General features: G+C 73.4%; 48 protein-coding genes and 2 tRNA genes (1 of these 50 running past the window's edge). 22 read left to right on the top strand and 28 right to left on the bottom strand.

Annotation, left to right across the window (positions count from 1 at the left end; all coding sequences use genetic code 11):
- Positions 1 to 82: 82 nt before the first annotated feature.
- Together ACWD3O_RS05465 and ACWD3O_RS05460 are read left to right on the top strand one after the other, a co-directional pair.
- Entirely contained in the window at positions 83 to 1,444 is a 1,362-nt protein-coding gene (locus ACWD3O_RS05465) for a hypothetical protein (protein ID WP_451414915.1), read from the top strand.
- 123 nt (positions 1,445 to 1,567) lie between these two features.
- Positions 1,568 to 1,641: transfer RNA gene (locus tag ACWD3O_RS05460), tRNA-Ala, on the top strand.
- 138 nt (positions 1,642 to 1,779) lie between these two features.
- Here ACWD3O_RS05460 and ACWD3O_RS05455 read toward each other — a convergent pair.
- Entirely contained in the window at positions 1,780 to 2,256 is a 477-nt protein-coding gene (locus ACWD3O_RS05455; RefSeq protein ID WP_451414914.1) for a GNAT family N-acetyltransferase, read from the bottom strand.
- A gap of 88 nt (positions 2,257 to 2,344) precedes the next feature.
- On the opposite strand from ACWD3O_RS05455, the gene ACWD3O_RS05450 reads away from it, so the two are divergent.
- Positions 2,345 to 3,148 (top strand): exodeoxyribonuclease III, encoded by an 804-nt coding sequence (locus ACWD3O_RS05450; RefSeq protein ID WP_451414913.1) that lies wholly within the window; start codon positions 2,345 to 2,347, stop codon positions 3,146 to 3,148.
- 88 nt (positions 3,149 to 3,236) lie between these two features.
- Here ACWD3O_RS05450 and ACWD3O_RS05445 read toward each other — a convergent pair whose 3' ends face one another.
- The 4 genes from ACWD3O_RS05445 to ACWD3O_RS05430 form a co-directional block, all read right to left on the bottom strand.
- Entirely contained in the window at positions 3,237 to 3,419 is a 183-nt protein-coding gene (locus ACWD3O_RS05445) for a hypothetical protein (protein ID WP_451408504.1), read from the bottom strand.
- An 80-nt stretch (positions 3,420 to 3,499) separates the two neighbouring features.
- Positions 3,500 to 4,387 (bottom strand): SDR family oxidoreductase, encoded by an 888-nt coding sequence (locus ACWD3O_RS05440; RefSeq protein ID WP_451414912.1) that lies wholly within the window; start codon positions 4,385 to 4,387, stop codon positions 3,500 to 3,502.
- Positions 4,384 to 5,352 (bottom strand): alpha/beta fold hydrolase, encoded by a 969-nt coding sequence (locus ACWD3O_RS05435; protein WP_451414911.1) that lies wholly within the window; start codon positions 5,350 to 5,352, stop codon positions 4,384 to 4,386. The genes ACWD3O_RS05440 and ACWD3O_RS05435 overlap by 4 nt, the downstream gene beginning before the upstream one ends.
- Positions 5,349 to 6,878, bottom strand: coding sequence for a flavin-containing monooxygenase (locus ACWD3O_RS05430; RefSeq protein ID WP_451414910.1), 1,530 nt, complete (start codon positions 6,876 to 6,878; stop codon positions 5,349 to 5,351). Before ACWD3O_RS05430 ends, ACWD3O_RS05435 begins: the two co-directional genes overlap by 4 nt.
- Before the next feature lie 159 nt (positions 6,879 to 7,037).
- Between ACWD3O_RS05430 and ACWD3O_RS05425 the strand changes: the two genes are divergently transcribed.
- Positions 7,038 to 7,757 carry a MerR family transcriptional regulator gene (locus ACWD3O_RS05425; protein WP_451414909.1) on the top strand — a complete coding sequence of 240 codons (720 nt, stop codon included), beginning with the start codon at positions 7,038 to 7,040 and terminating at the stop codon, positions 7,755 to 7,757.
- Between the two features lie 280 nt (positions 7,758 to 8,037).
- On the opposite strand, the gene ACWD3O_RS05420 is transcribed toward ACWD3O_RS05425, so the two are convergent.
- Positions 8,038 to 11,373, bottom strand: a complete 3,336-nt coding sequence (locus ACWD3O_RS05420) for a S41 family peptidase (protein WP_451414908.1) — start codon at positions 11,371 to 11,373, stop codon at positions 8,038 to 8,040.
- Between the two features lie 224 nt (positions 11,374 to 11,597).
- Between ACWD3O_RS05420 and ACWD3O_RS05415 the strand changes: the two genes are divergently transcribed.
- Positions 11,598 to 12,137 carry a YbaK/EbsC family protein gene (locus ACWD3O_RS05415; protein WP_451414907.1) on the top strand — a complete coding sequence of 180 codons (540 nt, stop codon included), beginning with the start codon at positions 11,598 to 11,600 and terminating at the stop codon, positions 12,135 to 12,137.
- Positions 12,138 to 12,302: 165 nt separating this feature from the next.
- On the opposite strand, the gene ACWD3O_RS05410 is transcribed toward ACWD3O_RS05415, so the two are convergent.
- The gene (locus tag ACWD3O_RS05410; protein WP_451414906.1) at positions 12,303 to 13,091 is read right to left on the bottom strand and encodes a hypothetical protein; all 789 of its coding nucleotides are present in this window, start codon (positions 13,089 to 13,091) and stop codon (positions 12,303 to 12,305) included.
- A gap of 112 nt (positions 13,092 to 13,203) precedes the next feature.
- On the opposite strand from ACWD3O_RS05410, the gene ACWD3O_RS05405 reads away from it, so the two are divergent.
- From ACWD3O_RS05405 to ACWD3O_RS05390, 4 genes are all read left to right on the top strand, one after another.
- Positions 13,204 to 14,298, top strand: a complete 1,095-nt coding sequence (locus ACWD3O_RS05405) for an energy-coupling factor ABC transporter permease (RefSeq protein ID WP_451414905.1) — start codon at positions 13,204 to 13,206, stop codon at positions 14,296 to 14,298.
- 5 nt (positions 14,299 to 14,303) lie between these two features.
- A complete protein-coding gene (gene cbiQ / locus ACWD3O_RS05400; protein ID WP_451414904.1) occupies positions 14,304 to 15,065 on the top strand; it encodes a cobalt ECF transporter T component CbiQ in 762 nt (253 codons plus the stop codon).
- A gap of 23 nt (positions 15,066 to 15,088) precedes the next feature.
- Positions 15,089 to 15,829, top strand: a complete 741-nt coding sequence (locus ACWD3O_RS05395; protein ID WP_451408514.1) for an energy-coupling factor ABC transporter ATP-binding protein — start codon at positions 15,089 to 15,091, stop codon at positions 15,827 to 15,829.
- A gap of 225 nt (positions 15,830 to 16,054) precedes the next feature.
- Positions 16,055 to 17,233, top strand: coding sequence for a serine hydrolase domain-containing protein (locus ACWD3O_RS05390; protein ID WP_451409017.1), 1,179 nt, complete (start codon positions 16,055 to 16,057; stop codon positions 17,231 to 17,233).
- Positions 17,234 to 17,248: 15 nt separating this feature from the next.
- Here the strand turns inward: ACWD3O_RS05390 and ACWD3O_RS05385 are convergent, their stop codons facing one another.
- The 5 genes from ACWD3O_RS05385 to ACWD3O_RS05365 all read right to left on the bottom strand — a co-directional run bounded on the left by ACWD3O_RS05385 (position 17,249) and on the right by ACWD3O_RS05365 (position 22,761).
- Entirely contained in the window at positions 17,249 to 17,743 is a 495-nt protein-coding gene (locus ACWD3O_RS05385) for an N-acetyltransferase family protein (RefSeq protein ID WP_451408515.1), read from the bottom strand.
- A 138-nt stretch (positions 17,744 to 17,881) separates the two neighbouring features.
- Positions 17,882 to 19,597, bottom strand: coding sequence for a penicillin-binding transpeptidase domain-containing protein (locus ACWD3O_RS05380; RefSeq protein WP_451408516.1), 1,716 nt, complete (start codon positions 19,595 to 19,597; stop codon positions 17,882 to 17,884).
- A 219-nt stretch (positions 19,598 to 19,816) separates the two neighbouring features.
- Complete coding sequence (locus tag ACWD3O_RS05375; protein WP_451414903.1) at positions 19,817 to 21,436, bottom strand: penicillin-binding transpeptidase domain-containing protein; 1,620 nt, start codon at positions 21,434 to 21,436, stop codon at positions 19,817 to 19,819.
- Between the two features lie 106 nt (positions 21,437 to 21,542).
- Positions 21,543 to 22,418 (bottom strand): TatD family hydrolase, encoded by an 876-nt coding sequence (locus ACWD3O_RS05370; RefSeq protein WP_451408518.1) that lies wholly within the window; start codon positions 22,416 to 22,418, stop codon positions 21,543 to 21,545.
- A gap of 34 nt (positions 22,419 to 22,452) precedes the next feature.
- Positions 22,453 to 22,761 (bottom strand): hypothetical protein, encoded by a 309-nt coding sequence (locus ACWD3O_RS05365; RefSeq protein ID WP_451408519.1) that lies wholly within the window; start codon positions 22,759 to 22,761, stop codon positions 22,453 to 22,455.
- Between the two features lie 141 nt (positions 22,762 to 22,902).
- Between ACWD3O_RS05365 and ACWD3O_RS05360 the strand changes: the two genes are divergently transcribed.
- Entirely contained in the window at positions 22,903 to 23,502 is a 600-nt protein-coding gene (locus ACWD3O_RS05360) for a Uma2 family endonuclease (RefSeq protein ID WP_451409018.1), read from the top strand.
- Here ACWD3O_RS05360 and ACWD3O_RS05355 read toward each other — a convergent pair.
- Genes ACWD3O_RS05355 through ACWD3O_RS05345 form a run of 3 tightly spaced genes read right to left on the bottom strand, consistent with a single transcriptional unit; the run spans position 23,499 to position 27,018 of the window.
- Positions 23,499 to 24,398, bottom strand: a complete 900-nt coding sequence (locus ACWD3O_RS05355; protein ID WP_451414902.1) for a 4-(cytidine 5'-diphospho)-2-C-methyl-D-erythritol kinase — start codon at positions 24,396 to 24,398, stop codon at positions 23,499 to 23,501. The two genes, ACWD3O_RS05360 and ACWD3O_RS05355, sit on opposite strands and share 4 nt — an antisense overlap.
- On the bottom strand, positions 24,395 to 25,267 hold the full coding sequence (gene rsmA, locus ACWD3O_RS05350; RefSeq protein WP_451414901.1) for a 16S rRNA (adenine(1518)-N(6)/adenine(1519)-N(6))-dimethyltransferase RsmA: 873 nt from the start codon (positions 25,265 to 25,267) through the stop codon (positions 24,395 to 24,397). Before rsmA ends, ACWD3O_RS05355 begins: the two co-directional genes overlap by 4 nt.
- A gap of 44 nt (positions 25,268 to 25,311) precedes the next feature.
- The gene (locus ACWD3O_RS05345; RefSeq protein WP_451414900.1) at positions 25,312 to 27,018 is read right to left on the bottom strand and encodes a dolichyl-phosphate-mannose--protein mannosyltransferase; all 1,707 of its coding nucleotides are present in this window, start codon (positions 27,016 to 27,018) and stop codon (positions 25,312 to 25,314) included.
- A 63-nt stretch (positions 27,019 to 27,081) separates the two neighbouring features.
- On the opposite strand from ACWD3O_RS05345, the gene rsmI reads away from it, so the two are divergent.
- The 5 genes from rsmI (at position 27,082) to ACWD3O_RS05320 (ending at position 34,780) form a co-directional block, all read left to right on the top strand.
- On the top strand, positions 27,082 to 27,981 hold the full coding sequence (rsmI, locus tag ACWD3O_RS05340; RefSeq protein WP_451408523.1) for a 16S rRNA (cytidine(1402)-2'-O)-methyltransferase: 900 nt from the start codon (positions 27,082 to 27,084) through the stop codon (positions 27,979 to 27,981).
- Between the two features lie 90 nt (positions 27,982 to 28,071).
- Positions 28,072 to 29,880, top strand: a complete 1,809-nt coding sequence (locus tag ACWD3O_RS05335; protein WP_451414899.1) for an ABC-F family ATP-binding cassette domain-containing protein — start codon at positions 28,072 to 28,074, stop codon at positions 29,878 to 29,880.
- Positions 29,881 to 30,086: 206 nt separating this feature from the next.
- The gene (locus ACWD3O_RS05330; protein ID WP_451414898.1) at positions 30,087 to 32,114 is read left to right on the top strand and encodes an outer membrane protein assembly factor BamB family protein; all 2,028 of its coding nucleotides are present in this window, start codon (positions 30,087 to 30,089) and stop codon (positions 32,112 to 32,114) included.
- Positions 32,115 to 32,176: 62 nt separating this feature from the next.
- Positions 32,177 to 33,973 (top strand): outer membrane protein assembly factor BamB family protein, encoded by a 1,797-nt coding sequence (locus tag ACWD3O_RS05325; RefSeq protein WP_451414897.1) that lies wholly within the window; start codon positions 32,177 to 32,179, stop codon positions 33,971 to 33,973.
- Between the two features lie 147 nt (positions 33,974 to 34,120).
- A complete protein-coding gene (locus ACWD3O_RS05320) occupies positions 34,121 to 34,780 on the top strand; it encodes a LuxR C-terminal-related transcriptional regulator (RefSeq protein ID WP_451408527.1) in 660 nt (219 codons plus the stop codon).
- Positions 34,781 to 34,879: 99 nt separating this feature from the next.
- On the opposite strand, the gene ACWD3O_RS05315 is transcribed toward ACWD3O_RS05320, so the two are convergent.
- Together ACWD3O_RS05315 and ACWD3O_RS05310 are read right to left on the bottom strand one after the other, a co-directional pair.
- Positions 34,880 to 35,200 (bottom strand): hypothetical protein, encoded by a 321-nt coding sequence (locus ACWD3O_RS05315; protein ID WP_451414896.1) that lies wholly within the window; start codon positions 35,198 to 35,200, stop codon positions 34,880 to 34,882.
- Positions 35,201 to 35,227: 27 nt separating this feature from the next.
- The gene (locus tag ACWD3O_RS05310) at positions 35,228 to 36,904 is read right to left on the bottom strand and encodes a sodium:solute symporter family protein (protein WP_361146614.1); all 1,677 of its coding nucleotides are present in this window, start codon (positions 36,902 to 36,904) and stop codon (positions 35,228 to 35,230) included.
- Between the two features lie 218 nt (positions 36,905 to 37,122).
- On the opposite strand from ACWD3O_RS05310, the gene galT reads away from it, so the two are divergent.
- From galT to ACWD3O_RS05290, 4 genes are all read left to right on the top strand, one after another.
- The gene (gene galT, locus ACWD3O_RS05305; protein WP_451408529.1) at positions 37,123 to 38,184 is read left to right on the top strand and encodes a galactose-1-phosphate uridylyltransferase; all 1,062 of its coding nucleotides are present in this window, start codon (positions 37,123 to 37,125) and stop codon (positions 38,182 to 38,184) included.
- The gene (galE, locus tag ACWD3O_RS05300; RefSeq protein WP_451408530.1) at positions 38,181 to 39,146 is read left to right on the top strand and encodes a UDP-glucose 4-epimerase GalE; all 966 of its coding nucleotides are present in this window, start codon (positions 38,181 to 38,183) and stop codon (positions 39,144 to 39,146) included. Before galT ends, galE begins: the two co-directional genes overlap by 4 nt.
- 32 nt (positions 39,147 to 39,178) lie before the next feature.
- Entirely contained in the window at positions 39,179 to 40,366 is a 1,188-nt protein-coding gene (gene galK / locus ACWD3O_RS05295; RefSeq protein WP_451414895.1) for a galactokinase, read from the top strand.
- A gap of 162 nt (positions 40,367 to 40,528) precedes the next feature.
- The gene (locus ACWD3O_RS05290) at positions 40,529 to 41,170 is read left to right on the top strand and encodes a Uma2 family endonuclease (RefSeq protein WP_451414894.1); all 642 of its coding nucleotides are present in this window, start codon (positions 40,529 to 40,531) and stop codon (positions 41,168 to 41,170) included.
- Positions 41,171 to 41,178: 8 nt separating this feature from the next.
- On the opposite strand, the gene ACWD3O_RS05285 is transcribed toward ACWD3O_RS05290, so the two are convergent.
- The gene (locus ACWD3O_RS05285) at positions 41,179 to 41,874 is read right to left on the bottom strand and encodes a TetR family transcriptional regulator (protein WP_451408533.1); all 696 of its coding nucleotides are present in this window, start codon (positions 41,872 to 41,874) and stop codon (positions 41,179 to 41,181) included.
- Between the two features lie 7 nt (positions 41,875 to 41,881).
- Positions 41,882 to 42,898 (bottom strand): acyl-CoA desaturase, encoded by a 1,017-nt coding sequence (locus tag ACWD3O_RS05280; RefSeq protein WP_451408534.1) that lies wholly within the window; start codon positions 42,896 to 42,898, stop codon positions 41,882 to 41,884.
- Positions 42,899 to 43,203: 305 nt separating this feature from the next.
- Here ACWD3O_RS05280 and ppc point away from each other — a divergent pair, with 305 nt between their 5' ends.
- The gene (ppc, locus tag ACWD3O_RS05275; RefSeq protein ID WP_451414893.1) at positions 43,204 to 45,936 is read left to right on the top strand and encodes a phosphoenolpyruvate carboxylase; all 2,733 of its coding nucleotides are present in this window, start codon (positions 43,204 to 43,206) and stop codon (positions 45,934 to 45,936) included.
- 76 nt (positions 45,937 to 46,012) lie between these two features.
- Here ppc and ACWD3O_RS05270 read toward each other — a convergent pair whose 3' ends face one another.
- A complete protein-coding gene (locus tag ACWD3O_RS05270) occupies positions 46,013 to 46,828 on the bottom strand; it encodes a trans-aconitate 2-methyltransferase (protein WP_451414892.1) in 816 nt (271 codons plus the stop codon).
- Positions 46,829 to 46,914: 86 nt separating this feature from the next.
- On the opposite strand from ACWD3O_RS05270, the gene ACWD3O_RS05265 reads away from it, so the two are divergent.
- Positions 46,915 to 47,412: a MarR family winged helix-turn-helix transcriptional regulator gene (locus tag ACWD3O_RS05265; protein WP_451408537.1), complete on the top strand. Its 498-nt coding sequence runs from the start codon at positions 46,915 to 46,917 to the stop codon at positions 47,410 to 47,412.
- Here the strand turns inward: ACWD3O_RS05265 and ACWD3O_RS05260 are convergent.
- From ACWD3O_RS05260 to ACWD3O_RS05230, 7 genes are all read right to left on the bottom strand, one after another.
- Positions 47,371 to 48,273 carry a LuxR C-terminal-related transcriptional regulator gene (locus tag ACWD3O_RS05260; RefSeq protein WP_451414891.1) on the bottom strand — a complete coding sequence of 301 codons (903 nt, stop codon included), beginning with the start codon at positions 48,271 to 48,273 and terminating at the stop codon, positions 47,371 to 47,373. The genes ACWD3O_RS05265 and ACWD3O_RS05260 overlap by 42 nt on opposite strands.
- A gap of 423 nt (positions 48,274 to 48,696) precedes the next feature.
- Positions 48,697 to 49,293, bottom strand: a complete 597-nt coding sequence (gene pth / locus ACWD3O_RS05255) for an aminoacyl-tRNA hydrolase (protein ID WP_451415038.1) — start codon at positions 49,291 to 49,293, stop codon at positions 48,697 to 48,699.
- An 84-nt stretch (positions 49,294 to 49,377) separates the two neighbouring features.
- Entirely contained in the window at positions 49,378 to 49,980 is a 603-nt protein-coding gene (locus ACWD3O_RS05250) for a 50S ribosomal protein L25/general stress protein Ctc (protein ID WP_451408539.1), read from the bottom strand.
- Between the two features lie 198 nt (positions 49,981 to 50,178).
- Positions 50,179 to 51,153: a ribose-phosphate diphosphokinase gene (locus ACWD3O_RS05245; RefSeq protein ID WP_166022202.1), complete on the bottom strand. Its 975-nt coding sequence runs from the start codon at positions 51,151 to 51,153 to the stop codon at positions 50,179 to 50,181.
- Between the two features lie 141 nt (positions 51,154 to 51,294).
- Entirely contained in the window at positions 51,295 to 52,737 is a 1,443-nt protein-coding gene (gene glmU, locus ACWD3O_RS05240; RefSeq protein WP_451414890.1) for a bifunctional UDP-N-acetylglucosamine diphosphorylase/glucosamine-1-phosphate N-acetyltransferase GlmU, read from the bottom strand.
- Between the two features lie 130 nt (positions 52,738 to 52,867).
- Positions 52,868 to 52,939: transfer RNA gene (locus tag ACWD3O_RS05235), tRNA-Gln, on the bottom strand.
- A gap of 8 nt (positions 52,940 to 52,947) precedes the next feature.
- A complete protein-coding gene (locus ACWD3O_RS05230) occupies positions 52,948 to 53,814 on the bottom strand; it encodes a hypothetical protein (protein WP_451414889.1) in 867 nt (288 codons plus the stop codon).
- A gap of 157 nt (positions 53,815 to 53,971) precedes the next feature.
- On the opposite strand from ACWD3O_RS05230, the gene ACWD3O_RS05225 reads away from it, so the two are divergent.
- On the top strand, positions 53,972 to 55,306 hold the full coding sequence (locus tag ACWD3O_RS05225) for a sensor histidine kinase (protein WP_451414888.1): 1,335 nt from the start codon (positions 53,972 to 53,974) through the stop codon (positions 55,304 to 55,306).
- A 276-nt stretch (positions 55,307 to 55,582) separates the two neighbouring features.
- Here the strand turns inward: ACWD3O_RS05225 and ACWD3O_RS05220 are convergent, their stop codons facing one another.
- Positions 55,583 to 56,614, bottom strand: partial view of an ABC transporter permease gene (locus ACWD3O_RS05220; RefSeq protein WP_451414887.1) — the final stretch only. 1,563 nt of this gene lie beyond the right edge of the window; the window shows 1,032 of its 2,595 coding nt (coding positions 1,564-2,595); its start codon lies beyond the right edge, outside the window; the stop codon is at positions 55,583 to 55,585.

The raw sequence follows: 56,614 nt of genomic DNA, 5'->3' as shown, positions 1-56,614 counted from the left end.
AGGCTCGAAATATCAGCCGAATCGTGCGACACACCGGGTGAATAGGCAGATGGCCTCACCCGAACCGCTCTACCGTGTGACTGTGAGCAGCAGCGGCCTCATCTACGCAGTCATTGTCGGGGCCTGGGCCGCCTACTTGGTGCCGATGTGGCTCCGTAGGCAGGACGAGCTGAACGAGGCCCGTCCGACGGAACGCTTCAGCACCGCCATCCGGCTGCTGTCCGGAAGGGCGGGGATGGAGCGCCGTTACGCCAAGGACCTCGCGCGCTCCGCCGACGAGGCGGAGCCCGGGCCCGACGTGGTCGACCCGGACGCCGTGACCGACTCGGTCGACGTCCGGGCCTTCGCCGTACCCCCGGACGGTCCCGGGTCCGGCGGGCCGGAGCGTCGCCGCGGGGAGCCCCCCGCCTCCCGCCGGCGTCCCGTGCCGGCCGAGCCGCCGGCCGGAACGGACGCCGGGCGACCCGGCCGCCCCGAGCGGGGCGAGCGGGTCGATCGGGGCGAGCGGGCGGAACGGGGCGAGCGAGGCGACCGGGCCGACCGAGGCGACCGGGCCGGACGGGTCGCCGCGGAGCGGGAGGAGGCGGAGGTCGCGCGGGCGCGGGTCGCGCGCACCAGAGTGCTGGCCCGCAGACGCCGCACCATCACCGTCCTCTTCATGGTCTTCACCGTCGGCGCGGTGGCCGCCGCGGTCGGCGGAGTGGCGTTCCTCTGGGCGCCCGCCGTACCGGCCGTGCTGCTCAGCGTCTACATCGCCTACCTGCGCACGCAGGAACGCCGCCGCTTCGCCTACCGCATGGACCGCGGTCAGGCCGAGGAGGCGGCGCGCCGCGTCCGGGAGCGGGGGCGTGAGCGGGACCGGGAGCGCGGCGGCCGCCGCCGTCCCCGCCCCTCCGCGGAACCGGCCACCGACGGCCGCACCGAACGGATCGGCCCCCGGGCCCCCCGGCCCGGCGTCGAGCGGTCCGCCGTCCGGCCGGGCGAGGCGCCGCGGGAGGACGAGGGCCACGACCCGGGTCCCGCCACGCTCTCCTCCCTCGCCGCGGACCGGCTGGCCCTGATCGAGCAGACCGACCACGCCGAGTGGGTCGACCAGCAGCGTGAGCCGGAGCGGGAGGAGGGGCCGGCCGACGGCTGGGAGCCGGTGCCGGTCCCGCTGCCGACCTATGTCACCGCCCCGGTGGCCCCCCGCGCGACCTCCGACCTCGACCTCACGGACGACGCGTGGAGCTCGGCCCGTGCCGCGCTCGACCCGGAGCGGCACGAGCGGCCCGCCGCGCCGGAGGAGTCGGCGGGGCACGCCGAGGCGGCCGCGCCGCCCCCGGCCCAGCCGGAGTCCCGGGGCCGGTCCGGCGCCCGCCGCGGCCGGGGCCGGGGACGCACCCCGCTCTTCGACCAGTACGCGGAGTCGGACCGGGACCGGCCGCGGGCGGCCAACGAGTAGACCTGGCCTCAATGCGTGGCCTCCAGGCGTGGCCTCCGGAGGTGGCGTCCGGCCTGCGGGTATCGCCCCGGGACGAAATTGCCAAGCACCCGGATGGGGATGCTAGAGTTTCACTCGTTGCAAGGGCCTGTGGCGCAGTCCGGTAGCGCACCTCGTTCGCATCGAGGGGGCCAGGGGTTCAAATCCCCTCAGGTCCACTGCACGACAAGATCCCGCCGATCTCACGATCGGACGGGATCTTCGTCGTTTCCGGCGCGGTGTCGTACCGGCGCGGAAGAGGCCCCGATCCGCTGACCGGCAGCGGATCGGGGCCTAGCCGGCCTTCGGGCCCGGGCTCAGAGCTGCTTGGCCATGCAGATGCTGTTCTCGTGGAAGCGGTAGTAGCCGAACTTCCGGCAGCGGTCGTAGCCGGAGGAGGCGTAGAGGGCGACGGCCTCCGGCTGCTGGTCGCCGGTCTCCAGGACCATGCGGGTGCGGCCGGCGGCGCGGGCGTCCTCCTCGAGCATCGCGAGGATGCGGCGGGCCAGGCCGAGGCCGCGGCACTGCTCGATCACGAACATCCGCTTCAGTTCCGCGTCGCCGTCGTCGTTGCCCTCGCCGTTCTCGTCCTGGGCGCGCCAGCCGCCGGTGGCGACCGGGCGGTCGCGGTCGTCGTAGGCGATCAGGAAGAGGCCGTTCGGCGGGCGGAAGTCGTCGGGGCGGAGCACGGTGGCGTCGCCGCCGTCGCCGTAGCGGCGCTGGTACTCGGCCTGGACCTCGTCGTTCAGCTTCACGGCGTCGGGGTGGTCGAAGGGGACGCTGCGGATGTTCATGGACACGGATCGTACTTTCGTGCGGGAGGGCCGGGGGCCGGGCGAACGGGTGGGCGGGTCTCGTCCAGTGTGCCGGTATTGTGCTCCGGTGCTCACCGTGACCTCCGTCAATGTCAATGGACTCCGTGCCGCCGCGAAGAAGGGCTTCGTCGAGTGGCTCGCGGAGACCTCCGCCGACGTGCTGTGCCTCCAGGAGGTGCGGGCCGAGCCCGAGCAGCTTCCGCAGGCCGCCGGGGCGCCCGAGGGCTGGCACGTCGTCCACGCGCCGGCCGCCGCCAAGGGCCGGGCGGGGGTCTCGCTCTACACCCGGCGCGAGCCGGACGCCGTGCGGACCGGGTTCGGGTCGGCGGAGTTCGACGGCAGCGGGCGGTACGTGGAGGCAGACCTGCCCGGCGTCACGGTCGCCAGCCTCTACCTGCCCTCCGGCGAGGTCGGCACGGAGCGGCAGGAGGAGAAGTACCGGTTCATGGATGCTTTCCTGCCCTACCTGAAGGCCCTGCGGGAGCGCGCGGCGGCCGACGGGCGGGAGGTGCTGGTCTGCGGGGACTGGAACATCGCCCACGAGGAGGCGGACCTCAGGAACTGGCGGGCCAACCGGAAGAACGCCGGCTTCCTCCCCGAGGAGCGCCAGTGGCTGACGCGGGTGCTGTCCGCGGGCGACGGCGGCTACGTCGACGTGATCCGCGCGCTGCACCCGGACATGGAGGGCCCGTACTCGTGGTGGTCCTACCGGGGCCGCGCCTTCGACAACGACTCCGGGTGGCGCATCGACCTGCACGCGGCGACCAAGGGGCTCGCCGACCGGGCCGTCTCGGGCCGCGTCGAGCGGGCCGCCACGCACGCCGAGCGCTGGTCGGACCACGCGCCGGTGACGGTGGTCTACGACCTCTGAGCAGCCCGAAGGGCGCCCCTCCGGGGAGGGGCGCCCTCGGTGCACGGCGTGCCGTGCGGGCCAGGCCAGGGGCCGGGCGAGCGACGCGTCAGATCGTGTCCTCGTCGTAGACGTCCTCGTCCGACGAGGAGCGGCGCGAGCGGTCGTCCTCGCGCTCCGGGGAACGGCGGGACGAGCGGTCGCCCATGTCGTCCCGCTTCTGGCCCATGCGCTGCTCGGCCTCCCGCTGGAGACGCTCGGCCTTGTCCTGGAACTGGTCCTTGATGCCCATGTGTGTTCACTCCCAAGAGTGGTGAGGGGATCGGGGCCCGACCAGCGTGACACGGCCGTGCACACAACGCATTTCGATCATCACACGCTGTTGCCGGACGCCCGTTCCTGCTGGTCGGCGGCGCCTCCGGCGCCCACCAGGCCGGTGCCGACCTCGTCCAGACGGTCGTCGAAACGGCGCACCTCGCGCGGCCCGATCGTGCCGATCAGGGTGGGCAGCGCGCCCCGGATCGACTGCATGCCGCGCAGCCACCACTGGGCGTAGATGTGCGCCGAGCGCCGCTCGATGCCGTCCACCAGCCGGTCCACGGCGGGGCCCAGCGGGTAGGTCTTGTTGGTCGGCCACGGCAGCCGCTTGCGCAGCTCGCGCATCACGTCGTCCTGGTCGGCGCCGCGGACCATGTCGGTGTCGGTCCACGACAGGTAGCCGACGCCCACGGCCACGCCCTTGTGGCCGACCTCGCCGCGCAGGCAGTGCGCGTACGCCTCGACGCCCGACTTGGAGGCGCAGTAGGCCGACATCATCGGCGCCGGGGTGAGGGCGGCGAGCGAGGCTATCTGCAGCAGGTAGCCGCGGGTCTCCAGCAGCGAGGGCAGGAAGGCCCGGGCGGTGACCGCCGAGCCGATCAGGTTGACCTCGACGACCCGGCGCCAGGCGGCCGGGTCGGAGTGCATCAGCGGGCCGCCGGTGGCGACGCCCGCGTTGGCGATCACGATGTCCACCCGGCCGAACCGCTCCTTGACCTCGGCCGCCACCTGGTTCATGGCGTCCTGGTCGGTGACGTCGGCGTGCCACCAGTCGCTCTCGGCGTACAGGCGCGAGGAGACCTCCTTGAGCCGCTCCGGCTCCAGGCCCACCAGCGCGACCTTCACGCCGCGCACCGACATCTTGCGGGCCAGCAGTTCGCCGACCCCGCGCGCGGCGCCGGTGATGACGGCGACCCGTCCTTCCAGGTTGACCTTGCTCATGCGGCGCTCTCCTCGGTGTGCTCGGGCTTCCCGCCGGTCGTGTCTTCGCCGGTCGTGAGGTACGCGGCGGCCAGTGCGCGGATGCGTTCGGTGACCAGGTCCGGCGCCTCGACGGGGGTCATGTGGCCGAGGCCCGGGAGTTCCGTCACGCCCAGGCAGTGGGGCAGTTCCTGGGCGAGGGTACGGGCGTGCACCGGCGGTGTCAGCCGGTCCCCGGTGCCCACGATCACCTCGGTGGGGACGTCCAACCGTCGTGCGCCCTCGGTCAGTTCGAGGGAGGACAGGACGTGGGACCAGGCGTGGCGGGCCTTGGTGGGGCAGGCGTGCACCACGCGGGCGCAGGCTTCCACCATCTGCGGCGTCGAACCGGCGCCCATGGTCCCGTACTTGAGGACCTTGCGGCTGACCGCCGTGGGGCGGCCGCCGATCGGCAGCGGGGAGCCCAGGATCTGCCCGGTCAGCCAGGTGCGGACCGCGCCGCGCCGCATCGGGACCACCGTCGACTCGGGGACGAGGACGGAGGCGCCGGTGGAGCAGAGCAGCACGGCCGCGGCGTGCTCCCGGAAGCCGGGGCGTCCGGAGGCCGCCATGACGGTCATGCCGCCCATGGAGTGGCCCGCGACCACCGCCTTCTCGCCGGGGGCGAGGGTGGCGGCGAGGACCGCCTCGAGGTCGTCGGCGAGCTGCTCGGTGCCCACGGGGGCGTGCAGCGCGCTCGCGCCGTGACCGCGCTGGTCGTAGGCGACGACCCGGAAGCGGCCGGACAGGTCGCGGATCTGCGCCGCCCAGAAGGCGACGGAGCAGGTCCAGCCGTGGGCCAGCACCACGGCGGGCGCGTCCTCGGGTCCGTGGACCTGGACGGCGATGCGGGCGCCGTCCGCGGAGAGGGCGGTCAGTTCGCGGGTGGGCGCGGGGGGCTCGTAGCGGCCGAGGCCGTTGACCTGGCCGGTGCGCGGGCCGCTCATGCCGCGGCCTCCACGGCGGCGGAGTCCGGGCCGGCCTGGGCGGCGGCGGGCTCGGGGCGGATCACGTCGTACTCCAGCAGGTCCACCCGGCGGGTGGCCCTGCGGAACTCGGAGGTGGTGCCCGGCCAGACGGTGGTGTTGCGGCCGCTCGCGTCCAGGTACCAGCTGGTGCAGCCGCCGGTGTTCCACACGGTCCGCTTCATCCGCTCCTGGACCCGGTCGGTCCAGGCGTCCTGCGCCGCGGGCCGCACGTCCAGCGCGGCCCGGCCGCCGAGGGTGTCCAGCTGCCGCATGTAGTCGGCGAGGTAGTTCAGCTGGGACTCGATCATCAGGATCATCGAGGAGTTGCCGAGGCCGGTGTTGGGGCCGATGACCAGCAGGAAGTTCGGGAAGCCGGCCGTGGTGGTGCCGCGCAGGCCCGCCATGCCGTCCTTCCAGGTCTCCGCCAGGGTCCGCCCCTCGGCGCCCACCGCGCGCTCGGCGATCGGCATGTCGGTGACGTGGAAACCGGTGCCGAAGACGATCGCGTCGGCCTCGGTCTCGGTGCCGTCGGAGGCCACCAGGGTGGAGCCCCTGATCTCGGCCAGGCCGCTCGCCACCACGTCCACATTCGGCTGCGCCAGCGCCGGGTAGTAGGCGTTGGAGAGCAGGATGCGCTTGCAGCCGATCCGGTAGTCGGGGGTCAGCTTGCGGCGCAGCGCCGGGTCCTTGATCGCCCGGTTCATGTTGGCCTTCGCCAGCTTCTCGACGACGCCGAGCATGTCGGGGTGCTTGGTGAACGCCTGGACCTGGAGCTCTCGGATGCCCCACAGGACGCCGCGGCGCATCTTGGTGGTGAGCGGCACGGCGCGGTGGATGCCGCGCTCCAGCCCGCCGATCGGGCGGTCCGCGCGGGGCATCACCCACGGGGGCGTGCGCTGCAGGACGGTGAGCCGGCCGACCTTCGGCTGGATCGCGGGCACGATCTGGATCGCCGAGGCGCCGGTGCCGACCATGGCGACGCGCTTGCCGGTCAGGTCGTAGTCGTGGTCCCACCGCGCGGAGTGGAAGACCTTCCCCGGGAAGGAGTCGATGCCGGGGACGTCCGGCAGCTTGGGGTCGGAGAGCGGGCCGGTGGCGTTGACCACGACGTCCGCGGTGAGGGTGCCGCCCTGCGTCTCGATCACCCAGCGCAGTTCCTGCTTGTCCCAGGTCATCCGCTCGACCTCGGAGTCGAAGCGGATGTGCGGCCGCAGCCCGAAGGTGTCGGCGACGTTCTCCAGGTAGGCGTGGATGTGCTGCTGGCCGGAGAAGGCGCGCGGCCAGTCCGGGTTGGGGGCGAAGGAGAACGAGTAGAGGTGCGAGGGCACGTCGCAGGCGCACCCCGGGTAGCTGTTGTCGCGCCAGGTGCCGCCGATGGCGGAGGCGCGTTCCAGCACGACGAAGTCGGTGATGCCCTCCCGGCGTAGCCGGACCGCGGCGCCGAGCCCGCCGAAACCGGCTCCGATCACCGCCACCCGTACGTGCTCGTGCTCGTAGTCGGCCATTGCGCCGCCTCCCGCGCTCTGTCTGGTCGTTGCCTGGGCCGTTCGAACCTTGCCAGTGTTCACTGGCACTGTTCTGTTCGGAGCGTAGGGCAGGGGCGTACTGATGGGTAGGGGTCGGGGCGAGGAAAGTTACCGGCGGTACGGCCTAGGGTGATCGGCGTGACGGACGAGGCGGCGACGGCGGCAGCACACGACGACGGCCCGCGCGGTGACGGCGGCGGCGACCGCGGCGGCAGCGGTGACGGCGGCGGGCGGGAGTACCGCGCCGAGGAACTGGCGCGGCTGGCCGGCATCACCACCCGCACGCTGCGCTTCTACCGCGAACGCCGGCTGCTGGCCCCGCCCCGGCGGGAGGGGCGGATCGCCTGGTACGACGAACGCCACCTGGCGCGGCTGCGGACCATCGCCGCGCTGCTGGAGCGGGGGCACACGCTGAGCGGCATCGCCGAGCTGGCGGAGGCGTTCGAACACGGGCGGGGCGTGGGGGAGTTGCTGGGGGTGGCCCCCACGGAGGAGACCCCGGTGCGGCTCTCGCCGGAGGAACTGGCGGAGCGGTTCGCGGGGGAGGTGACCCCGGAGAACCTGGTGGCCGCGATGGAGCTCGGCTATGTCGCCGTGGACGGCGAGGAGTTCGTGCACATCAGCCGGAACCTGCTGGACGTGTCGTCGGCGCTGGTGCGGGAGGGGATCCCGCTGGGGGCGGTGCTGGAGGCGGGGCGGCGGGTTCGGGAGCACGCCGACGCGATCGCGGATCTCTTCGCGGAGCTGGTGGGTGCGCATGCCCCGCCCGAGGAGGCGCACCGCCTGCGGCCGCTGGCCCGCAGCGTGGTCCAGGCCGAACTCTCCCTCGCCCTCGACCGCCGCCTCCGCAACGACTGACGCCCGCGTCCCGCCCGCCCGCTCGCGTCCCGCCCGCCCGCTCGCGTCCCGCCCGCCCGCGTCCCGCCCGCTCGCGCCCGCGTCCCGCCCGCCCGCGCCGCGCCCGCCCGCGTCCCGGCCGCGCCGCGCCCGCCCGCGTCCCCCCGCGTCCGCGTCCCCCCCGCGCCCGCGTCCTGCCCGCGCCCGCGTCCCCCCGCGCCCGCGTCCCCCCGCGCCCGCGTCCTGCCCGCGCCGCGCCGCCTCGCGTTCATGACGCAACGCCTCCGGGCCGTCGGTCGGGTCAGGGGCGTGGGGGGAGGGGAGGGCGGGTGCGGTCGGGGACGGTGGCTCGGGTGGGGGGTTCGGCGGCGGGGTGGGCGGAGAGCAGGTCGAGGGCGATGCGGACGGCCTCCTCGAGGCCGGTGAGGCGCCCCTCGGCCCAGTCGAGCGGCGTGCGCAGCGCCTCGACGTCGGGCTCGACGCCGTGGTTCTCGACCGACCACCCGTACGCGTCGAACCACGCCGCGTTCATCGGCACGGTGATGACCGTGCCGTCGCCCAGCCGGTGGCGGCCGGTCATGCCGACGACGCCGCCCCAGGTCCGCTGGCCCACCACCGGCCCCAGCTCCAGCAGCTTGAACGCCGCCGTGATCATGTCGCCGTCGGAGGACGTGGCCTCGTCGGCGACCGCGACCACCGGGCCGCGCGGCGCGTTGGAGGCGTAGGAGACGGGGTCCGCGTGGCGGGTGACGTCCCAGCCCAGGATGGTGCGGGTGAGCTGCTCCACGACGAGTTCGCTGATGTGGCCGCCCGCGTTGCCCCGGACGTCGACGATCAGGGCGGGCCGTGAGACCTCCATCCGGACGTCCCGGCTGAACTGGGCCCAGCCGGAACCGCCCATGTCGGGGATGTGCAGGTAGCCGCACCGGCCCTCGCTCAGCTCCCGCACGATCTCCCGCCGCTCGGCCACCCAGGTCTGGTACCGCAGCGGCCGCTCGTCGGTCAGCGGCAGCACCGCGACCCGGCGGGTGGGTCCGCCGCCGGGTGCCGCGAAGGTGAGGTCCACGGTGGTGTCGCCGGTGCCCGCGAGCAGGGGGAAGGGGCCCGCGGTGACCTCGACCGGGCGGCCGTTGACATGGGTGAGCACCGCGCCCTCGCGGATGCCGGTGCCGGCCAGCGGCGAGCGGGCGCGGGAGTCGGAGGAGTCGCCCGGCAGGATCCGCCTGACCTGCCAGCCCGCCGGCGTGCGCACCAGGTCCGCGCCGAGCAGGCCCTGACGGCGCTGGTAGTGCGGCGGGCCCTCGTTGCGGCGGGCCGGGGTGACGTACGCGTGCGAGGTGCCCAGCTCGCCCAGGACCTCGCGCAGCAGGTCGGCGAACTCGTCGGGCGTGGTGACCCGTTCGACCAGCGGCCGGTACTGGGCGAGCACCGCGTCCCAGTCGAGGCCGCACATGCCGGGGTCCCAGAAGTAGGCGCGGGTGAGCCGTCCGGCCTCCTCGAAGGCCTGCCGCCACTCGGCGCCCGGGTCGACCCGGTGCGAGATGCGCCGGGCGTCGATCCACACGGTGGTGTCCGAGTCGCCGAGCTCGGTGGCCGGCATCGCGCGCAGCTCGCCGTCCTGGACGACCACCAGCCGGCTGCCGTCCCCGCTGACGCCGAACCACTCCAGGTGACGGACCAGTTCGGTCCGCCGCGCCTTGGCGATGGTGAAGTGTTCCAGCGACGGCCGGTCGCTGGGGTCGTCCGGGTTGGCGAAGGTCTCGCCGAGGGCGCCGGAGATCGGCCAGCGCAGCCAGACCAGGCCGCCGCCCGCCACCGGGGTGAGCGAGGAGTACTTGGAGGCGGCCACCGGGAACGGTGTCACGCGGCTCTCCAGCCCCTCCGTCTCGATGGAGACCACGCCCGGCTCGTCCGCCCCCTCCAGTTCCAGGCCGCCCGCCGCCGGGCGGCCCTCGGGGGAGAGGGCGAACGGCGACGGCGTGGCGGAGGACAGCGGCACCAGGTACGGGCGGGAGCCCAGCGGGAAGGAGAGGTCGCCGGTGTGCACGTCGTACACCGGGTCGAAGCCGCGCCAGGAGAGGAAGGCCAGGTAGCGGCCGTCGCTGGTGAAGACCGGGCTCTCGTCCTCGAAGCGGCCGTTGGTGACGTCGACGACCAGGCCGTCCTTGATCCGGGCCAGCTTGATCTGGCGGAGCGTCCGCCCGACCGTCGGGTGCGACCAGGTGAGCCAGGCGCCGTCGGGGGAGAAGGCGAGGTCGCGGACCGGGCCGTTGGTGGAGCGGACCAGTTCGGTGACCGAGCCGTAGGCCTCGGTGTCGGCGCCGGCGTCCTCCGAGACGGTGATCAGCGTCAGCCGCCCGTCGTGCGAGGCGACCGCGAGGCGGTTGCCGTCCGGGTCGGCGTGCATCTCCAGCACCCGGCCCAGCCGCTGGGAGGCCAGCCGGTGCGGGGCGCGGTCGCCGGTGGCGCGCGGCAGGTAGGCGATCTCGACGGCGTCCTCGCCCTCCGCGTCGGTGACGTAGGCGATCCGGCCGCTGCCGCCCAGCATCTCCGGCAGCCGCACCCGCACGCCCGGCACGTCGGTGATGGTGCGGGCCGGTCCGTCGCGGTGGGTGAGCCAGTACAGGCTGCCGCGCACCACCACGGCGCTGGCCCGGCCGGTCTCGTCCACCGCGATCCCGCCCACGTGCTGCGCGGACGGCACCTGGTACGCGCGGCGTCCCGCCCGCGGGCCGCCGGTGCGGACGTCGAGCCGGCGGGGCTCGGAGTCCGCGGTCAGGTCGTCGACCATCCACAGGTCGCCGCCGCACTGGTAGACCACCCGGGTGCCGTCGCCGGCGGCGTGGCGGGCGTAGAACTCGGCGTGGTCGGTGTGGCGGCGCAGGTCGGTGCCGTCGAGGGCGCAGGAGTAGAGGTTGCCGACTCCCTCGTGGTCGGAGAGGAAGGCGATGCGGTCACCGATGAACATCGGGGAGTCCAGGTGCCCGCCGATGTCGGCGAGCAGCCGCTGCCCGTCCAGCCAGAGGCGGCCGGTGGCGCCGCCGCGGTAGCGCTTCCAGGAGGCCGGCTCGTGCGGGGGCGTGCCGGTGAGCAGCAGGGTCCGCCAGTCGTCGTCCGCCTCGCCCTCCGTGGGTGCCTCGCCCTCCGCCGGTGCCTCGCCCTCCGCGGGTTTCCTGCTCACGCGTGGGTCGGCGGTGAGGTCGATGTCGGAGACCGGGCCCCAGCGCAGCCGGGAGCCCGGACCGCCGTCCAGGGGGACGGCGTAGGAGAAGGTGATCGGGAACGGCTGTCCGTGCGAGGACACGGCGAGGATGTCGCTGCGGCCGCCGAGGTCCGGGTCGGGCGGGGTCCAGCCGCAGACCCGGGCGTCCGGGCCGCCCCAGTAGGTCAGCCGGGTCGCCTGACCGCCCTCCACCGGCACCACGTGGACCTCGGGGACCAGGGTGTGCCAGGAGGTGTACGCGATAAGGGTGCCGTCCGGCGAGAAACGGGGATGGCCGACCTTGGTGCGGTCGGAGGTGAGCCGCCACGCCCGGCCGCACTCGCCGCCCTTCTCCAAGGGCGCCAGCCAGAGGTCGTCCTCGGCCACGAAGCAGAGCAGGTCGCCGCGGATGTGGGGCAGGCGCAAAAAGGTCACCCCACCATGCTTCGGCGGGCCGGGCGGGCGGGCAACTCGGGGCGCGGCGGGGACGGCGCCCACGGGCGGTCACGGGGCGCGGGCGGGGCGGGGGTGCGGCGGGGCAGGGCCGGGGTGCGGGGCGGCGGCTCGGCGGCGCGGGTGGCCGCCGGCGCGGTTGCGCGGTGGTCCGGTCGGTGAAACGCGGTCGCACCGGGGCGGGGGAGATCACTAGCGTGCCGGTCATGACCATCGAGCACCAGACACATGGCATGAACGGCGCCGGAGGCGACGGAGCCGGGGCGGCGCACCCCCGGTTCGCCGAGGCCCTGCGGGAACAGGGGCTGGAGCAGTTGCTCGCGGGGGTCCGCCGCTATCCGGACGCGGTGCGGACCGCGGCCGAGGCCGCCGCCGCGGTGGGGTGCGCGCTCTCGCAGATCTGCAAGTCGCTGATCTTCGCGGTGGACGGCGAGACCGTGCTGGTCCTGATGGACGGGGCCGGGCGGGTCGACGTGGAGGCGGTGCGGCGGGAGCTGGACGCGAAGGAGGTCACCCGGGCCACGGCGGCGACGGTACGGGAGACCACGGGTTACGCCATCGGGGGCGTCCCGCCGTTCGGGCACCGCACCCGCACCCGGGTCCTCGCCGACCGGTCGCTGCTCGCCCACGAGGTGGTGTGGGCCGCGGCGGGGACGCCGCACTCGGTGTTCCCGATCGCGCCGGCCGAGCTGGTCGAGCGGGCCGGGGCGACGGTCGTGGAGGTCCGCGAGCGGGTGACCGGGTGACGCCGGCGGTCCGCGCGGCGAGGCTGTCGGCCCTCGGCCGCGGCCTCACGCCCCACGGGGGGTGACGTTCCCGCCGGGCCCGGGCGTTCCGGTGCACTCCGCGCCGCCCGGGCGGCGCGGCGTGAGGCGTACCCGTCACGGTTCCTGCGGCCGGGGCGTTCCCCGTCACGGTCGGTCGGTGGGGGCCGCCACCGCCGGGGTCCCCGAGTCCGGGGCGGCACCTGTCGGCACCGGGGCGGCACCCGTGGTGGCCGGGGCGGCGCCTCGCGTGGCGGTGGCGGCAGTCGCGGCGGTTCCTGCGGCAGCCGAGGTGGCGCTCGCCGGAGCCGGGGTGACACGCGCGGCACCGGTGGCGGCTCGGGCGGCACCTGTCGGCACCGGGGCGGCACCCGTGGTGGCGCCCGGGGTGGCCGGGGCGGCGCCTGCCGGAACCGGGGTGGCGGTGGGAGTCGCGGCGGCACCTGCGGCAGCCCTCGCGGGGGCGGCGAACCCTGCGGCTCCCGCGGCGGCCCGTGCGGGGGCGGCGGTCCGCGCGGCACCCGCTGCGGCACCCGCGGCGCCCGTGGGGGTCGGGGTGGGGGCTCCGGTGGCGGCGGCGTGGATGCGGCCGAGGAAGCGGAGCAGGACCGTGGTGTCGAACTGCGCGACCACCACCCCCTCGTCGCCCGGCAGTTCCACCACCGTGCCGGCCCGCCCGCAGGGCCACACCCGCACACTCCCGGCGAGGCCGGGCGGTCGCTGCTGTTTTCCCGCCCCGTCGCCGTGCGCGGGGCTGCACACCCCGCGCTCCAGCAGCGCGCGGTCCACCCGCCACTCCCGCGCCGTCGGCGCGGCCAGGCGGATCGTCACCTCCGACGCCCCGGGCTCGTGGCGCAGCACCGCGGGCACCCTGCCCTGGTCCTCGTGCGACGCGGTCAGGACGTGCGCTCGTGTGTACTGTTCGATCACGGACACGCACCCAATGTCCCATTCCCTCCCGGTTTCCGCTCCCCGGGGCCCTCTGCGGAGCCTCTGCGGCGGGAAAGACGCTCTTGCAAGGGAGTTGCAGCAAGAGCACCATCGAACGGTGCATGTACCCGACGGGTTCCTCGACGCCCCCACATCCCTCGCGACCGGCGCGGTGGCCGCCGCCGCGGTCGCCGTGTCGCTGCGCGGCGCCCGCCGTGAACTGGCCGGCCGGGCCGCCGTCGGCGCGGCGGGAGCGGAGCGCACCGCGCCGCTCGCGGGCCTGACCGCGGCGTTCGTCTTCGCCGTGCAGATGCTCAACTTCCCCGTGGCCGCCGGGACCAGCGGCCACCTGCTGGGCGGCGCCCTCGCGGCCGTCCTGGTCGGGCCGTTCACCGGCGTGCTGTGCGTGTCCGTGGTGCTGCTGCTCCAGGCGATCCTGTTCGCCGACGGCGGCCTCACCGCCCTGGGCACCAACATCACCTGCATGGCGGTCGTCACCGTGGTGGTGGCCCACCTGGTGTTCCGCACCCTGCTGCGGGTGCTGCCCGCCGGCCGGTCCACCGTCACCGCCTCCGCGTTCGTCGCCGCGCTGCTGTCGGTGCCGGCGTCCGCCCTGTTCTTCACCCTGCTGTACGCGGTCGGCGGCACCACCGACGTGCCGATCGGCCAGGTCGCGGCGGCGATGGGCGGCGTGCACGTGCTGATCGGCATCGGCGAGGGCGTGATCACCGCGCTGACCGTGGGCGCCGTGATCGCCGTCCGCCCGGACCTGGTGCACGGCGCGCGGAGCCTGTCCCGCCCGCTGAAGCTCAAGGTCGGCGGCGAACTGGTCGACGCGCCCGCCCCGGCCGCCGCCCCCGCGACCGCCCCGCGCTCCTCGCGCGCGGTCTGGCTCGGCGGTCTGGCGGCCTCGCTGGTGCTGGCCGGGTTCGTCAGCTTCTACGCCTCCGCCTCGCCGGACGGCCTGGAGAAGGTGGCCACCGACCACGGCATCGACCGGGCCGCCGAGGAGCACGCGGTCGCCGACGGCCCGCTGGCCGACTACGGGGTCAGCGGTGTGGACGACGCACGGCTCTCGGTGGGCCTGGCCGGTGTGATCGGCGTCGGCGTCACCGCCGCCGTGGGCACCGGCGTCTTCCTGATCGTGCGCCGCCGCGAGACCTCGCCGGCCGGCGGGGACGAGGCCCGCGCCGCCGACGGCGAGAAGGTCTGATCCTCGTGGGATCCGGGCACGCGCACCGGCTGCACCTGCCCGGCGCCTCGCCGGTGCACCGGCTGCCCGCGCACACCAAGCTGGTCGCCGTCCTCGCCTTCGTGGTGGTCGTGGTCTCCACGCCGCGCGAGGCGGTGTGGGCCTTCGCGGGCTACGCGCTGCTGCTCGCGGCGGTGGCCCGCGCGGCCCGCGTGCCCGCCGCGTTCGCGCTGCGGCGGATGGCCGTCGAGGTCCCGTTCGTGGCTTTCGCGCTGCTGCTGCCGTTCGTGGCGCAGGGCGTGCGGACCGAGGTGCTGGGCGTGCAGCTCAGCGTCTCCGGGCTGTGGGGCGCCTGGAACATCCTGGCCAAGGGCACGCTGGGCGTCGGCGCGTCCGTCCTGCTGGCCGCCACCACCGAGCTGCGCGACCTGCTGCTCGGGCTGCAGCGGCTGCGGATGCCGCCGCTGCTGGTGCAGATCGCCTCGTTCATGCTTCGCTACGGCGACGTCGTCGCCGACGAGCTCGCCCGGATGCGGATCGCCCGGGAGTCCCGCGGCTTCCGGGCGCGCGGGCCGCGGGCCTGGGGCGTGCTCGCCCGGACCGCGGGGGCGCTGTTCATCCGGACCTACGAACGCGGCGAGCGGGTCCACCTCGCGATGGTGAGCCGCGGCTACACCGGCACCATGCCGGTCCTGGACGGCGCCGCGGCCACCGGGCCCCAGTGGTCCCGGGCGCTGGCCCTGCCGGTGACCGCCCTCGCCGTCCACGTACTGTCCCGGACCCTGTGACCGCCCCGCCCGCCCCTGCGACGATGGACCCCGTGACGTACTCCCTGGAGGTCTCCGGCCTCGCCTTCGCCTACCCGGACGGGCACCAGGCCCTCTTCGGCGTGGACTTCGCCCTGGAGCGCGGCGAACGCGTCGCGCTCCTCGGCCCCAACGGCGCGGGGAAGACCACCCTCGTCCTGCACCTCAACGGCATCCTCACGGCCGGCGCCGGGAGCGTGACGGTGGCCGGACTGCCGGTGGACCGCGAGCACATGGCCGAGGTGCGGCAGCGGGTCGGCATCGTCTTCCAGGACCCCGACGACCAGCTGTTCATGCCCACCGTCCGCGAGGACGTCGCCTTCGGCCCGGCCAACGCGGGACTGCGCGGCGCCGAGCTGGAGGCCAGGGTCGCCCGGGCGCTGGAGCGGGTCGGCATGGCCGGGCACGCCGACCGGCCGCCGCACCACCTGTCGTTCGGGCAGCGCCGCCGGGTGGCGGTGGCGACGGTGCTGGCGATGGAGCCGGAGATCCTGGTCCTCGACGAGCCGTCGTCCAACCTGGACCCCGCCTCCCGGCGCGAACTCGCCGAGATCCTGACCTCGCTGGACGTCACCGTCCTGATGGTCACCCACGACCTCCCGTACGCGCTGGAGCTGTGCCCGCGCTCGCTGATCCTCTCCGGCGGCACCGTCGTCGCCGACGGGCCCACGGCGAAGCTGCTGGGCGACGAGGCGCTGCTGCGGGCCAACCGGCTGGAGCTGCCGTTCGGCTTCTCGCCCCGCTGAGGCGGGCGGCGGCTGTGACGGCGGCCACCCGGCGGCACGGAATCCCGGCGGAGCGCCGGTTGTTGCGCCCGTGGGCGCGGCCTCGGCGGACACCGCAAGGGTTACGAGGGCTGCGAGGGCCGCGAGGGCTGCTCAGGGGACGCCTGAGCGCGGCATGCGAAGGTCGGCACAGGTCGGCACAGGCCGGCAGAGGCCGGCGAAGGGCTTGAGGGAACGGTGGACCAGGTGGACGTCGACGGCACGGTGAGCGACGGGTTCGCACCTGTCCGGGAGGCCTTCGAACGGAACTTCACGCACCGCGGCGAACGGGGCGCGGCGGTCGCCGTGCACCTGCACGGCCGCAAGGTCGTGGACCTGTGGGGCGGCGCCCGGGACGTCGACGGCGACGCCGCGTCCGTGCCCTGGGAGCGGGGCACGGCGCAGGTCGTGCGGTCGGCCACCAAGGGCGTGGCGGCGGCCGTCGTGCTGATGCTCCACCAGCGGGGGCTGCTGGACCTCGACGAGCCGGTGGCCGCGTACTGGCCCGAGTTCAAGGCGGCCGGCAAGGAACGGGTGACCGTCCGCCACCTGCTGGCGCACCGGGCCGGGCTGCCCGCCGTGGACCGGCCGCTGACCCCCGCCGAGTCCCTCGACCCGGAGCGCACGGCGGCGGCGGTCGCCGCGCAGGCCCCGGCCTGGCAACCGGGCGCGGAGCACGGCTACCACGCGCAGACCTTCGGCTGGCTGGTGGGCGAACTGGTGCGGCGGGTGACCGGGACGTCGCTGGGCGCCTGGCTCGCCGCGGAGGTCACCGGACCGGCCGGCGCCGACCTGTGGGTCGGGCTCCCGGACGCGGTGGCCGCGCGCGCCGGGCGCTGCGGGCCGCTGCCCGCGCCGGAGGCGGCCGGCACCGGGCTGAAGGCCCGGCCCAAGCGGGCGGTCTCCGAGGCGTACGCGGACCCGCGGTCGCTGACGCGGCGGGCGTTCGGGGCGATCTCCCCGACGGCCGACGAGAACGACGCGGCGTACCGGGCCGCCGAGATGCCCGCCTCCAACGGGGTCGCCACGGCGGAGGGGCTGTCCCGGTTCTACGCGGCGCTCTCCGGCGAACTCGACCGCCGTGGGCCGCTGTTCACGCCCGGCACCCTCGAACTCGCCCGCACCGAGCACGCGGCCGGGCCCGACCGGGTGCTGATCGTCAACACCCGTTTCGGCGCGGGGTACATGCTGCACAGCCCGGCCTCGCCGCTGCTCGCCCCCGGCTCCTTCGGCCATCCCGGCCGGGGCGGCGCGCTGGGCTTCGCCGACCCGGAGAGCGGCGTGGCGTTCGGCTACGTCACCAACGGCTTCCTGAAGTCGGTCACGGCCGACCCGCGGGCGCAGGCGCTGGTGCGGGCGGTGCGGGAGTCGCTGGCGGCGGGGTGACCGGCCGCCCCGCCCTCACAGGGGCAGGTGCATCACGTGGACGCCGACCAGGCCGTGCGCGGGGTGCCGGAACGCCTCCGGGACGGTGCCCACGACCCGGAAGCCCAGGGACTCGTAGAGCTTCACCGCGTGCGTGTTGGTCTCCACCACCGCGTTGAACTGGATCGCGTGGAAGCCGGACTCCCGGGCCCAGGCGATCACGTGCTCGCACAGGGCGCGGCCGATGCCGCGACCGGAGTGGTCGGGGTCGACCATGAAGCTGGCGCTCGCCATGTGGTCGGCGTTGCCCCCGCGGGGCATGTTGGCGTTCATCTTCGCGGTGCCGACGATGCGGCCGTCGTCGTCCTCGGCGACCACGGTGCGGTCCGGGGCGGGCAGGAGCCACCAGGAGCGGCCCTCCTCCTCGCCGAGGTCCCGCGGGTAGGGGTACGTCTCCCCGGCCTCCACGATCCGCCGGAAGAACGGCCGGATCCCGGCCCAGTCCCCGCCCACAGCTTCCCGAATCACCATCCCGGCATGCTCCCGCCCCCTTCCCCGGACGGCAACGCCTTTTCCCCGCCACGGCGAACCCGTCCCGCGGGCAACCGTGCCGCCTGAGCAGGGACGGCGGCGGACCGGCAGGTCAGGTCGCCCGGCGGGTGGGTGGGGTCAGGGGGCCGCGCGGAGGAGGGTGGCGACCAGGGGGCCCGCGTGTTCGCCGCCGTGGCCGCTCTCCCGTACGACGCCCGCCGCCGCGAAGTCACCCCGGTAGGCGGTGAACCACCCGTTCGGCTTGTCCTGGCCCTCGACCTCCGCCGTCCCCGTCTTCGCCCCGTACGACGGCCCGAGCCCCGCCATCGCCTCCGCCGCCGTGCCGGCCGCCGCGGTGTAGCGCATCAGCTCCCGCAGCTGCCCCAGCACCGACGAGGACATCGAGCGCGACGCCCGCGCCAGCGCCCGGCCGTCCACCGTGGGCGACACCAGGTACGGCTGGTGGAACGATCCGGCGGAGACCGTCGCGGAGACCGAGGCCATGTTGAGCGGGTTCATCCGCACCCCGCCCTGGCCTATCAGCGAGGCCGCCATCGGCGCGTCCGTCTGCACCGGGATCGCGCCGTCGAAGGTGGAGACGCCCACCGACCAGTTGTTCAGCCCCAGCCCGAAGACCTGCTGGGCGACCTTGGTCAGGTCGTCGTCGGAGAGCTCCTCGGCCTGGCTGATGAAGGCGGTGTTGCAGGAGCGGGCGAAGCTCGCCTTGAAGGTGGCGTCCTTCATGGCGAACTTGTCGTCGTTCTGGAACTTCCAGCCGCCGTACGAGGAGTACTTGGGGCAGGGGTGCTCCCGGTCGTTGGCGGCCAGGTCCTTCTCCAGCAGCATCGCCGAGGAGACGACCTTCATGGTGGAGCCGGGGGCCAGGGAGCCCTGCATCGCCGTGTTGACGTCCGGGTCGCTGTTGGCGGAGGCCAGGATCTCGCCGGTGGAGGCGCGCAGCAGGACCACCGAGGAGCGCGCCTTGCCGGCCACCGTCTCCTCGGCCAGCTTCTGCAGCCGCGGGTCCAGCGTGGTGCGCACCTCGCCGGGCGTGGGCTCGGCCAGGCGCAGCAGCTCCCGCCCGTCCGCCGTGCCGTCCTTCGTGCCCGGCGCGGTGTCGCCGTTCTTGCCGCCGTTCTTCGCCGCGTCCACCAACGCCTCGGCCGGCACCGCGCGCAGCGCGACCGCCGGGGTGCCGCCGGACTCCTCCCCGTACTTCTCGGCGAGGCTCTTCAGGACGGGCCCGATGGACGGGTAGGCGTCGGTGGTGAGCTTCCCGCCGTCGCGGTCCAGGGCCTTCACGGGCGCGCTGCCCGCCTCCCCGGTGACCAGCCGCTCGCCGTCCTTCAGTTCCGGGTGGAGGACCGACGGCCGCCAGCGGACCACCGGCTCGCCGTCGGAGGCCCGGCGGACGACCGTGAGGCCGCCGTCGTAGGCCAGCGGCTTGCTCAGCTTCTCGTGGGTGACGGTGGCCTTGACCGCGAACTCCACCGCGTCGCCCCGCGGTGCGCCGGCCGTGAAGGCCGCCCCCTCGACCCCCGCCTCCTTCGTCCAGCCGGCGAGGTGGACGCGGGCCTCCTCGGGGGCGGAGGTGGCGCGGGAGGCGGCCGCCACGTCGCCCGCCTCCCAGGCGGCCAGGAAGGTCTTGGCGGCCGCGGCGACCTCGGCGGCGGTCAGCGGGGCCGTGCGACGGTCCTCGGCGGTCTGCGCGGAACCGGCCGCGGAGGCGCCGTCGCCGAAGACGACGTAGCCGCCGGCGCCCAGGCCGGCCACCGCCGCCGTGACCAGCAGGCCGGTCAGCGCGGGACGGCGGCCGACGCCCCGTCGCTCGGGGACACGCCTTCTCTTGCCCACGGTCTGTTCCTCCGGGAGGGATACCTGTCCTGGCCGGAGGAGCCGGCCGGAGCGCTGGGGGTGCGGAGTCGATGCGGAGTGCGGTGCTCATGCTCTCAGCGCCGACGGACATCGCGGGAGGGGGGCGGCACATTGCCCTCCCGCGATCTCCGCACCCCGGCCCGGCATCGGGCGTCGCCGCAGGTCAGCGCCTCCGGACGCAAGGGGGCGTGATGGTGGTCACCCCGTCGCGCGCAGCACCGCGGCCACCATCGGGCCCGCCGCCTCGCCGCCCCGGCCGCCCTGCTGGGCGACCGCCGCGGCGGCCACGTCGCCGCGGTAGCCGGTGAACCAGCTGTTGGGGAGTTCCTGGCCGTCGACCTCCGCCGAGCCGGTCTTGGCGCCGATGTCCGGCCCGAGCCCGGCCATCGCCGCCCGTCCGGAGCCCTGGGTGGCGGTGAGCTGCATCATCTGCCGCAGCTGCTGGGCCACCGCCGGGGCGAGGCCGCGCGCCGTGGCGATTTCACGGTCGTCGGCCTCGGGCGACACCAGGTAGGGCTGCCGGAACGTGCCGGTCTTCGCGGTGGCGGTGATCGAGGCGACGTTCAGCGGACTGAGCTGCACCTGGCCCTGGCCGATGGCGTTGGCGGCGCGGTCGGGTCCGCCGGAGGGCGGCACGCTGCCGTCGAAGGAGACGATGCCGGTCTTCCAGTCGTCCCGGCCGAGGCCGAACCGGTCCTGGGCGACCTGGGTCAGGGTGTCGTCCTCCACCTCGTCGATCAGCTTGATGAAGGCGGTGTTGCAGGACCGCGCGAAGCTGTCGGACAGGGTGGCGTTCTCGTTCGGGGTCAGGCCGGTGATGTTCTCGAAGGTCTGGCCCTGCCACACCGCGGTGTCCGGGCAGGGGGCCGCCCCGCCGGCGCTGGTCACCCCCTGCTCGATCAGCATGGCCGCGGTCACGATCTTCATCGTGGAGCCGGGGGCCAACTGCCCCTGGAACGCGGCGTTGAAGCCGTCCGAACGGTGGTTGGCCACGGCCAGGACCTCGCCGGTGCTGGGCTTCAGGGCGACCAGCGAGGACTCCTGGTACTGCGCGACCGCCTTCTCCGCCGCCTCCTGGGCGGAGGCGGAGAGCGTGGTGCGGACCGTGCCGGCCTTGCCCTTCGAGACGGTGAGCAAGGTGGTGTCCGGGGTGTTCGGGTCCTGGTGGCGGATCGCCAGGTCCACCGAGGGGCTGCCGCCCGCCGAGGCGCCGTAGCGCTCCCGGAGCTGGTCCAGGATCGGCCTCAGCGAGGGGTACTTCTCGGCGGTGAGCACCGTGCCGTCCCGGTCCACGGCCTCGATGGCCGGGGCGTCGGACGGGCCGGTGACGAGGGTGTCGCCCTCCTTCAGCCGGGGGTGGACGACCGACGGCGCCCAGTCGACCAGCGGCTTGCCGGTGGTGCGCCCGCGCACCACGGACAGTTCGCTGTCGTAGGTGAGCGCCTTGCTCTTCCCGTCCGCGCTCACCGTCGCCTTCACCGTGAAGGGCACGGTCGGGCCCTTCGCCTTCTTCGGCGTGATCCGCACGTCGCCGACCGAGGCCTGCCCGGCCATCTGGTCGAGGACGGGGCCGGCGGCCGTCTCGTCGTTGGTGGCCGCGGCGGCGGCGTACCCGTCGCCCTTCTCCCAGGCGGCGAAGAACGCGGACGACGCCTCCTCGACGTCGTCCGCGTCCAGCGGATCGTCCGGATCGGCGGCGAACACCCCGACGTCGTCGCTCCCGAAGGCCGACAGGATGTTGTAGCCCCCGTAGCCGGCCCCGCCCAGCAGCACGACGCACGCCGTGGCGACGACCGCGCCCTTCACTGCCTTGCGCATTGCCTTCCCCTCCCCAGGGTCCCCCTGTTACTGGTGGTACCGAGGAGGACGAACGGGAGAGACCATACGGTTCTGCGACAGGTGTGCGACGGCTTGTCCACAGCCCTCAGTAGCCGAAGGCCCGGGCGGTGTTGGCGGCGATCGCCTCGCAGAGCGCGTCCTCCGGCACGCCGCGCACCTCGGCCATCGCCCGCACGGTGACCGGGATCAGGTACGGGGCGTTGGGGCGCCCGCGCCAGGGGGCCGGGGTCAGGAACGGCGCGTCGGTCTCCACCAGCAGCAGCTCCGCCGGGGCGACGGCCACCGCGTCCCGCAGGTTCTGGGCGTTCTTGAACGTGACGTTGCCGGCGAAGGACATGTAGTAGCCCTCGCGCGCGCAGATCTCCGCCATCCCGGCGTCGCCCGAGTAGCAGTGGAAGACGGTGCGCTCCGGCGCGCCCTCCTCCTTCAGGATCCGCAGCACGTCCTCGTGGGCCTCCCGGTCGTGGATGACCAGCGCCTTGCCGTGCCGCTTGGCGATCTCGAGGTGTGCCCGGAACGACCGCTCCTGCGCGGCCCGGCCCTCGTCGCCGGTGCGGAAGTAGTCCAGGCCCGTCTCGCCGACGGCCTTGACGTGGTCCAGCGCGGCCAGCGCGTCGATCTCCGCGAGCTGCGCGTCAAGAGCGGCGTCCCCGCCGGGCTCGCGCGCCCCCTGCCGCGACCAGCCGTCCGGGTCGCCCATCACGACACGGGGCGCCTCGTTGGGGTGCAGGGCGACCGCGGCGTGGATGTCCGCGTGGGCGGCCGCGGTCTCGGCGGCCCACCGGGAGCCCTTCAGGTCGCAGCCGACCTGGACCAGCGTGGTCACCCCGACGGCCGCCGCCGCGGCCAGGGCCTCCTCGACGGTGCCGGACTGCATGTCCAGGTGGGTGTGCGAGTCGGCGACCGGGACCCTCAGCGGCTCGGGCGCCGGCGGGGCTTCGGCGTGGTTCTTCGAAGGCATGCCTCCGATCCTACGAACGTTCCCGGGCGGCCGGTCACGCCGTGGAGCGCTGCCACCAGTGCCGGGTGGGCCGCTGCCCCTGGTGCGAGCCGTGCAGCAGCTCGTCGAACTCGTGCACCACACCGGGCCGCATGATCCGGACCACGTGACTGCCGCAGTTCAGGCAGGTCGGCCGGGACAGCGGCGACGGCACGGTCTCGCCGCCGGCGCGGTAGGTCACCACGCCGCTGCCGTCGAGGCGGACGTGGTGCTCGATCTCGTAGTCCTGTTCCCAGCCGTGCCCGCAGCGCATGCAGGCGAACGCGTACGCCTCGTGGACCTGGCGGGGATGCTGCGTCGTCATGGCGGAACTCCTTCCGACGCCCTCCCCTCCAGGTTAGGACCGCGGCGCGGCATCGGAGTCGTCACTCATGGTGATGACGTGATCGCGAACGGACGGCTACCGTGGAGGCGGGCAGCAGGGATTTCGTCCATGGGAGGAACCATGACCGCCGCCAAGCCCGTACAGCACCCGGCGCACTGGCCGGTGCCGCCGCAGGACGGCTGGACCGTGGACGACCTGTTCACGCTGCCGGATCTCCCGCCGCACACCGAGCTGATCGACGGGAGTCCGGTCTTCGTCGGCGCACAGCGCATCTTCCACACCGATGCGATGGACGTGCTGGTACCGGGGCTGCGCAGGACCGCGCCCGACGGCCTCAAGGTCGAGCGGGAGATGACCGTGGTCCTCGACCGGCGCAACGGCCCCGAGCCCGACATCTGCGTCGTCCGCGCCGAGGCGGTCAAGGACCCGCGGCGGCAGACCTCGTTCCAGGCGGCCGACGTGGTCCTCGCGGTCGAGGTCGTCTCGCCCGATTCGGAGGCGCGCGACCGGGACACCAAGCCCCGCAAGTACGCGGCAGCGGGCATCCCCCACTTCTGGCTGGTCGACATGGCGGGGCAGGACGACCACGTCGTCGTCCAGGTCTACGAACTCGGCGAGGCCACCGGCACCTACGCCCTGACCGGCATCCACCACGAGCACCTGAAGCTGACGGTCCCCTTCGACATCGACATCGACCTGACCGCGATCGACAGCCTCTAGACCACCGTCGCGCCCGGCGCCGGGCCGGTGGCGAGGCGGACGTCGCGGCAGGCGCCGGAGGCGGTGAGGGCCTCGGCGACGCGGGCCGCGGAGGCGGCGTCGCGGGCCAGGTAGGCCGTGGTGGGACCGGAGCCGGAGACCAGGGCGGCGGCCGCGCCGGCCTCGCGGCCCACCCGGAGGGTGTCGGCCAGCTCGGGGAAGAGGGAGAGCGCCGCCGGCTGGAGGTCGTTGGAGACCGCCTGGGCCAGCGCGTCCACGTCGCCCTTCGCGAGGGCGGTCAGCAGCGACTCGTCCGCCACCGGCTCCGGCACCGGCCGGCCCTCGGCGAGGCGGTCGAACTCGCGGAAGACGGCCGGGGTCGACAGCCCCCGCGGCGCCATCGCGAACACCCAGTGGAAGTCGCCCCCCACCTCCAGCGGCGTCAGCAGCTCACCGCGCCCGACGCCCAGCGCCGCCCCGCCGACCAGGCTGAACGGCACGTCGCTGCCGAGCTCCGCGCAGATCTCCAGCAGCTCCGCACGGGACGCGCCCGTGCCCCACAGGGCGTCGCAGGCGACCAGCGCGGCCGCGCCGTCCGCGCTGCCCCCGGCCATGCCGCCGGCCACCGGGATGTCCTTGTCGATGTGCACGTGGACCGCGGCGTCCCGCCCGTACCGCGCGCCCAGGGCCAGCGCGGCCCGCGCGGCGAGGTTGCTCGCGTCCAGCGGGACCTGGCCGGCGTCCGGCCCGGAGCAGGTGACCCGCAGCTCCTCGGCCGGGGTGACCGTGACCCGGTCGTACAGCCCGACCGCGAGGAAGACGTTGGCCAGCGGGTGGAACCCGTCCGGACGCGGGGCGCCCACGGACAGCTGCACGTTGACCTTGGCGGGGACCCGGACGGTCACGCCGCCGCTCACCCCTGGGCCCCCTTCTGCTCGGCGATCCGCGCGAACTCGTGCACCGTGAGCGCCTCGCCCCGCGCCTGCGGCGACACCCCGGCGGCGACCAGCGCCGCCTCCGCGGCGGCGGCCGACCCGGCCCAGCCCGCCAGCGCCGCTCGCAGCGTCTTGCGGCGCTGCGCGAACGCGGCGTCGACCACCGCGAACACCTCACGCCGGGTGGCGGAGGTCGCGATCGGCTCGGCGCGGCGGACCAGCGAGACCAGCCCGCTGTCGACGTTGGGCGCGGGCCAGAACACGTTCCGCCCGATCGCCCCGGCCCGCTTCACCTCGGCGTACCAGTTGGCCTTCACCGACGGCACGCCGTACACCTTGTTGCCGGGGCCCGCGGCCAGCCGGTCGGCGACCTCGGCCTGCACCATCACCAGCGTGCGCTCGATGCCGGGGAACGTCTCCAGCATGTGCAGCAGCACCGGCACCGCCACGTTGTACGGCAGGTTCGCCACCAGCGCGGTCGGGGTGGGACCGGGCAGCTCACGGACCTGCATCGCGTCGGAGTGGACCAGCGCGAACCGGTCGGCGCGCTCCGGCATCCGGGCGGCGATCGTCGCGGGCAGCGCGGAGGCCAGCACGTCGTCGATCTCCACGGCGGTGACCCGGTCGGCCACCTCCAGCAGGGCCAGCGTCAGCGAGCCCAGACCGGGGCCGACCTCCACCACGGTGTCCTCGGGGCGGACCTCGGCGGTACGGACGATACGGCGCACCGTGTTGGCGTCGATCACGAAGTTCTGGCCGCGCTGCTTGGTGGGGCGGACCCCGAGGGCGGCGGCGAGTTCGCGTACGTCTGCGGGACCGAGAAGGGCGTCGGCGGGGGTGGGGCTGCTCACGGCACCAGCGTACGTTGCCCCGGCCGCCTCCCCCGCCGGTGCGGTCACACCCAGGTGTCCAGCCACATCCGGCTCTGCCACTCCTCCAGCGGGATCGACTCGCCGGCGAGGATCGGCCAGAAGTGCGCGAAGTTCCACACCACCAGCAGCACCAGCAGCCCCACCGCGGAGATGCCGGCCACCCGCCGCGTCTCGTGCGCGCCCGGCCGCCCCAGCAGCGCCCCCGCCGTCATCGCCAGCGCCAGACACAGGAACGGCACGAACACCACCGCGTAGAACAGGAAGATCGTCCGCTCCTGGTACATGAACCACGGCAGGTACCCGGCCGCGACCGCGCACAGGATCCCGCCGGCCCGCCAGTCACGGCGCAGCGCCCAGCGCCACAGCACGTACAGCAGGGCCAGGCAGCCCGCCCACCACAGCATCGGCGTGCCGATCGCCAGCACCTCGCGGGCGCACTTGTCCGCCACGTCCACCGGGCAGCCGTCCTGGCCGGGGCCGGGCGACTCGTAGAAGTAGGAGACCGGGCGGCCCATCACCAGCCAGGACCACGGGTTCGACTGGTAGGTGTGCGGCGAGGTCAGCTCCACGTGGAAGCCCCACACCTGGCTCTCGTAGTGCCACAGGCTGCGCAGCCAGTCCGGCAGGAAGGACCACCAGCCGCCCTCGCCCGCGGTGGCCGCCCAGTCCCGGTAGTAGCCGCCCGAACCGTCCCGGGGGGAGAGGATCCAGCCCGTCCACGACACCACGTAGGTGACGACGGCGACCGGCACCGTCGACAGGAACGCGGGGACGACGTCCCGGCGCAGCACCGCCGCGTACGGGTGCCGGGCCCCCGCGGTGCGCCGCGCGCCCACGTCCCACAGGACCGTGAGCAGCCCGAACGCGGCCAGCACCGGCAGCCCGCTCCACTTGGTGCCGATGGCCAGGCCCATCATCAGACCGGCCGCCCACCGCCAGGGCCGCGCGCCCAGCCGCAGCGCCGCCGCGATCTCCGCGTCCGGCCGCACCAGATGGAACTCGTCGACCGGCAGCGCCGCCGCCAGACGCGCCCGCGCCCGGTCCCGGTCGACCACCAGGCAGCCGAACGCGGCCACCACGAAGAACATCAGCACGCCGTCCAGCAGCGCGGTGCGGCTCATCACGAAGTGCAGGCCGTCCACCGCCAGCAGCAGCCCGGCCAGGCACCCCAGGAACGTGGAGCGGAACATCCGGCGGCCGATCCGGCACACCAGCAGCACCGACAGCGTGCCGAGCAGCGCCGGCATGAACCGCCACCCGAACGGCTCGAAGCCGAACATCAGCTCGCCCAGCCCGATCACGTACTTGCCGACCGGCGGATGGACCACGTACGCCGCCTCGGTGGGCAGCGGCACGTCCCCGGCCCGCTCGATGATCAGCTTGTCGACGTCCTTGGGCCAGCTCAGCTCGAACCCGCGGTGCACGAGCGCCCACGCGTCCTTCGCGTAGTACGTCTCGTCGAACATCACCGCCCGCGGGTTGCCCAGGTCCCGGAAGCGCAGCAGGCCGGCGAAGAGGGTCACCAGGAGCGGCCCCACCCATCCGGACCACCGCGCCAGCCTCGCGCCCGTGCCCGGGGCGATCCGCAGCGTCTCCCACAGCCGCGGGCCGGGCGACATGAACGGCGGCACCAGGCGGCTGCGGACGTCGTCGGCGGGCGGGCCCGCCGCCACTTCCTTGAGCGGCGCCCGCTCCTGCCGGAGATCCGTCTCGGTCGGGGTACTGGTCACCGCGCCATCGTAGGGAACCGGGCGGTGCGTGGGGCAGGGTTGTCGTCCTGCGACGATGGAACGGTGACCGATACGCCTGCCCCGCAGCCCTCTCCCGCCGCCCCGTCGTCCCCGGGGGGCGGCGTCCTCGTCCTCGCCGGGACGCCCATCGGGGACGTGGCCGACGCCCCGCCGCGCCTCGCCCAGGAACTCGCCACCGCCGACGTGGTCGCCGCCGAGGACACCCGCAGGCTGCGCCGCCTCACCCAGGCGCTCGGCGTGCGCACCGAGGGGCGGGTCGTCTCCTACTTCGAGGGCAACGAGACCGCGCGCACGCCCGAGCTGGTGGAGGCCCTGCGGGGCGGCTCCCGGGTGCTGCTGGTCACGGACGCGGGCATGCCGTCGGTCTCCGACCCCGGGTACCGGCTGGTCGCGGCGGCCGTCGAGCACGACATCAAGGTCACCGCCGTGCCGGGGCCGTCCGCGGTGCTGACCGCGCTGGCGCTGTCCGGGCTGCCGGTGGACCGGTTCTGCTTCGAGGGGTTCCTGCCGCGGAAGGCGGGCGAGCGGCTGGGCCGGCTGCGGGAGGTCGCCGGGGAGCGGCGCACCCTCGTCTACTTCGAGGCGCCGCACCGGCTGGACGACACCCTCGCGGCGATGGCCGAGGTCTTCGGCGGGGACCGGCGGGCCGCGGTGTGCCGTGAGCTGACCAAGACGTACGAGGAGGTCCGGCGGGGTGCGCTGGCCGAGCTCGCCGCCTGGGCGAAGGAGGGCGTGCGCGGGGAGATCACCGTGGTCGTCGAGGGCGCCCCCGAGCCGGCGCCGGGCGACGTCGACGCCGAGGAGCTCGTGCGGCGGGTGCGGGTGCGCGAGGAGGCGGGCGAGCGGCGCAAGGAGGCGATCGCGGCGGTCGCCGCGGAGGCGGGCCTCCCGAAGCGGGAGGTCTTCGACGCGGTCGTCGCCGCCAAGAACGCCCCCCGCTGACCCCACCGCCCCCGGGACCGGAGCGTGGGGCGGGGGCGGCCACGGGGGCTAATCTGGGGCGCTGAGCTCGTTCCCCTCGGTTGGAGTGAAATGGCCGTCAACCTGGTCAATGTCGAGAACGTCCGCAAGGTGTACGGCACCCGCACCCTCCTGGACGGCATCTCCCTCGGCGTGTCCGAAGGCGACCGCATCGGCGTCGTCGGACGCAACGGCGACGGCAAGACCACCATGATCCGCATGCTCGCGCAGCTGGAGGAACCGGACTCCGGCCGCGTCACGCACGTCGGCGGCCTCCGCATGGGCGTCCTGACGCAGCACGACTCCCTGGACCCGGCCGCCACCGTCCGCCACGAGGTGATCGGCGACCTCGCCGACCACGAGTGGGCGGGCGACGCGAAGATCCGCGACGTGCTCACCGGCCTCTTCGGCGGCCTGGACCTGCCCGGCTTCCCCCAGGGCCTGGACACCGTCATCGGCCCGCTCTCCGGCGGTGAGCGCCGCCGCATCGCGCTCGCCAAGCTGCTGATCGCCGAGCAGGACCTGATCGTCCTGGACGAGCCCACCAACCACCTCGACGTCGAGGGCATCGCCTGGCTCGCCGCCCACCTCGCGGCCCGCCGCTCCGCGCTCGTCTGCGTCACCCACGACCGCTGGTTCCTGGACCAGGTCTGCACCCGCATGTGGGACGTGCAGCGCGGCGACGTCCACGAGTACGAGGGCGGCTACTCCGACTACGTGTTCGCCCGCGCCGAGCGGGAGCGGATCGCGCAGACCGAGGAGGTCAAGCGGCAGAACCTGGTCCGCAAGGAGCTGGCCTGGCTGCGCCGCGGCGCCCCCGCCCGCACCTCCAAGCCCCGGTTCCGCGTCGAGGCGGCCAACGAGCTGATCGCGGACGTCCCCCCGCCGCGCGACACGAGCGAGCTGATGAAGTTCGCCTCCTCCCGCCTCGGCAAGACCGTCTTCGACCTCGAGGACGTCACCGTCACCGCGGGTCCCAAGACGCTGCTGGAGCACGTCACCTGGCAGCTCGGCCCCGGCGACCGCATCGGCCTGGTCGGCGTCAACGGCGCCGGCAAGACCTCGCTGCTGCGGGCCATGGCGGCCGCCGCCCGCAGCGACGGCGAGGAGCAGCCCGCCGCCGGAAGGATCAAGGTCGGCAAGACGGTCCGGCTCGCCTACCTGTCCCAGGAGGTCGCCGAACTCGACCCCGACTGGCGGGTCCTGGAGGCGGTCCAGCGGGTGCGGGAGCGCGTGGACCTCGGCAAGGGCCGCGAGATGACCGCGGGTCAGCTCTGCGAGACGTTCGGCTTCACCAAGGAGAAGCAGTGGACGCCGGTCGGCGACCTCTCCGGCGGTGAGCGCCGCCGCCTCCAGCTGCTGCGGCTGCTGATGGACGAGCCCAACGTCCTCTTCCTCGACGAGCCCACCAACGACCTGGACATCGAGACCCTCACCCAGCTCGAGGACGTCCTCGACGGCTGGCCCGGCTCGATGATCGTGATCTCCCACGACCGGTTCTTCGTCGAGCGCACCACCGACCGGGTGTTCGCGCTGCTCGGCGACTCCACGCTGCGGATGCTGCCGCGCGGCATCGACGAGTACCTGGAGCGCCGCCGGAGGATGGAGGAGGCCGCCGCCGCCTCCGCGCCCGCGCCGGCCGCGAAGCCGGCCGCCGCCGGGCGGAGCGCGGCGGACGAGCGGGCCGCGAAGAAGGAGCTGCAGAAGATCGAGCGGCGGCTGGACCGGATCTCCGAGCAGGAGGGCAAGCTGCACGGACAGATCGCCGACAACGCCACGGACTTCGCGAAGGTGGCCGAACTGGACGCGCAGCTGCGCGACCTGGCGTCGGAGCGGGACGAGCTGGAGATGCGGTGGCTGGAACTGGCCGAGGACGCCTGACGGCAGCGGCGTCCTGACGGCGCGTCACCCATAACGGGGGCGTCACGGGCCGGTTCTCCCTTGGGAACAGGGGAGGAACCGGCCCGGCGTGTTCCGGCGTGGGTGATAGAAAAGGCCCCGGTATGACAACTGGTCCCTGAGTGTCGCTGAGGGGCCCAGGTAGCGGCCAGGCGCGGGGCGTCGGTCAGTGAAGAGGGGGAGGCGCTGTGACACAGCCGCCCGAACAGCCGTCCCGGTCGTCCGACGATCCGCTGCGCAAGCGGGAGCCGCAGGACGCTCCGCCCCCGGGGTACACCGCCCCGCCGGAGCCGCCCGCCGGGCCCGCCGCGTCCGCCGCGTCCGCCGACCCGGGCTCCGGCTCCGGCTCCGGCGCCGGCTCCGGTGAGGCCACGCCTCCCGCCCCGGCCGCGCAGCCTCCCGCCGCGCCCCCGCAGCCTCCCGCCGCGCCTCAGGGCGGCTTCGGCGCCCCGCAGCCGCCCGCGCAGCCCGGTTTCGGCGCGCCCCAGCACCAGCCGCCCGCCGGCGGGTTCGGCGCCGCCCCGTCCGGCTACGGGACCCCGCAGCCGGGTCCGTACGGCACGCCGCAGCCGGGACAGCCCGGACCCTACGCCGCGGGCCCGTACGGCCAGCCGGGCCAGCCGGGCCAGCCCGGCCAGCCGCACCCCGGCGGCCCCTACGCCCCGCAGCCCGGATGGCAGCAGCCCGGCGCCGGAGGCCACCCGCAGGGCGGCGCCTACCCGGGTGCCCCCTGGCCCCCCGGCGCCCCGCAGCCCGGAGCGGGCGGGGCCTCCGGTTCCCGCAACCCGTTCAAGACCCGCCCCGCCCTGGCGATCACCGCCGCGGCCGTCGCCGCGGCGGTGGTCATAGCCGGCGGCGCCTGGGCGCTGGTCGGCGGCTCCGACGACACGGACGAGAAGGCGGGCCCGCAGCCCACCCAGGAGGCCCCGTCCCCCGAGCCCACCACCAGCGTCGACACCGGCGACGGCGACGGCGGCGGGGGCGAGGAGGTCGACATCAACGGCGAGCGCGCTCCCGGCGAGTCCCGCGTCGCCTGGTTCAAGACCGCGCCGGACACCCCGAAGGGCGGCTCCCGCGCCCCCGGCATGTGGATCGTCGGCGACGTCGCCGCGAAGGCCGCGTACAAGCAGGTCTTCGGCTGGAAGGCGGCCGACGGCGGCGAGGCGTGGAAGCCGGTGACCTTCCCCGAGGAGATCTGCGCGGTCAGCAGGAACACCACCGGGGACGGCAAGATCGCCGTCGCCTACAAGAGCGGCAGCAGCGACCGCGCCAAGTGCAACCGCGTCCAGCAGGTCGACCTGCGCACCGGTGGGAAGGGCTGGGAGATCGAGGTCGAGGAGGGCGGCCTCTTCGACGGGACCAGCGACCTCTCCCTCAGCGTCGCCGGGGACACCCTGGTCGTCGGCCGCTCCCAGTCCGGCGTGGCCTACGACGCCGGGACGGGCAAGAAGCGGTACGAGATCGAGAAGTACGGCGCCTCCTGCTTCCCCTCCGGCTTCGCCGGCGACTCCGAGCGGCTGATCGTCGCCGCCTCCTGCGCCGCCGCCAGCGCCAAGGAGCACGACGAGATCCGCGAGCTCGACCCGAGGACCGGCAAGGTCCGCTGGACGACCTCGCTGGACAAGGGCTGGGAGGTCGAGAAGGCCTACAGCGTCAGCCCGCTGGTCGTGTACGCCATCAACCGGGACAAGGAACAGGGCAGCATCACGGTCATCGGCGCGGGCGGGAAGATCGGCGCCCACGTCCAGCTCGACGGCAAGACCGAGATCGACGTCCGCTGCTCCGGCTTCTCCATCTTCAACAAGGCCTTGGAGTCCTGCGACTTCGTCGCCGACGAGCAGAACATGTACCTGCCGACCAAGAGCGTCACCGGCCCCAACGAGATCCTCGCGGTGGGCCTGGACACCGGCAAGGAGAAGTGGCGGGTGAAGTCCCCCGCCGACGCCTCGATGCAGCCGCTCGCCGTGGAGAACGGCAAGCTGATCGCCTACGTCCGGCCCACCTACGACAAGGGCGGCCAGGTGGTGGCCGTGCCGACGGCCGGTGCGCACAAGCCGCAGAAACTGCTGCAGAACCCGGCGGCCGGCGCCCGGCTGGAGACCTCGTTCTTCACCCCGGACGTCGCCTGGTCCGGCGGCCGTCTCTTCCTCTCCGTCGACATGCTGACCGGCAACGACGACCAGGAGGAGAAGCTGATGATCGCCTACGCCGAGTAGCCGCCGGCCCGCCGCGCGTCCCCCGAGCCGACGTACCCACCCGAACCTTCTTGAGGTATGCCATGACCCAGCCGCCCGAGCCCGGCCGGCCCCCGCAGGGGGACGGCGGCGCGCACGACCCGACCCAGGTCGCCTTCGGCAAGAACCCGCAGCAGCCGACGCCGCAGCCGCAGCCGCCGCAGCAGCCGACGGCGCAGCCGCAGCCGCCGCAGCAGTCGACGCCGCAGCCCCCGCAGCAGCCGTACGCCCAGCCTCCGGCCGCGCCCGCTCCGGCCGGGCCGGGTACGCCGCCGCACGCCCAGCCGCCGGCGGGGTACGGCTATCCGCAGACCCCGCCGATGCCCAACCCGTACCTCCAGCAGCCGGGCGGGCAGCCTCCCCAGTACGGCTATCCGCAGCCCGCCACCCTGCCCGCGCCGCCCCCCGCCGGGCAGCGCTCCGAGGCGGAGCGCAAGGCACTGCGCGCCCAGGTGGCGATCGTGGTCTCCGCCGTGGTGGCGATCGCGCTGATCATCGGCGGCGGCGTCTGGTACTCCGGCAGCAAGGGCGACAAGCCCGGTCCGGTCGCCGGCGGCGGCGGTGACGGCAAGACCGGCGGCGGTACGGAGAAGGTTCCGTCCGACCCCTCGGCGCGGCTGCTCTTCGAGCTGGCGCAGCCCACGGTCGAGAAGGGCCTGCAGGTCACCGTGGAGGGCTCCTGGCTCACCAAGGACGCCTACGTGAAGAGCGGTTCCTCGGAGATCACGGGGTACGACCCGGCGAGCGGCGCCGAGAAGTGGTCGATCCCGCTGCCCGGCCCGGTCTGCTTCGCGTCGCGGCACGTGACGGGGGACGGCAGGACGGCGATCGTCCACGAGCCCGCCAAGCCGACCGCCGAGACGCCGACCACGGGCTGCAGCGAGGTCACCGCGCTCGACCTGGCCACCGGCAAGAAGCTGTGGACCAAGAACGCCAAGACCGGTGACCGCCCGGTGCGGTTCGACAACGTCACGGTCAGCGGGACCACCGTCGCGGCCGGCTCCAGCTACGGCGGCGCCGCCTGGGACCTGACCGACGGCGGCTCGCTGTGGCAGCCCAAGCCGGGCGACACCTGCAACGACTACGGCTACGGCGGCGGCAAGGCCCTGGTCGCGCTCCGCAAGTGCACCTCCGCCGCGGCGCAGATGCTCATCCAGACCATCGACCCCAAGGAGGGCACGGTGCTCTCCGAGTACAAGATGCCCGAGGGCGTCGAGTACGCGTCGGTCGTCTCCACCGACCCGCTGGTGATCGCGGCCGACGTCGGCCGGACCGCCGGCGACGGCAGCGGCGTCTCCGACCTGTTCTCCATCGACGCCGCCACCGGCGAGCTCCGCGCCAAGATCTCCGCGCCGGGCGACACCTACGCCGGCGACTGCGACGGCGTCACCCGTGTCGAGCAGTGCGCGAACATGGCGGTCACCCAGGACCGCCTCTACCTGCCCACCGAGGAGCACACCACCGGCGGGGCCGACGCCGGCCGCACCAACGAGGTCGTCGCCTTCGACCTGGCCACCGGCAAGGCGGGCAGGAAGGCGGACGCCGGCGACGGCTGGGCGCTGGCGCCGCTGCGGGCGGACGGCGACGACGTCATCAGCTACAAGCGGGGTCCGTACGACAAGGGCGGTCAGATCGTCAGCATCGACGGCACCACCATGAAGCAGACGGTGCTGCTGCAGATGCCCAACGACGAGAAGGCCCGTGACGTCGAGATCGAGTTCTCGCCGGACCACCAGGAGTTCCTGTACTCCGCGGGCCGCCTCTACATGAGCCAGGTCTACGTCCGCGACGCCGACCAGGCGGACGAGAAGCTGGTCGTCGCCTACGGCACGAAGGGCTGACGGAGCAACCCGGCGCCCGGCGATGCGACGATCGGGGCACTTGTCGGCCGTTGGGGGCGCGCCGCGTCGAACAAGCGTGTAGCTTCCCGGTCCATACGGGCCGCGAGAGCCGGGGGGCCTCGGGCCGGGGGCAAGGTGGGGGGTTCGATGGGAGTGCGGCTCATGGTGGTCGACGACCACCGACTGCACGCGGAGGCGCTGGCCTCCGCCCTGAAGCTGCGCGGGCACCGGGTGCTGGCCGCGGCCGCTCCGGCGGCGGGCGCGGCCGAGCTGGTGATCGGCAGGGCGCCGGAGGTGTGCCTGCTGGGCACCGCGGAGCCGGCCCGGCCGGGGGCGTTCGATCCGGTGGAGCGGATCAAGCGGGAGCGGCCCCAGGTGGCCGTGGTGGTGCTGGGCCCGGTGCCCAGCCCCCGCGGCATCGCGGCGGCCTTCGCGGCCGGGGCGTCGGGGTACGTGCGCCACGACGAGCGGATCGAAGGGGTCGAGCGGGCCATCGTCAAGGCGCGGGCCGGTGAGGCGGCCGTCGCGCCGGGGCTGCTGCAGAGCGCCTTCCACGAGCTGCTCCACCCGGTGGCCGAGCCCGACGACGAGGGACGGCGGCTGCTGTCGTCGCTCACCCCTCGGGAGGCGGAGGTGCTGGTCCGGGTCGCCGAGGGCGAGGACACCCGGCTGATCGCGGAGGGCATGGGCATAGCGCCCAGCACGGCCCGCACCCATGTGCAGCGGGTGCTGATGAAGCTGGGCGTGGGCTCACGGCTGGAGGCCGCGGCCCTCGCCGCCCGCGCGGGCCTCCTCGACCAGGGCTGAGCGTCACGCCGCACGGGGAAGTACCGCACGGGGAAGGGCCGGACTCCGACAGGAGTCCGGCCCTTCCCCGTGACGGCGACGTCTCAGGACGCCTCGGCCTCAGTGCTGGCCCAGCCGGTTCTGCTCCTCCATGCCCGTGGGGGGCGGGGGCGGGGCGGCCGGGCGGAGCTTGAGCCAGGCCAGGAAGAACAGGCCCAGCGCGAGCATGGCCAGCCCGGTCCACAGGTTGATGTTGACGTCGACCGCCTTCTCCCGTGCGCCGTCCGACGGCGAGATCCCGGCGAGGGTGACGATCACGCCGTACACGACGAACAGCAGGCCGATGATGCGGCGGATGTCGAAGAGGCGCGCGGCACTCGCGGACTTGGTCTCCAGCTCGGTGACCGACCGCTGGACGTCCTTCTCGGAAAACTCGGACATGGTCTCTCCATTCTCCCGCGTGCGCTCTTAGAACGAGAACGGGATGTAGCAGGCGGCGGCCAGGATGATCGCTCCCCAGCCCAGCAGGGCCGGCTTGCGGTACCAGGCGTCGTCGCCCTCGGCGGCCGGCTCGGTCATGCCCGGCGACTTGGTGCCGTAGACCAGGCCCTGCAGCTCCTCGATCGGCTTGGGCTTGGTGAAGAGCGAGACCGCGACCATCACCACCGCGCCGGCGACGAAGCCGACGATCGCCGAGACGAAGTTGGCGCCCTGGTCGGAGGGGATGTCGATGATGCCCTGCTTGTAGATGACGAAGTAGTTCACCATCGCCGAGACCGTACCGGCGAGCAGGCCCCAGAAGCCGGAGACCATCGACGCCCGCTTCCAGAACATGCCGATGATGAAGACCACGAACATCGGCACGTTGAAGAAGGAGAACAGCGTCTGCAGGTAGGCCATGATGTTGGAGAAGGTCGACGCGAGGAACGCCGTGCCCATCGAGGCCAGCACGCCGAGGACGGTGATCAGCCGTCCGAAGCGCAGGTAGTAGGCGTCCTCCTGGTTCCGCTTCACGTACTTCGCCCAGATGTCCGTGGTGAAGACGGTGTTGAAGGAGGAGACGTTGGCCGCCATACCGGCCATGAACGCCGCGACCAGACCGGTGATCGCGATGCCGAGCACACCGTTGGGCAGCAGCTGGCCCATCAGGTAGGGGATCGCGTCGTTGTACTCCAGGCCGGAGGAGGCCTGGCCGATCTTGGGCACCAGCACGGCGGCGACCAGGCCGGGGATCATCACCAGGAAGACGATGAAGATCTTCGGGAACGCGGCGATCAGCGGGGTGCGCTGGGCGGCGGAGAGGTTCTTGGCGGACAGCGCGCGCTGGACCTCGGCGAAGTTGGTCGTCCAGTAGCCGAAGGACAGCACGAAGCCGAGGCCCAGGACGATGGTCAGCCAGTTGGCGCCCAGCGGGTTGTCGCTGCCGATGCCGGTGCCACCCCACGCGGTGACGAAGTCGCCGCCCTTCTGCGCGGTGAGCGAGTCGGTCAGGCCGTCCCAGCCGCCGACCCGCTTCAGGCCCAGGACGGTGATCGGGATCAGCGCCGCGAGGATCACGAAGAACTGCAGCACCTCGTTGTAGATCGCCGAGGAGAGACCGCCGATGGTGATGTACGCGAGGACGAAGAAGCCGGCCACGACGATGGCCACCCACTCGGGCCAGCCGAGCAGCGCCTCGACCACGATCGCCAGCGAGTACAGGTTGACGCCGGCGATCAGGATCGCGGCGAACGCGAACAGCACCGAGGACAGCAGGTGCGCCGACTTGTCGAAGCGCAGCAGCAGGAACTCGGGCACCGACCGGACCTTGGAGCCGTAGTAGAACGGCATCATCACCAGGCCGAGGAAGACCATGGCCGGGATGGCGCCGATCCAGTACCAGTGCACCGTGTAGACGCCGTACTGGGCACTGTTGGCCGCCATGCCGAGGACCTCGGTGGCGCCGAGGTTGGCGGAGATGAAGGCGAGACCCGTCACCCACGCGGGCAGTGACCGGCCCGAGAGGAAGAAGTCGAGGCTGGTCTTGACCGACTTCCGCGCCAGGAAGCCGACGCCGAGCACGAAGAGGAAGTAGATGGCCAGCAGGCTGTAGTCGAGCCAGTTGGCGGGGAGCCGCAGCTCAGCTGCCAGATGTGTGGGGGGCATAGGAACTCGCTTCGTCGCGCGTTACGGAATTCACGGCCGATCTCATACCGAGGATGTCGATGTTTGAACGCTCCTGTTACTTCTCGTCCCCTGATTGTGACATCTCTGGTCGGGTTGAGTTCTGTTGTGGTCTGTTATGTTGACTTCTGTTCGAGGCATCGCGCATCCGGACGGGACATCCGAGGGAGCCGGGCGGTGCGGCAGGAAGGCGATCGACGGTGAGGAAGACTTCGACCCGGCTTGCCGACGGGCGCGAGCTCATCTACTACGACCTCGGTGACGGACCCGCGCGCGACGCGGTCGACCGGCGTCCCCTGGACGCCACCGTCACCAGCTCCGAGGTCCGTCACGACGAGCTCCTCGGCGACGACATCGCGGTCGCCTCGCACCGTCAGGGCCGCACCTACCACCCGCCGGCCGACCAGTGCCCGCTCTGCCCCAGCCAGGGCGACCGGCTCAGCGAGATCCCGGACAGCCACTACGACGTGGCCGTCTTCGAGAACCGCTTCCCCTCGCTGGCCGGCGACTCGGGCCGCTGCGAGGTCGTCTGCTTCACCGAGGACCACGACGCCTCGTTCGCCGAGCTCTCCGAGGAGCAGGCCCGGCTGGTTCTCGACGCCTGGACCGACCGGACCGCCGAGCTGTCGCATCTCTCCTCCGTCGTCCAGGTCTTCCCCTTCGAGAACCGGGGCCGCGAGATCGGCGTGACGCTCGGTCACCCCCACGGGCAGATCTACGCCTACCCCTTCGTCACGCCGCGTACCGCGCGGATGTTCCAGTCCCTGGCGGCCCGCCGCCGCGAGTCGGCCACCGCCAATCTCTTCGACGAGATCGTCGAGCGCGAGTCGGCCGGGGAACGACTGGTCCTCGCGGGTGACCACTGGGTCGCCTTCGTCCCCTACGCGGCCCACTGGCCCTACGAGGTGCACCTCTACCCGCGCCGCCGCGTCCCCGACCTGACCGCCCTCGACGAGGACCAGCGCGCCGAGTTCCCCCGGATCTACCTGGAGCTGCTGCGCCGCTTCGACCGGATCTTCGGTCCCGACGAGCCGCCCACGCCCTACATCGCCGCCTGGCACCAGGCGCCGTTCAGCGGTCTGGACGCGTACGAAGGGGTGACGCGGGACGACTTCGCGCTCCACCTCGAGCTGTTCACCATCCGCCGGACCTCCGGCAAGCTGAAGTTCCTCGCGGGCTCCGAGTCCGGGATGGGCGTGTACATCAACGACGTGCCGCCGGAGGCCGCCGCGGCACGGCTGCGGGAGGTGGCGAGCGCGTGAGCGGGACCGGCAAGTACCTGGTGACCGGCGGCGCCGGCTACATCGGCAGCGTGGTCGCCCAGCACCTGCTGGAGGCCGGGCACGAGGTCGTCGTCCTCGACGACCTGTCCACCGGCTTCCGCGAGGGCGTCCCCGAGGGCGCCGCGTTTGTCGAGGCCGACCTGCGCGACGCGGGCCGCCACCTCGACGCCTCCTTCGACGCCGTGCTCCACTTCGCCGCCTCCTCGCAGGTCGGCGAGTCCGTGGTGAAGCCGGAGAAGTACTGGGAGAACAACGTCGGCGGCTCCCTGGCGCTGCTGGCCGCGATGCGCGAGGCGGGGGTGCGGCGGCTGGTGTTCTCCTCGACCGCCGCCACCTACGGCGAACCGGCCGAGGTCCCCATCCCGGAGACCGCCCCCACCGCGCCCACCAACCCGTACGGCGCCACCAAGCTGGCCGTCGACCACATGATCACCAGCGAGGCGAACGCCCACGGCCTGGCCGCGGTCAGCCTGCGCTACTTCAACGTGGCCGGCGCCTACGGGGCGTACGGCGAGCGCCACGACCCAGAGTCGCACCTGATCCCGCTGATCCTCCAGGTCGCCCTGGGCAGGCGGGACCACATCGCGGTCTACGGCGACGACTACCCGACGCCCGACGGCACCTGCATCCGCGACTACATCCACGTGGCCGACCTCGCCGAGGCGCACCTGCTGGCCCTGGAGGCCGCCACCCCCGGCGAGCACCTGATCTGCAACCTGGGCAACGGCAACGGGTTCTCGGTCCGTCAGGTCGTCGAGACGGTCCGCCGGGTGACCGGGCATCCGGTCCCGGAGCGGGTCGCCGAGCGGCGCGGCGGGGACCCGGCCGCGCTGGTCGCCTCCGCCGCCACCGCCCGGGACCGGCTCGGCTGGCGGCCGCGCCGCGCCGACCTGACCACCATCGTCTCCGACGCCTGGGAGTTCGCGCGCCGCAGCGCGTGAGCGTCTCCCGTCATCGAGGAAGGCCACCGCACATGACCGAGTCGGTCGAGACCCCCGCCGACCCCGCGGCCGCCGCCGAGGCCGTCGCCCGGCGGTTCACCGAGCTGTACGGCGCCGAGCCGGCCGGCGTCTGGGCCGCCCCCGGGCGGGTCAACCTCATCGGTGAGCACACCGACTACAACGACGGCTTCGTGATGCCCTTCGCCCTGCCGCACGTCGCCGTCGCCGCGGTGTCGCCGCGCGAGGACGGGGTCCTGCGGTTCTCCTCCGCCGACGTGCCCGGCGGCGTGGTCGAACGCCGCGTCGAGGAGCTGCTCCCCGGCTCGGACAAGCGGTGGACCGCCTACCCGGCGGGCGTGGTGTGGGCGCTGACGGAGGGTGGCCACGACGTCACCGGCGCCGACGTCCACCTCGCGTCCACCGTGCCGAGCGGTGCCGGGCTCTCCTCCTCGGCGGCCCTGGAGGTCGTCGTCGCCCTCGCCCTCGACGACCTCTTCGGCCTCGGCCTGGACCGGGCGCTGCTGGCCCGGCTGTGCCAGCGCGCCGAGAACGAGTACGTGGGCGCCCCCACCGGGATCATGGACCAGACCGCCTCCGCCTGCTGCGAGGCCGGACACGCCCTCTTCCTCGACACCCGCGACGGCACGCGGCGGCAGATCCCCTTCGACCTCGCCGCCGAGGGCATGCGGCTGCTGGTCGTCGACACCCAGGTCAAGCACTCCCACAGCGGCGGCGAGTACGGCAAGCGCCGGGCCGGCTGCGAGCGGGGCGCCGAACTCCTCGGCGTGCGGGCCCTGCGCGACATCCCCTACGCGGAGCTCGACGAGGCCCTGGCCCGGATCGACGACGAGGAGATCCGCCGCCTGGTCCGCCACGTCGTCACCGAGGACGAACGCGTCGAACGGGTCGTCCGGCTCCTCTCCGCCGGCGACACCCGCGGCGTCGGGCCCGTCCTCACCGAGGGCCACGCCTCGCTCCGCGACGACTTCCGCGTCTCCGCGCCGGAGCTCGACGCCGTGGTCGACGCCGCGCTCGCCGCGGGCGCGCTCGGCGCGCGGATGACCGGCGGCGGGTTCGGCGGCTCCGCCATCGTCCTCGTCGACGACGACCGGGCCGCCGCGGTCGCCACCGCCGTGGAGTCCGCCTTCGCCGCGGCCGGCTACGAGCCCCCGCGCACCTTCCCCGCGGTCCCCTCCCAGGGAGCCCGCCGCCTCCGCTGACCCCCGCGCGACTCCCCGTCCGGGTGATCCGGCGAGGACCTGCCACCGCACGACCGACACCGGCGCCTACCGTGCCGGTGTCGGTCGTCCCGCGTGGCGTCCGCGCCCACACGGATGGAGGAGGTGCTCACGACGACCCCTCTCGCGCACGAGGTGTACCCGGTGACAGGCGAAGACGACCCGGCTTTCGACCTGGACGAGTTCCTGTGGCGGACCTGGCAGTCCATGGAGCTCCCCGAGGGCTACCGCGCCGAGATCATCGAGGCAGCCATCGAGGTGTCACCCACCGGTCGTCGCCGTCACACGGTGCTGATCAACCGTCTTCGCCGGCTGCTCGACAGCCACCTGCGGGACAGCGGTTACGCGGTCCATCACGACGGCAACGTCGTTCACCGACGCAAGTGCTGGGTCCCCGACCTCTTCGTCGCGCCCGAGGACCTGGACGAGATCCCCGACGAGGACGGTCTCGGCGTCGACGCGTCCGGTGTCGCCATGGTCGTCGAGGTCGTCTCCCCGGGGTCCCGCAACGTCGAACGGGACCGCATCCGCAAGCGGCGCGAATACGCGCGGGCGGGCATCCCGGTGTGCGTGCTGGTCGACGACCACGACGGGGACGGGGCCGTCACCGTGCTCACCGGTCCGGACGCGAAGAAGGCCGACTACTCCGACGTCCACCGCGTCGCCTACGGCACGGACGCGGTGATCCCCGAGGGTCCCGCCAAGGGGCTCGTCCTGGGGAAGGAGGCCACCGGGGACCGGGACCCGGACCGGCCGGCGCCGGTGGAGGGCGGGAGCGAGGGGTAGGCGGGGTCCTACGACTTCCGGTGGCCGATCAGCTTCGGCTTCTGCTCCAGCCCGTCGAGGCCGTGCCAGGCGAGGTTGACCAGGTGCGCGGCGACCTCGGCCTTCTTGGGGCGGCGGACGTCGAGCCACCACTGCCCGGTCAGGGCGACCATCCCCACCAGCGCCTGCGCGTACAGCGGCGCCAGCTTCGGGTCGAAGCCCCGGCTCTTGAACTCCCGGCCGAGGATGTCCTCGACCTGGGTGGCGATGTCGGAGATCAGCGAGGCGAAGGACCCCGTGGACTGCGGGATCGGCGAGTCCCGCACCAGGATCCGGAAGCCGTCGGTGTACTCCTCGATGTAGTCGAGGAGGGCGAACGCCGCCTGCTCGCACAGCTCCCGCGGATGGCCGGCCGTCAGCGACCCGGTGACCATGTCGAGCAGCCGCCGCATCTCGCGGTCGACGACCACCGCGTAGAGCCCTTCCTTGCCGCCGAAGTGCTCGTAGACCACCGGCTTGGAGACCCCGGCCTTCGCCGCGATCTCCTCCACGGAGGTCCCCTCGAAGCCCTTGGCGGCGAAGAGCGTGCGTCCGATCTCCAGCAGCTGCTGGCGCCGTTCCGCACCCGTCATCCGGGTGCGGCGCGCCCGCCTGGGCGGCTTCCCCTCCCGCGTGTCGTCACGGGGCCGGTCGGGATCGCTGGGGCTGCTGGAGTCGGTCACCACACGTCAATCATGCCGCGTCGGCCGTGGCCCCGGCCCGGCGGGACCGCTTGGCGTCCGGATCACGCCGTGCGGCGAGACGCTCCTCGGAGGGCCAGCGCACGTCGTACGCCCAGCCCAGCTGCTCGAACCAGCGGATGAAACGGGCCGAGGAATCGATCTGCCCCTTGAACACGCCGTGGCGCGCGGAGGTGGGGTCGGCGTGGTGCAGGTTGTGCCAGGACTCGCCGCAGGACAGCACGGCCAGCCACCAGACGTTCCCGGAACGGTCCCGGGACTTGAAGGGCCGCTTGCCGGTGGCGTGGCAGATGGAGTTGATCGACCACGTCACGTGGTGCAGCAGGGCCACCCGGACCAGGGAGCCCCAGAAGAACGCGGTGAAGGCGCCCCACCAGGACTGGGTGACCAGACCGCCGACGATCGGCGGGATGGCCAGCGACAGGATGGTCCAGCCGATGAACTGGCGGGAGATGGCCCGCAGCGCCGGGTCCTTGATCAGGTCGGGCGCGTACTTCTCCTGCGGGGTGCGCTCCTCGTCGAACATCCAGCCGATGTGCGCCCACCAGAGGCCCTTGACGAGGGCGGGGACGGTCTCGCCGTAGCGCCACGGCGAGTGCGGGTCGCCCTCGGCGTCGGAGAACTTGTGGTGGCGGCGGTGGTCGGCCACCCAGCGGACCAGGGGGCCCTCGACGGCCATGGAGCCCATGACGGCGAGCGCGATCTTCAGCGGCCGCTTGGCCTTGAAGGAGCCGTGCGTGAAGTGCCGGTGGTAACCGATGGTCACCCCGTGACAGCCCCAGTAGTAGAAGAAGACCATCAGGCCGAGGTCGAGCCAGCTCACCCCCCAGCCCCAGGCCAGCGGCACGGCCGCCACCAGCGCCGCGAACGGAACGATGATGAAGAGGAGCAGGGCGACCTGTTCGACCGTGCGCTTCTGCTCGCCCCCCAGGGTGGCCTTCGGCAGGACCTGTTCGGGTGCGGTGGTGGGCCGCGAGTCTTCGTCGATCACGTCGGAGCTTGTCGTCATGGGCATCCCTCGAGTGATGGAGAGTGCGGAGAACGGGCCAGGTGACGGAGGCACCACCGATGCCCGCTCCCTACGGTTCCGTAACCTACGGAATCGTAAGTATGTCAGCGCTTCGTCTCACAGCAAGAGCCGTTCCCCCGCGTGTGGCGGCGCCTGCCTATCCTTGGACCGGTCGGACAGCGCGGTCCGCTCCTCCATTCAGTCTCTTCCCGGACGCACGCCCCTGAAAGCCGAGCACGGCCGCATGGGTGGCGCGCCCGGATGCCCTGCCAGACAGAGCTTCACCGTTGCAAGGAGCCGCACCTGTGAGCAGTGTCGACGACCGGACCACCACCACGAGCAGCGAACTGCGGAGCGACATCCGCCGCCTGGGTGACCTGCTGGGTCAGACCCTGGTCCGGCAGGAAGGTCCCGAGCTGCTGGAACTCGTGGAGAAGGTCCGCAGACTGACCCGGGAGGACGGCGAGGCCGCGGCCGAGCTGCTCCGGGGCACCGAGCTGGAGACGGCCGCCAAGCTGGTCCGCGCCTTCTCCACCTACTTCCACCTCGCGAACGTCACCGAACAGGTGCACCGGGGGCGCGAACTGAGGGCGCGCCGGGCGGCGGAGGGCAGCCAGCTCGCCCGTACGGCGGACCGCCTGAAGGACGCGGACCCCGACCACCTCCGGGAGACGGTCCGCAACCTCAACATCCGTCCGGTCTTCACCGCGCACCCGACCGAGGCCGCCCGCCGCTCGGTGCTGAACAAGCTGCGGCGCATCGCGCACCTGCTGGAGACCCCGGTCATCGAGGCGGACCGGCGCCGGCACGACACCCGGCTGGCCGAGAACATCGACCTCGTCTGGCAGACGGACGAACTGCGCGTGGTCCGCCCCGAGCCGGCCGACGAGGCCCGCAACGCGATCTACTACCTGGACGAGCTGCACGCCGGCCCGGTCGGCGACGTGCTGGAGGACCTGACCGCGGAGCTGGAGCGGATCGGCGTCGAACTCCCCGACGCGACCCGGCCGCTGACCTTCGGCACCTGGATCGGCGGCGACCGCGACGGCAACCCCAACGTCACCCCGCAGGTCACCTGGGACGTGCTGATCCTCCAGCACGAGCACGGCATCAACGACGCCCTCGAGATGATCGACGAGCTGCGCGGCTTCCTGTCGAACTCGATCCGCTACACCGGCGCCACCGACGACCTGCTGGCGTCCCTCCAGCGGGACCTGGAGCTGCTGCACGAGATCAGCCCGCGCTACAAGCGGCTGAACGCCGAGGAGCCGTACCGGCTGAAGGCCACCTGCATCCGGCAGAAGCTGCTCAACACCAAGGAGCGCCTCGCCAAGGGCACCGCGCACGAGCCCGGCCGCGACTACCTGGGCACCGCCCAGCTCCTGGACGACCTGACGCTGATCCAGGTCTCGCTGCGCGAACACCGGGCGGGACTGTTCGCGGACGGCCGGATGGACCGCACGATCCGCACCCTGTCGGCGTTCGGCCTCCAGCTCGCCACCATGGACGTCCGCGAGCACGCCGACGCCCACCACCACGCGCTCGGCCAGCTCTTCGACCGCCTCGGCGAGGAGTCCTGGCGGTACGCGGACATGCCGCGCGACTACCGGAGCCGGCTGCTCGCCAAGGAACTGCGCTCCCGCCGCCCGCTGGCCCCGAGCCCGGCCCCGCTGGACAAGGCCGGCACCAAGACGCTGGGCACCTTCGACACGGTCAAGCGCGCGCTGGAGGTGTTCGGGCCCGAGGTCATCGAGTCGTACATCATCTCCATGTGCCAGGGCGCCGACGACGTCTTCGCGGCCGCGGTGCTGGCCCGCGAGGCCGGGCTGCTGGACCTGCACGCCGGCTGGGCGAAGATCGGCATCGTCCCGCTGCTGGAGACCACCGACGAGCTCAAGGCCGCGGACACCATCCTCGACGACATGCTCTCCGACCCGTCCTACCGGCGCCTGGTCGCGCTGCGGGGCGACGTCCAGGAGGTCATGCTCGGCTACTCCGACTCCTCCAAGTTCGGCGGCATCACCACCAGCCAGTGGGAGATCCACCGCGCCCAGCGCCGCCTGCGCGACGTCGCGCACCGGCACGGCGTGCGGCTGCGGCTCTTCCACGGCCGGGGCGGCACCGTCGGCCGCGGCGGCGGCCCCTCGCACGACGCGGTCCTCGCCCAGCCGTGGGGCACGCTGGAGGGCGAGATCAAGGTGACCGAGCAGGGCGAGGTCATCTCCGACAAGTACCTGGTGCCGTCGCTGGCCCGGGAGAACCTCGAACTGACGGTGGCGGCCACGCTGCAGGCGTCCGCGCTGCACACCGCGCCGCGGCAGTCGGTGGAGGCGCTGGCCCGATGGGACGCGGCGATGGACGTCGTCTCCGACGCCGCGCACGTCGCCTACCGGAAGCTGGTCGAGGACCCGGACCTGCCCGCGTACTTCTTCGCCTCCACCCCGGTCGACCAGCTCGCCGAACTCCACCTGGGCTCGCGGCCCTCGCGCCGCCCCGACGCGGGCGGCGGCCTCGACTCCCTCCGCGCGATCCCGTGGGTCTTCGGCTGGACCCAGTCCCGGCAGATCGTCCCCGGCTGGTTCGGCGTCGGCTCCGGCCTGAAGGCGCTGCGCGAGGCCGGCCTCGACAGCGTCCTGGAGGAGATGCACCAGGAGTGGCACTTCTTCCGGAACTTCATCTCCAACGTCGAGATGACGCTGGCCAAGACGGACCTGCGGATCGCCTCCCTGTACGTCGACAACCTCGTGCCCGACGAACTCCAGCACGTCTTCGACGCGATCAAGGCGGAGCACGAGCTCACGGTGGCGGAGGTCCTCAAGGTCACTGGTGAGGCAAGCCTGCTGGACGCCAACCCGGTCCTGAAGCAGACCTTCGCGATCCGGGACGCCTACCTGGACCCGATCTCCTACCTCCAGGTCACCCTGCTCAAGCGGCAGCGGGACGCCGCCGCGCGCGGCGAGGAGGTCGACCCGCTCCTCGCGCGGGCCCTGCTCCTCACCGTCAACGGCGTCGCCGCCGGCCTCCGCAACACCGGCTGACCCACCCCACCCCCGACACGACGGCGCCCCCACCCGGCCCCCACCGGGCGCGGGGCGCCGTTGTGCCGCGCGACGATCACCCCGCGGCCCCTCCCGGTGCGACGGCCACGCAGAACAGGCGGCGGAACGGCAGGACCGTGCCGTACGGGGCGCGGGGGTAGGCCTCCCGGAGGCGGTCGCGGTAGGCGGCGACGAACGCGTCCCGCAGCGGCGGGTCGGAGGCGAGCGCGGACAGCACCGGCCGCAGGCCCGTGCCCGACACCCAGTCCAGCACCGCGTCCTCACCCGGCAGGACGTGCAGGTACGTCGTCTCCCAGACGTCCACCGCGAACCCCCGCCGCGCGAACAGGTCCAGGTAGACCCCCGGGTCGCGCACCGAGTCGCCGCCCCGCAGCACCCCCCGCAGCCGGTCCGCCCAGCGCGGGTCCCCGGCCGTCTCCCGCATCAGGGCGTGCACCGGCGCGTCCAGGTTGTACGGCACCTGGAAGGCCAGCACCCCGCCCGGCGGCAGCGCCCCGGCCCACTCCGGCAGCGCCTCCGCGTGCCCCGGAACCCAGTGCAGCGCCGCGTTGGAGACGATCAGGTCGTACGTCCGGTCCGGCGACCACTCCGTGAGGTCGGCGAAGGCGAAGTCCAGGCCGCCGCCGCCCTCCGTCGGGCCGGCCAGCGGGGCCGCCCGCTCCAGCATCGCGGGCGAGTTGTCGTAGCCGGTGATCCGCGCCGCGGGCCACCGCCGCGCCAGCAGGTCCGCCGTGGTGGTGCCCGGCCCGCACCCCAGGTCGGCGATCCGCGGCGCGGCGGACGGCAACCGCGGCACCCGGGCCAGCAGGTCGAGGAACGGGCGGGCGCGATCACCCGCGTGGCGCAAGTACTGCTCGGCATCCCAGTCCATGCGCCCAGTGCACCGCGGAAATCTCTTGACGTCAAGATAGTTGCGTTCAAGAGACTTCACGTCGACACAACCACTACACTGATCGTATGGAGGACGAGGTCGATCGACTGGTCGCAGCGTGGCGCCGCGAGCGCCCGGACCTCGACGTGGAACCGCTCGAAGTGCTCAGCCGGGTCAGCCGGCTCGCCCGCCACCTCGACCGCGCCCGCCGCCTCGCCTTCTCCGAGCACCACCTCGAACCCTGGGAGTTCGACGTGCTCACCGCGCTCCGCCGCGCCGGAGCCCCCTACCAGCTCTCGCCCGGGCAACTCCTCACCCAGACGCTGGTCACCTCCGGCACCATGACCAACCGCATCGACCGGCTCGCCAAGAAGAGCCTCGTCGAACGCCTCCCCGACCCCAGCGACCGCCGCGGCGTCCTCGTCCGCCTCACCGAGGAGGGCAAGAACCGCGCCGACCTGGCCCTGTCCGGCCTCCTCGACCAGGAACGCGCCCTGCTCTCCGAACTCTCCCGCGGCGAACGCGGCGAACTCGCCACCCTGCTACGCCGGCTGACCGCCCCGTTCGACAACATCCCCGGCTAGGTCCACCGGACCCACCCCGGCCCGCCGCGCCAGCGCCACCGCCGCCAGCGTCGAGTGCACGCCCAGCTTCCCCAGCACGTTCTGCATGTGCGTCCGCACCGTGTGCGGGGACAGGAACAGCCGCTCCGCCACCGCCTTGCGGCCCAGCCCCGCCACCATGCAGCGCAGCACCTCGCGCTCCCGCGGCGTCAGCGACTCCACCAGCCGCTCGCTCTCCGTCCGGTGCCGCCGCGCCGTCGTCATCTCCCGCAGCACGCCCGTCAGCAGCGCCGGCGGCAGATGCGTCTCGTCCCGCAGCACACCCCGCACCACCGTCAGCAGCCGCGACAGCGAACAGTCCTTCGCCACCCAGCCCGAAGCCCCCGCCTGCAGCGCCTGGGCGGCCCGCCGCGGATCGTCCTTCTCCGCCAGCACCACCGTCCGCACACCCGGATGCGCCGACCGCACCGTCGCCACCAGCGCGATCCCGTCCCCGGCCACCGCACCGGCGGCCCCCTGACCGCCCGCGGCCCCGTCGGACCCGGACCCGTACCCGGCGCCGGACCCGGACCCGTACCCGGCGCCGGACCCGGCCCCGTACCCTGACCCGGCACCGGACGAGGACACGGAGGACTGCACCGGCAGCGACACCCGCGAGCCCGCCGGAGAACCGTTCACCGCACCCGGCCCACCCAGGTCCGCGTCGACCAGCAGCACGTCGAAACGCCGCCCGTCCGTCGCCGCACGCTCCAGCGACCTCAAAGCCGCCACCGCGCTGCCCGCCGCCGACACCTCGACGTCCGGCTCGGCCGCCAGGGCGGCGGCCAGCGACTCGGCGAAGATGCGGTGGTCGTCGACGACCAGCACCCGAACGCGGACCATCCGACCCACCCCGTCCCGTCTGCCTGCCAGTGTGCGGAGCCGTGCCAGGACGCCGGCGCCACGGGCTGAGCCCCGGCGCCGGCGCCACATGGCGAAGCGGACACGGCACCCGGCCCAGACCCAGGCCGCAGGGCCCCGGAGCGAGGAACCGCACCCGACGACCCCGGGCCGGCCGCCGCCGCACCCGAGTCGTACCCGCGCTGCTCCACCCACCGGATCCGGGCGCCGTACCCGACTGTCTCGCCCCCTGAACGGCACCGGCCCCCACCGGTGCTGCCCATCAGAGTACGGGCGCGGGGCGGGGCGGGAAGCGGATTCCCCCGAACTGGGGGAGCGGACCCGATCACCCGGGGCGCACACCCCGCACCCACGCCCCCCGGCCCACCGCGGGTGCCCCCGGCACCCCGGACCGGCGCGCGGCGGTCAGCAGTTGTAGGTGCCCTGCGCCCGCTCGAGCCCCTCCAGGACCAGCGCCTCGGTCGCGTCGGCCGCCCGGTCGACGAAGAACTCCAGCTCCTTGCGCTCCACCGAGGAGAAGTCCTTCAGCACGAAGTCCGCCACCTGCATCCGCCCCGGCGGCCGCCCGATCCCGAACCGCACCCGGTGGTAGTCCGGCCCCATCGCCTTGGTGACCGACTTCAGCCCGTTGTGCCCGTTGTCGCCACCGCCCAGCTTCAGCCGCAGCGTCCCGTAGTCGATGTCCAGCTCGTCGTGGACCGCCACCACCTGCGCCGCCGGCACCTTGTAGAAGTCCCGCAGCGCGTTCACCGGCCCCCCGGACAGGTTCATGAACGACATCGGCTTCACCAGCACCACCCGCCGGCCCGCCGGACCGGGCGGACCCACCCGGCCCTCCACCACCTGCGCCTGCGCCTTCCCGGCCCGCTTGAACCGGCCGCCCATCCGCTCCGCCAGCAGGTCCGCCACCATGAAGCCGACGTTGTGCCGGTTCATCGCGTACTCCGGCCCCGGATTGCCGAGACCCACCACCAGCCACGGGGCATTCGCGTCTGTGGACACCACGTCACTCTCCCTGGGAAAAGACCACCGGCCGCCGCCCCCTCGGGGAGCGGCGGCCGGCGGAACGACAGATCAAGGGCGGATTCAGCCCTCGTCGACCACGTCGCCCTCGGGGGCCTCCTCGGCCGCCTCCTCGGACTCCTCGACCTGCGGGGCGACGACGGAGAGCACGACGGCCTCCTCGTCACCGGCCAGGGAGACACCCTTCGGCAGCTTCACGTCCTTGGCCAGGACGTTGGCACCCGACTCCAGGCCCTCGATCGACACGACCACGGACTCCGGGATGTTGGTGGCCTCGGCCTCGACGGACAGCGCCGCCTGCACCAGCTCGACCAGACCGGCACCCGGGGCCAGCTCGCCCTCGGTGACGACCGGGATCTCGACCGCGACCTTCTCGCCCTTGTTCACGAGCAGCAGGTCGACGTGCTCCAGGAAGCCCTTCAGCGGGTCACGCTGCACGGACTTCGGGATCGCCAGCTCGGAGCCCTTGCCGTCGATCGTCAGGGAGATCAGGACGTTCGGCGTACGCAGCGCCAGCAGCAGGTCGTGACCCGGCAGGGTCAGGTGCTTCGGGTCCGTGCCGTGGCCGTAGAGGACGACCGGCACCTTGTTCTCGCGGCGGATGCGACGGGCCGCACCCTTGCCGAACTCGGAACGGGTCTCGGCGGCGAGCTTCACCTCGGACATGCTCACACTCCTTCGTAGTGGTACGTCAAACGGTCGGGGTCACCCGGCCAAACAACGGCCTGCTACGAAGAGCGCGTCGATAACGGACCGCCGTACACAGAAGTACGGCCTCCCTCGCCGAGCAACTCCAGAAGTCTACTCGGCGAGGAAGGCCGCACAAAAACGATCTAGCGCCCGGCTAGCTCGACGTGGTCATCCTCACTGCTCGTCGAACAGGCTGGTGACCGAACCGTCCTGGAACACCTCACGCACCGCGGAGGCGATCGTCGGCGCGATCGACAGCACCGTGATCTTGTCCAGCTCCAGCTCACCCGGCGTCGGCAGGGTGTTCGTCAGCACGAACTCGCTCACCCGCGAGTTCTTCAGCCGGTCCGCCGCCGGACCCGACAGCACACCGTGCGTCGCCGTCACGATCACGTCCGCCGCACCGTGCGCGAACAGCGCGTCCGCCGCCGCGCAGATCGTGCCCGCGGTGTCGATCATGTCGTCGACCAGGACGCACACCCGGCCCTTGACCTCGCCCACCACCTCATGGACCGTCACCTGGTTCGCGACGTCCTTGTCACGCCGCTTGTGCACGATCGCCAGCGGCGCGCCCAGACGGTCGCACCAGCGGTCCGCCACCCGCACCCGGCCGGCGTCCGGGGAGACCACGGTCAGCTTGTCCCGGTCCACCTTCGCGCCCACGTAGTCCGCCAGCAGCGGCAGCGCGAACAGGTGGTCCACCGGACCGTCGAAGAAGCCCTGGATCTGGTCCGTGTGCAGATCCACGGTCAGGATGCGGTCCGCGCCCGCGGTCTTCATCAGATCCGCGATCAGACGGGCCGAGATGGGCTCACGACCACGGTGCTTCTTGTCCTGACGGGCATAGCCGTAGAACGGCACGATGACCGTGATCGACCGGGCCGACGCGCGCTTCAGCGCGTCGATCATGATCAGCTGCTCCATGACCCACTTGTTGATGGGGGCCGTGTGGCTCTGCATCAGGAAGCAGTCCGCGCCACGCGCCGACTCCTGGTAGCGGACGTAGATCTCGCCGTTCGCGAAGTCGAACGCCTTGGTCGGGACGACCTCGACGCCCAGCTGGTGCGCCACCTCCTCGGCAAGCTCGGGGTGGGCGCGGCCGGAGAAGAACATCATCTTCTTCTGGCCGGTCGTCTTGATCCCGGTCACAGCACTGTCTCCTCAGAGGTGTGGTCTCACAGCGGGCGGGGGCAGGGGAGAGTGCCGGACGGCGCCTGCCCGCCCGGCTGGGGGGTGGTGCGAGTATCTGCACTTATCACGGTACGCCCGATCAGACGGGCCTGGACACGCTCAGCCTTCGCCGTCCACCTGTCGGGACGCCTCCTCGGCGGCCTTCGCCGCCGCGCTCCCCGGACGCTTCCGGGCCACCCAACCCGCGATATTCCGCTGCTGGGCACGGGCCACGGCCAGCGCACCGGGCGGCACCGGCGTGGTCAGCACCGACCCCGCGGCGGTGTAGGCGCCGTCCCCGACAGTGACAGGTGCCACAAACATGTTGTCCGCGCCGGTACGGCAGTGCGACCCGATCGTCGTGTGGTGCTTCTCCTGGCCGTCGTAGTTCACGAACACGCTGGCGGCGCCGATGTTGGTGTGGTCGCCGATGGTGGCGTCCCCGACATAGGTCAGGTGCGGCACCTTGGTGCCCTCGCCGATCTCCGCCTTCTTCGTCTCGACGTACGTGCCGATCTTCGACCGCAGGCCGAGCCGCGTCCCCGGCCGCAGGTACGCGAACGGGCCCACCGACGCCTCCGGGCCCACGATCGCGCCGTCCGCCACCGTGTGGTCCAGGCGCGCGCCCGGGCCCACCTCCGTGTCGTTCAGGCGGCTGTTCGGGCCCACCTCGGCGCCCTCGCCGACGTGCGTGGAGCCCGTCAGCTGCGTGTTCGGATGCACCAGCGCGTCCTGACCGAAGGTCACCGTCACGTCCACATACGTCGACGCCGGGTCCACCACCGTCACACCGGACAGCATGGCCTGCTCCAGCAGCCGCTCGTTCATGATCCGCCGCGCCTCGGCCAGTTGCACGCGGTTGTTGATGCCGGCGATCTCCCGGTGGTCCGCCGCCACGCTCGCGCCCACCCGGTGGCCGTCCGCCCGGAGGATGCCGAGGACGTCGGTCAGGTACTCCTCGCCCTGGCTGTTGTCGGTCCGCAGCCGGCCCAGCGCGTCCGCCAGCAGACGGCCGTCGAACGCGAACACGCCGGAGTTGATCTCCCGGATCGCGCGCTGCGTCTCGGAGGCGTCCTTGTGCTCCACGATGGCCGTCACCGCGCCCTGGTCGTCGCGGACGATCCGGCCGTAGCCGGTGGCGTCCGGGACCTCGGCGGTCAGCACCGTCACCGCGTTGCCGTCGGCGGCGTGCGTCCCGGCCAGCGCGCGGAGCGTCTCGCCGCGCAGCAGCGGGGTGTCGCCGCAGACCACCACGACCGTGCCGTCGGCCTCGCCGAGCTCCGCCAGCGCGATGCGGACGGCGTGGCCGGTGCCGTTCTGCTCCTCCTGCACGGCGGTGCGGACGGCGGCGTCGGTCTCCGCGAGGTGACCCGTCACCTGCTCCCGCGCGTGGCCCACGACCACGACCAGGTTCTCCGGCTCCAGCTCCCGCGACGCCGCGAGCACGTGCCCCACCAGGGACCGTCCGCACAGCGTGTGCAGAACCTTGGGAGTGGCGGACCTCATACGGGTGCCCTCACCCGCTGCGAGGACGACGACGGCGGCCGGGCGGTTGACGCTCACGGTGGTGCCCTTCGGCTGTATTACGAGTGGGACACCCGCAGGATACCGGGGGGTCGGTGAGGCCACACGCGCGTGCGGGTCCCGACCGCGCGTGCGGTCAGGACCCGTCGGAAGTGCTCACTTGGTTCGGCTCCCCCGCCAGGATTTGAACCTGAACTGCTAGAGCCAAAATCTAGGGTGCTGCCAATTACACCACGGGGGAATGCCGTGTCAGCGGCGGCTATTCGAGCCGGCCGCTGACGCCGCAGCCTCTACTATGCCGTACCAGGCCCCCTCGACGCGACGGTACAAGTCGGCTGCCTGCAGAACATAAACAGCGAGACAGCCCTGGTAGTTCTCCCCGGTGTTCTTCCGAACCGTCTTGGGGTTGTGCCTCTTGAGACCTGTCTTGTAGAAGGCGGACGCGTCGGCCCCGGTGAGCTCGGCCCAGTAGCTCTCGGCAGCTGCCACATCGGCGTCTTCGTGGATCATTACGGCGAAGCGCAGCCGCTGCGGGTCGACGTCCAGCAGGCGCAGCCAGGCCAGATAGACCTGGATCACGCTCGGGTCGCTGTTGACGAAGGCGACCCTTTCGCGGCGCGCATAGGACTTGTCTTTCGATCCCTCGGCCCAGTACAAGGCCACACCGGCGAGGAAGAGTTCTCGCTCGGTGAGTTCGCCCACCGATTTGCGGCCTTCCTCCTTCGTTGCGAGCCGCGCCTCCTCGCGGGCCCGGAGGCGGGCCTCCCACCCCCGCCTGCCGATCTCGGATGCCTCCTCCCGGGTGCGGCGCTTTCGCTCCGGGGCAGGGAGATCCCGCACCCAGAGGGACACGGAGCTCTTCGAGCAGCCCAGCTCCTCCTTGATCCGGTCATAGGTCCAGCCCTGGGACCGGAGCTCGCGGGCGCGGGCGCGGAGGGTGTCCTTGGCGTTGGGCCGCTTCGTCCACTCCGGAGGCGGCTCGCCCGCCAGGAGTGGCCGGAGGGTCCAGCCGGCGATGCCCAGCTCCTCGCGGATCTGACGCGTGCTGAAGCCCTGTCGTCGCAGGGCGACGGCCCGTTCCCGGAGGTGGGCCGTCGAGGTGTCGCGCTGTTCCATACGGCAGACTCTCCGCCTGCCGGAGGGTGGTTCGGGCTGGTATGCGATCGATTCACCAGTTCGAGTGTCTTTACCTTGAGTTCGAGTGCTGCGCGGTGATATCTCCACCCGCAAACCCCCAGGAACTCCCCGGACGCCTTTCCGTAGGCTGGTGCGTATGACCACGACGGGGGAAGAGCGGCGGACGGCGGTGGACCGGGCCGGGCCCGGTGAGGGCGGCGGGCGGTGGCGGCGCTGGCGCGGGGTGGTGCTGGACGGCTCGCTGGCGGTGGCGTCGGCGGGGGAGTGCGCGGTCGAGGGCGTCGGGTTCGCCCGGGACGCCGGGCTGCCGGTGGCCGCCGGGGTGGTGTTCGGGGTCATGGTGGGCGCGACGCTCGGGTTCCGGCGGCGGTGGCCGGTCGCGGTGGCCCTGGTGGGGCTGGCCGTGACGCCCGCGCTGATGGGCTACCTGCTGGGCGTGGTGGGCCTCTACACGGTGGCCTCCCGGGACCTGCCGCGGCGGGTCATCGGCGCGCTGGCCGGGATGTCGCTGGGCGGCGTGCTGGTGGTGACGCTGGTGCGCACGGGCTCCGAGGTGGACGGATGGTTCCGGCTGTTCTTCGCCGTCGCGATGGCGCTGGGGCACACGGCGCCGCCGGTGCTGCTCGGGCTGTACGTGGGCGCGCGGCGGCGGCTGATGGAGTCGTTGCGGGAGCGGGCCGACAGCCTGGAGCGCGAGCTGCTGCTGCTGGCGGAGCGGGCCGAGGAGCGGGCCGAGTGGGCGCGGAACGAGGAGCGCCGGCGGATCGCGCGGGAGATGCACGACGTGGTGGCGCACCGGGTGAGCCTGATGGTGGTGCACGCGGCGGCGCTGCAGGCGGTGGCGTTGAAGGACCCGGAGAAGGCGTCGCGGAACGCGGCGCTGGTGGGGGACATGGGCCGGCAGGCGCTGACGGAGCTGCGGGAGATGCTGGGCGTGCTGCGGAGCACGCCGGCGGCGGGTGCGGCGCCGGTGGCCGCCTCGCGGGAGGCGGCGGCCGCGCCGCGGATGCCGGAGCAGCGGGGGGAGCCGGAGGGGGAGGCCGAGGGGCCGGCCCGGTTGTCGGCGCTGGACGAGCTGGTCGGGCAGTCCCGGGCGGCGGGGATGGCCGTGGAGTTCCTGGAGGAGGGGGAGTCGCCGGGGTATCCGGCGGCGGTGGAGCGGACGGCGTTCCGGGTGGTGCAGGAGGCGCTGACCAACGTGCACAAGCACGCGGCGGGGGCGCGGACGCGGGTGCGGGTGGCGCATCGTGCGGGGGAGGTCGCGATGCAGGTGGAGAACGAGCGGCCGGACGGCGGGGCGGGGGCGGAGGCGTCGTTGCCGTCCGGGGGGAACGGGCTGGTGGGGATGCGTGAGCGGGTGACCGCGCTGGGCGGTGTGTTCGTGGCCGGTCCCACCGATCCGGGCGGCTTCCGGGTCTCCGCGGTCCTCCCGGCCTCGCTCTCCCCCGACCCCGCGGCCCCCACGGGCTGAGCCGGATCCGGCCCTCGGGGCGGAGGGGCCGACCCCGGGCCCGGGCCTGGGTGGGCTGGGCCGTCGGTCTCCGCGGGGCGCCGCGCGGACGCCGGACGCGCCCGCCCCGTCGCCGGCGCGGTCCGGCCGCTCGCGGGGGCCGGCGTCGGAGCTGTGCGCTGCGCGCGGGGGGTGGGAGCGGGCCGGGGTGGGGAGAGGGCGGAGGCCCCGCCCGGTGTGGGCGGGGCCTCCGCGTGCCTCCGCGTGCCTCCGCGTGTAGGGGAGGGGGAGGCGGGGTTACTCCGTGGCGATGGCGTCGAGGACGTTCATGCGGCCGGCGCGGAAGGCGGGGGCGAGGGCCGCGATGAGGCCGACCACGGCGGAGCCGGCGAAGACGGCGAGGATGGTGGGCCAGGGGATCTCCAGGACGGTGAGCCCCTCCAGCGCGAGGAGCTGCTGCGCGGCCGCGCCCCAGCCCATGCCCAGCCCGAGCCCCAGCAGCGCGCCGAAGAGCGCGATGACGACCGACTCCAGCCGGATCATGCGCCGCAGCTGCCGCCGCGAGAGCCCGATGGCCCGCATCAGCCCGATCTCCCGGGTCCGCTCGATCACCGAGAGGGCGAGGGTGTTGACGACGCCCAGGACGGCGACGATCACCGCGAGCGCGAGCAGCGCGTAGACGATGTTGAGGAGCTGCCCGATCTGGTCCTGGAGGACCTCCTTGTAGTCGGTCTGGTCCATGACCTGGTACTGCGGGTAGTCGTCGAGGGCGTTCCTGACGGCCGTGTAGGCCGCGTCCTCCTTGCCGTCCTCGGCGCCGGCGAAGACCATCGAGTCCAGCGGCATCTTGTCCGCGGGGATGTACTTCCTCGCGGTGTCGATGGAGAGGTAGAGGGCGCCCTTGTCGACGGTGACCTCGTCGCTGGTGATGGCGCGGACGGTGAGGGTGCCGGTCTCGCCGCCGGGGAAGTCGACCGTGATCTCGGAGCCGACGGAGAGGTCGTACTTGTCGGCGAAGTCGCCGAAGACGGACATGGAGTCGGGCTTGTAGGCGTCGGCGAGGTCGCCGGCCTCGGTCTCGGTGCGCAGGTCCTGTGCGTAGGTGGGGTCGGCGGCGTTGAGCCATTCCTTCTCGGCGACCCGGCCGTCGGGCATGGTGAGCCGGGCGTCGGGGAGGAGCTTGTACTCGGTGACGCGATCGATGCCCTCGGCGTCGCGGACGGCGTCGACGGCCTGCGGGGTGATGAGCTGCCCGCTGGGTGACTGGACGATGAAGTCGGTGCCGACGGTCTTGTCGAGCTGGTCGGTGGCGGAGGCCACCATCGAGGA

Source organism: Streptomyces sp. NPDC002640, assembly GCF_053592575.1.
The sequence above is the reverse complement of the archived record's forward strand: the minus strand, read 5'-3'. Positions and strand labels throughout refer to the sequence as shown.

Excerpts from the sequence above, each read along its gene's own strand:
- ACWD3O_RS05365 (WP_451408519.1), bottom strand. The coding sequence starts at position 22,761 with ATGACGACGCAGCATCCCCGCCAGGTCCACGAGGCGTACGCGTTCGCC.
- ACWD3O_RS05385 (WP_451408515.1), bottom strand. The coding sequence starts at position 17,743 with ATGGTGATTCGGGAAGCTGTGGGCGGGGACTGGGCCGGGATCCGGCCG.
- ACWD3O_RS05375 (WP_451414903.1), bottom strand. The coding sequence starts at position 21,436 with ATGCGCAAGGCAGTGAAGGGCGCGGTCGTCGCCACGGCGTGCGTCGTG.
- ACWD3O_RS05230 (WP_451414889.1), bottom strand. The coding sequence starts at position 53,814 with ATGGAACAGCGCGACACCTCGACGGCCCACCTCCGGGAACGGGCCGTC.
- ACWD3O_RS05395 (WP_451408514.1), top strand. The coding sequence starts at position 15,089 with ATGGACCCCGTGACGTACTCCCTGGAGGTCTCCGGCCTCGCCTTCGCC.
- ACWD3O_RS05310 (WP_361146614.1), bottom strand. The coding sequence starts at position 36,904 with ATGCCCCCCACACATCTGGCAGCTGAGCTGCGGCTCCCCGCCAACTGG.
- ACWD3O_RS05445 (WP_451408504.1), bottom strand. The coding sequence starts at position 3,419 with ATGGGCATCAAGGACCAGTTCCAGGACAAGGCCGAGCGTCTCCAGCGG.
- ACWD3O_RS05270 (WP_451414892.1), bottom strand. The coding sequence starts at position 46,828 with ATGGACTGGGATGCCGAGCAGTACTTGCGCCACGCGGGTGATCGCGCC.
- ACWD3O_RS05430 (WP_451414910.1), bottom strand. The coding sequence starts at position 6,878 with ATGGCCGACTACGAGCACGAGCACGTACGGGTGGCGGTGATCGGAGCC.
- galK (WP_451414895.1), top strand. The coding sequence starts at position 39,179 with ATGACCGAGTCGGTCGAGACCCCCGCCGACCCCGCGGCCGCCGCCGAG.
- ACWD3O_RS05435 (WP_451414911.1), bottom strand. The coding sequence starts at position 5,352 with ATGAGCGGCCCGCGCACCGGCCAGGTCAACGGCCTCGGCCGCTACGAG.
- ACWD3O_RS05225 (WP_451414888.1), top strand. The coding sequence starts at position 53,972 with ATGACCACGACGGGGGAAGAGCGGCGGACGGCGGTGGACCGGGCCGGG.
- ACWD3O_RS05260 (WP_451414891.1), bottom strand. The coding sequence starts at position 48,273 with ATGGTCCGCGTTCGGGTGCTGGTCGTCGACGACCACCGCATCTTCGCC.
- ACWD3O_RS05325 (WP_451414897.1), top strand. The coding sequence starts at position 32,177 with ATGACCCAGCCGCCCGAGCCCGGCCGGCCCCCGCAGGGGGACGGCGGC.
- ACWD3O_RS05250 (WP_451408539.1), bottom strand. The coding sequence starts at position 49,980 with ATGTCCGAGGTGAAGCTCGCCGCCGAGACCCGTTCCGAGTTCGGCAAG.
- ACWD3O_RS05315 (WP_451414896.1), bottom strand. The coding sequence starts at position 35,200 with ATGTCCGAGTTTTCCGAGAAGGACGTCCAGCGGTCGGTCACCGAGCTG.
- ACWD3O_RS05440 (WP_451414912.1), bottom strand. The coding sequence starts at position 4,387 with ATGAGCAAGGTCAACCTGGAAGGACGGGTCGCCGTCATCACCGGCGCC.
- ACWD3O_RS05320 (WP_451408527.1), top strand. The coding sequence starts at position 34,121 with ATGGGAGTGCGGCTCATGGTGGTCGACGACCACCGACTGCACGCGGAG.
- ACWD3O_RS05360 (WP_451409018.1), top strand. The coding sequence starts at position 22,903 with ATGACCGCCGCCAAGCCCGTACAGCACCCGGCGCACTGGCCGGTGCCG.
- ACWD3O_RS05370 (WP_451408518.1), bottom strand. The coding sequence starts at position 22,418 with ATGCCTTCGAAGAACCACGCCGAAGCCCCGCCGGCGCCCGAGCCGCTG.
- ACWD3O_RS05335 (WP_451414899.1), top strand. The coding sequence starts at position 28,072 with ATGGCCGTCAACCTGGTCAATGTCGAGAACGTCCGCAAGGTGTACGGC.
- ACWD3O_RS05455 (WP_451414914.1), bottom strand. The coding sequence starts at position 2,256 with ATGAACATCCGCAGCGTCCCCTTCGACCACCCCGACGCCGTGAAGCTG.
- ACWD3O_RS05265 (WP_451408537.1), top strand. The coding sequence starts at position 46,915 with ATGGAGGACGAGGTCGATCGACTGGTCGCAGCGTGGCGCCGCGAGCGC.
- ACWD3O_RS05280 (WP_451408534.1), bottom strand. The coding sequence starts at position 42,898 with ATGACGACAAGCTCCGACGTGATCGACGAAGACTCGCGGCCCACCACC.
- ACWD3O_RS05415 (WP_451414907.1), top strand. The coding sequence starts at position 11,598 with ATGACCATCGAGCACCAGACACATGGCATGAACGGCGCCGGAGGCGAC.